General features: G+C 63.7%; 53 protein-coding genes and 1 riboswitch (1 of these 54 running past the window's edge). Of the genes, 19 read left to right on the forward strand and 34 right to left on the reverse strand.

The annotated features are described in order from the left end of the window. Positions 1 to 101 precede the first annotated feature (101 nt). Complete coding sequence (locus AC4D2Q_RS08350; protein ID WP_490927034.1) at positions 102 to 668, forward strand: Hsp20/alpha crystallin family protein; 567 nt, start codon at positions 102 to 104, stop codon at positions 666 to 668. A gap of 83 nt (positions 669 to 751) precedes the next feature. Here AC4D2Q_RS08350 and AC4D2Q_RS08355 read toward each other — a convergent pair whose 3' ends face one another. From AC4D2Q_RS08355 to AC4D2Q_RS08365, 3 genes are all read right to left on the reverse strand, one after another. Beyond that, the gene (locus AC4D2Q_RS08355) at positions 752 to 2,011 is read right to left on the reverse strand and encodes an NADP-dependent isocitrate dehydrogenase (protein ID WP_490946006.1); all 1,260 of its coding nucleotides are present in this window, start codon (positions 2,009 to 2,011) and stop codon (positions 752 to 754) included. A gap of 155 nt (positions 2,012 to 2,166) precedes the next feature. Further along, on the reverse strand, positions 2,167 to 3,780 hold the full coding sequence (gene purH / locus AC4D2Q_RS08360) for a bifunctional phosphoribosylaminoimidazolecarboxamide formyltransferase/IMP cyclohydrolase (protein ID WP_490946007.1): 1,614 nt from the start codon (positions 3,778 to 3,780) through the stop codon (positions 2,167 to 2,169). 307 nt (positions 3,781 to 4,087) lie between these two features. Beyond that, complete coding sequence (locus AC4D2Q_RS08365; RefSeq protein ID WP_490946008.1) at positions 4,088 to 5,887, reverse strand: HNH endonuclease; 1,800 nt, start codon at positions 5,885 to 5,887, stop codon at positions 4,088 to 4,090. A gap of 303 nt (positions 5,888 to 6,190) precedes the next feature. On the opposite strand from AC4D2Q_RS08365, the gene AC4D2Q_RS08370 reads away from it, so the two are divergent. Then, a complete protein-coding gene (locus AC4D2Q_RS08370; protein WP_490946009.1) occupies positions 6,191 to 7,543 on the forward strand; it encodes an MFS transporter in 1,353 nt (450 codons plus the stop codon). 43 nt (positions 7,544 to 7,586) lie between these two features. Here the strand turns inward: AC4D2Q_RS08370 and purN are convergent, their stop codons facing one another. Beyond that, a complete protein-coding gene (gene purN / locus AC4D2Q_RS08375; RefSeq protein ID WP_490946010.1) occupies positions 7,587 to 8,171 on the reverse strand; it encodes a phosphoribosylglycinamide formyltransferase in 585 nt (194 codons plus the stop codon). Between the two features lie 39 nt (positions 8,172 to 8,210). Here purN and AC4D2Q_RS08380 point away from each other — a divergent pair, with 39 nt between their 5' ends. Continuing rightward, positions 8,211 to 8,648, forward strand: a complete 438-nt coding sequence (locus AC4D2Q_RS08380; protein ID WP_490946011.1) for a hypothetical protein — start codon at positions 8,211 to 8,213, stop codon at positions 8,646 to 8,648. Positions 8,649 to 8,722: 74 nt separating this feature from the next. Then, the gene (locus tag AC4D2Q_RS08385) at positions 8,723 to 9,190 is read left to right on the forward strand and encodes a signal peptidase I (RefSeq protein ID WP_490946012.1); all 468 of its coding nucleotides are present in this window, start codon (positions 8,723 to 8,725) and stop codon (positions 9,188 to 9,190) included. Here the strand turns inward: AC4D2Q_RS08385 and AC4D2Q_RS08390 are convergent. Further along, the gene (locus AC4D2Q_RS08390) at positions 9,148 to 10,392 is read right to left on the reverse strand and encodes a cell division protein PerM (RefSeq protein ID WP_490946013.1); all 1,245 of its coding nucleotides are present in this window, start codon (positions 10,390 to 10,392) and stop codon (positions 9,148 to 9,150) included. The genes AC4D2Q_RS08385 and AC4D2Q_RS08390 overlap by 43 nt on opposite strands. 122 nt (positions 10,393 to 10,514) lie before the next feature. Next, entirely contained in the window at positions 10,515 to 11,267 is a 753-nt protein-coding gene (locus tag AC4D2Q_RS08395) for a TSUP family transporter (RefSeq protein ID WP_490946014.1), read from the reverse strand. Positions 11,268 to 11,289: 22 nt separating this feature from the next. Here AC4D2Q_RS08395 and AC4D2Q_RS08400 point away from each other — a divergent pair, with 22 nt between their 5' ends. Both AC4D2Q_RS08400 and AC4D2Q_RS08405 read left to right on the forward strand, forming a co-directional pair. Beyond that, positions 11,290 to 11,925 (forward strand): DUF1684 domain-containing protein, encoded by a 636-nt coding sequence (locus AC4D2Q_RS08400; RefSeq protein ID WP_490946015.1) that lies wholly within the window; start codon positions 11,290 to 11,292, stop codon positions 11,923 to 11,925. A 376-nt stretch (positions 11,926 to 12,301) separates the two neighbouring features. Continuing rightward, positions 12,302 to 13,096 carry an MSMEG_6728 family protein gene (locus AC4D2Q_RS08405; protein ID WP_490946016.1) on the forward strand — a complete coding sequence of 265 codons (795 nt, stop codon included), beginning with the start codon at positions 12,302 to 12,304 and terminating at the stop codon, positions 13,094 to 13,096. A 66-nt stretch (positions 13,097 to 13,162) separates the two neighbouring features. Here the strand turns inward: AC4D2Q_RS08405 and AC4D2Q_RS08410 are convergent, their stop codons facing one another. The 3 genes from AC4D2Q_RS08410 to AC4D2Q_RS08420 form a co-directional block, all read right to left on the reverse strand. Then, positions 13,163 to 13,858 (reverse strand): hypothetical protein, encoded by a 696-nt coding sequence (locus AC4D2Q_RS08410; RefSeq protein WP_490946017.1) that lies wholly within the window; start codon positions 13,856 to 13,858, stop codon positions 13,163 to 13,165. Between the two features lie 198 nt (positions 13,859 to 14,056). Then, positions 14,057 to 14,830 carry a DUF6318 family protein gene (locus AC4D2Q_RS08415; RefSeq protein WP_490946018.1) on the reverse strand — a complete coding sequence of 258 codons (774 nt, stop codon included), beginning with the start codon at positions 14,828 to 14,830 and terminating at the stop codon, positions 14,057 to 14,059. Positions 14,831 to 14,895: 65 nt separating this feature from the next. Continuing rightward, positions 14,896 to 15,543 carry a hypothetical protein gene (locus AC4D2Q_RS08420; protein ID WP_490946019.1) on the reverse strand — a complete coding sequence of 216 codons (648 nt, stop codon included), beginning with the start codon at positions 15,541 to 15,543 and terminating at the stop codon, positions 14,896 to 14,898. A 366-nt stretch (positions 15,544 to 15,909) separates the two neighbouring features. Between AC4D2Q_RS08420 and AC4D2Q_RS08425 the strand changes: the two genes are divergently transcribed. After that, the gene (locus tag AC4D2Q_RS08425; RefSeq protein WP_490946220.1) at positions 15,910 to 17,355 is read left to right on the forward strand and encodes a stealth family protein; all 1,446 of its coding nucleotides are present in this window, start codon (positions 15,910 to 15,912) and stop codon (positions 17,353 to 17,355) included. An 87-nt stretch (positions 17,356 to 17,442) separates the two neighbouring features. On the opposite strand, the gene AC4D2Q_RS08430 is transcribed toward AC4D2Q_RS08425, so the two are convergent. Next, positions 17,443 to 19,119 carry a catalase gene (locus tag AC4D2Q_RS08430; protein WP_490946221.1) on the reverse strand — a complete coding sequence of 559 codons (1,677 nt, stop codon included), beginning with the start codon at positions 19,117 to 19,119 and terminating at the stop codon, positions 17,443 to 17,445. Positions 19,120 to 19,263: 144 nt separating this feature from the next. On the opposite strand from AC4D2Q_RS08430, the gene AC4D2Q_RS08435 reads away from it, so the two are divergent. After that, positions 19,264 to 19,701: a pyridoxamine 5'-phosphate oxidase family protein gene (locus tag AC4D2Q_RS08435; RefSeq protein ID WP_400927020.1), complete on the forward strand. Its 438-nt coding sequence runs from the start codon at positions 19,264 to 19,266 to the stop codon at positions 19,699 to 19,701. A 56-nt stretch (positions 19,702 to 19,757) separates the two neighbouring features. Here AC4D2Q_RS08435 and AC4D2Q_RS08440 read toward each other — a convergent pair whose 3' ends face one another. Next, positions 19,758 to 20,654: a phosphodiesterase gene (locus AC4D2Q_RS08440; RefSeq protein WP_490946020.1), complete on the reverse strand. Its 897-nt coding sequence runs from the start codon at positions 20,652 to 20,654 to the stop codon at positions 19,758 to 19,760. Positions 20,655 to 20,897: 243 nt separating this feature from the next. Between AC4D2Q_RS08440 and AC4D2Q_RS08445 the strand changes: the two genes are divergently transcribed. After that, positions 20,898 to 21,470, forward strand: coding sequence for a hypothetical protein (locus tag AC4D2Q_RS08445; RefSeq protein ID WP_490946021.1), 573 nt, complete (start codon positions 20,898 to 20,900; stop codon positions 21,468 to 21,470). A 66-nt stretch (positions 21,471 to 21,536) separates the two neighbouring features. Next, positions 21,537 to 22,523: an alpha/beta fold hydrolase gene (locus AC4D2Q_RS08450; RefSeq protein WP_490946022.1), complete on the forward strand. Its 987-nt coding sequence runs from the start codon at positions 21,537 to 21,539 to the stop codon at positions 22,521 to 22,523. Here AC4D2Q_RS08450 and AC4D2Q_RS08455 read toward each other — a convergent pair. From AC4D2Q_RS08455 to AC4D2Q_RS08475, 5 genes are all read right to left on the reverse strand, one after another. Beyond that, complete coding sequence (locus AC4D2Q_RS08455; protein WP_490946023.1) at positions 22,520 to 23,524, reverse strand: glycine betaine ABC transporter substrate-binding protein; 1,005 nt, start codon at positions 23,522 to 23,524, stop codon at positions 22,520 to 22,522. The two genes, AC4D2Q_RS08450 and AC4D2Q_RS08455, sit on opposite strands and share 4 nt — an antisense overlap. Continuing rightward, complete coding sequence (locus AC4D2Q_RS08460) at positions 23,525 to 24,343, reverse strand: ABC transporter permease (RefSeq protein ID WP_490946024.1); 819 nt, start codon at positions 24,341 to 24,343, stop codon at positions 23,525 to 23,527. It lies immediately after the preceding gene. Further along, a complete protein-coding gene (locus tag AC4D2Q_RS08465) occupies positions 24,340 to 25,479 on the reverse strand; it encodes a betaine/proline/choline family ABC transporter ATP-binding protein (protein ID WP_490946025.1) in 1,140 nt (379 codons plus the stop codon). Before AC4D2Q_RS08465 ends, AC4D2Q_RS08460 begins: the two co-directional genes overlap by 4 nt. Before the next feature lie 49 nt (positions 25,480 to 25,528). After that, complete coding sequence (locus AC4D2Q_RS08470; protein WP_490927014.1) at positions 25,529 to 26,170, reverse strand: ABC transporter permease; 642 nt, start codon at positions 26,168 to 26,170, stop codon at positions 25,529 to 25,531. 74 nt (positions 26,171 to 26,244) lie between these two features. Beyond that, positions 26,245 to 27,900, reverse strand: coding sequence for a glycoside hydrolase family 13 protein (locus AC4D2Q_RS08475; RefSeq protein ID WP_490946026.1), 1,656 nt, complete (start codon positions 27,898 to 27,900; stop codon positions 26,245 to 26,247). Positions 27,901 to 27,991: 91 nt separating this feature from the next. On the opposite strand from AC4D2Q_RS08475, the gene AC4D2Q_RS08480 reads away from it, so the two are divergent. Continuing rightward, positions 27,992 to 28,669 (forward strand): NADPH-dependent F420 reductase, encoded by a 678-nt coding sequence (locus AC4D2Q_RS08480; RefSeq protein ID WP_490946027.1) that lies wholly within the window; start codon positions 27,992 to 27,994, stop codon positions 28,667 to 28,669. 72 nt (positions 28,670 to 28,741) lie between these two features. Here the strand turns inward: AC4D2Q_RS08480 and AC4D2Q_RS08485 are convergent, their stop codons facing one another. The 12 genes from AC4D2Q_RS08485 to AC4D2Q_RS08540 form a co-directional block, all read right to left on the reverse strand. Then, the gene (locus AC4D2Q_RS08485) at positions 28,742 to 29,785 is read right to left on the reverse strand and encodes a zinc-binding dehydrogenase (RefSeq protein WP_490927010.1); all 1,044 of its coding nucleotides are present in this window, start codon (positions 29,783 to 29,785) and stop codon (positions 28,742 to 28,744) included. A 135-nt stretch (positions 29,786 to 29,920) separates the two neighbouring features. Then, on the reverse strand, positions 29,921 to 30,976 hold the full coding sequence (locus AC4D2Q_RS08490) for a zinc-dependent alcohol dehydrogenase family protein (RefSeq protein ID WP_490946028.1): 1,056 nt from the start codon (positions 30,974 to 30,976) through the stop codon (positions 29,921 to 29,923). 76 nt (positions 30,977 to 31,052) lie between these two features. Continuing rightward, positions 31,053 to 31,466 carry a YchJ family protein gene (locus AC4D2Q_RS08495; RefSeq protein WP_490946029.1) on the reverse strand — a complete coding sequence of 138 codons (414 nt, stop codon included), beginning with the start codon at positions 31,464 to 31,466 and terminating at the stop codon, positions 31,053 to 31,055. Between the two features lie 53 nt (positions 31,467 to 31,519). Beyond that, positions 31,520 to 31,825, reverse strand: coding sequence for a hypothetical protein (locus tag AC4D2Q_RS08500; protein WP_490946030.1), 306 nt, complete (start codon positions 31,823 to 31,825; stop codon positions 31,520 to 31,522). Further along, a complete protein-coding gene (locus tag AC4D2Q_RS08505; RefSeq protein WP_490946031.1) occupies positions 31,822 to 33,231 on the reverse strand; it encodes a serine/threonine-protein kinase in 1,410 nt (469 codons plus the stop codon). The genes AC4D2Q_RS08500 and AC4D2Q_RS08505 overlap by 4 nt, the downstream gene beginning before the upstream one ends. Before the next feature lie 183 nt (positions 33,232 to 33,414). Then, complete coding sequence (locus AC4D2Q_RS08510; RefSeq protein ID WP_490946032.1) at positions 33,415 to 34,716, reverse strand: Nramp family divalent metal transporter; 1,302 nt, start codon at positions 34,714 to 34,716, stop codon at positions 33,415 to 33,417. Positions 34,717 to 34,843: 127 nt separating this feature from the next. Further along, complete coding sequence (locus tag AC4D2Q_RS08515) at positions 34,844 to 35,212, reverse strand: PIN domain-containing protein (RefSeq protein WP_490946033.1); 369 nt, start codon at positions 35,210 to 35,212, stop codon at positions 34,844 to 34,846. Between the two features lie 17 nt (positions 35,213 to 35,229). Beyond that, positions 35,230 to 35,406, reverse strand: a complete 177-nt coding sequence (locus AC4D2Q_RS08520) for a hypothetical protein (protein WP_490946034.1) — start codon at positions 35,404 to 35,406, stop codon at positions 35,230 to 35,232. 31 nt (positions 35,407 to 35,437) lie between these two features. Then, a riboswitch (SAM riboswitch) is annotated at positions 35,438 to 35,561 on the reverse strand. Positions 35,562 to 35,610: 49 nt separating this feature from the next. Beyond that, positions 35,611 to 37,449, reverse strand: coding sequence for a dipeptide ABC transporter ATP-binding protein (locus AC4D2Q_RS08525; RefSeq protein WP_490946035.1), 1,839 nt, complete (start codon positions 37,447 to 37,449; stop codon positions 35,611 to 35,613). Continuing rightward, positions 37,449 to 38,276 carry an ABC transporter permease gene (locus AC4D2Q_RS08530; protein WP_490946036.1) on the reverse strand — a complete coding sequence of 276 codons (828 nt, stop codon included), beginning with the start codon at positions 38,274 to 38,276 and terminating at the stop codon, positions 37,449 to 37,451. Before AC4D2Q_RS08530 ends, AC4D2Q_RS08525 begins: the two co-directional genes overlap by 1 nt. After that, positions 38,273 to 39,220 (reverse strand): ABC transporter permease, encoded by a 948-nt coding sequence (locus AC4D2Q_RS08535; protein WP_490927000.1) that lies wholly within the window; start codon positions 39,218 to 39,220, stop codon positions 38,273 to 38,275. Before AC4D2Q_RS08535 ends, AC4D2Q_RS08530 begins: the two co-directional genes overlap by 4 nt. 6 nt (positions 39,221 to 39,226) lie before the next feature. After that, complete coding sequence (locus AC4D2Q_RS08540) at positions 39,227 to 40,756, reverse strand: ABC transporter substrate-binding protein (RefSeq protein WP_490946037.1); 1,530 nt, start codon at positions 40,754 to 40,756, stop codon at positions 39,227 to 39,229. 213 nt (positions 40,757 to 40,969) lie between these two features. Between AC4D2Q_RS08540 and AC4D2Q_RS08545 the strand changes: the two genes are divergently transcribed. From AC4D2Q_RS08545 to AC4D2Q_RS08555, 3 genes are read left to right on the forward strand one after another with little or no spacing between them, the layout of a single operon-like run. Next, on the forward strand, positions 40,970 to 42,019 hold the full coding sequence (locus AC4D2Q_RS08545) for an extracellular solute-binding protein (protein ID WP_490946038.1): 1,050 nt from the start codon (positions 40,970 to 40,972) through the stop codon (positions 42,017 to 42,019). Positions 42,020 to 42,033: 14 nt separating this feature from the next. Further along, positions 42,034 to 43,047: an ABC transporter ATP-binding protein gene (locus AC4D2Q_RS08550; RefSeq protein ID WP_490946039.1), complete on the forward strand. Its 1,014-nt coding sequence runs from the start codon at positions 42,034 to 42,036 to the stop codon at positions 43,045 to 43,047. A 10-nt stretch (positions 43,048 to 43,057) separates the two neighbouring features. Continuing rightward, complete coding sequence (locus tag AC4D2Q_RS08555) at positions 43,058 to 44,860, forward strand: ABC transporter permease (protein WP_490946040.1); 1,803 nt, start codon at positions 43,058 to 43,060, stop codon at positions 44,858 to 44,860. 297 nt (positions 44,861 to 45,157) lie between these two features. Here the strand turns inward: AC4D2Q_RS08555 and AC4D2Q_RS08560 are convergent, their stop codons facing one another. Next, positions 45,158 to 45,361 (reverse strand): cold-shock protein, encoded by a 204-nt coding sequence (locus AC4D2Q_RS08560; RefSeq protein WP_104055094.1) that lies wholly within the window; start codon positions 45,359 to 45,361, stop codon positions 45,158 to 45,160. A gap of 212 nt (positions 45,362 to 45,573) precedes the next feature. On the opposite strand from AC4D2Q_RS08560, the gene glsA reads away from it, so the two are divergent. Next, positions 45,574 to 47,445: a glutaminase A gene (gene glsA / locus AC4D2Q_RS08565; protein ID WP_490946041.1), complete on the forward strand. Its 1,872-nt coding sequence runs from the start codon at positions 45,574 to 45,576 to the stop codon at positions 47,443 to 47,445. Between the two features lie 159 nt (positions 47,446 to 47,604). Here the strand turns inward: glsA and AC4D2Q_RS08570 are convergent, their stop codons facing one another. From AC4D2Q_RS08570 to AC4D2Q_RS08580, 3 genes are all read right to left on the reverse strand, one after another. Beyond that, positions 47,605 to 47,808 (reverse strand): cold-shock protein, encoded by a 204-nt coding sequence (locus tag AC4D2Q_RS08570; RefSeq protein WP_104055090.1) that lies wholly within the window; start codon positions 47,806 to 47,808, stop codon positions 47,605 to 47,607. 205 nt (positions 47,809 to 48,013) lie between these two features. Next, on the reverse strand, positions 48,014 to 48,562 hold the full coding sequence (locus AC4D2Q_RS08575) for a DUF421 domain-containing protein (protein WP_490946042.1): 549 nt from the start codon (positions 48,560 to 48,562) through the stop codon (positions 48,014 to 48,016). Positions 48,563 to 48,746: 184 nt separating this feature from the next. Further along, positions 48,747 to 50,300: an FAD-binding protein gene (locus tag AC4D2Q_RS08580; RefSeq protein ID WP_490946043.1), complete on the reverse strand. Its 1,554-nt coding sequence runs from the start codon at positions 50,298 to 50,300 to the stop codon at positions 48,747 to 48,749. 195 nt (positions 50,301 to 50,495) lie between these two features. Here AC4D2Q_RS08580 and AC4D2Q_RS08585 point away from each other — a divergent pair, with 195 nt between their 5' ends. Beyond that, positions 50,496 to 51,653 carry a 3-ketosteroid-9-alpha-monooxygenase, oxygenase component gene (locus AC4D2Q_RS08585; protein ID WP_490946044.1) on the forward strand — a complete coding sequence of 386 codons (1,158 nt, stop codon included), beginning with the start codon at positions 50,496 to 50,498 and terminating at the stop codon, positions 51,651 to 51,653. Next, positions 51,653 to 51,934 carry a hypothetical protein gene (locus AC4D2Q_RS08590; RefSeq protein WP_490946045.1) on the forward strand — a complete coding sequence of 94 codons (282 nt, stop codon included), beginning with the start codon at positions 51,653 to 51,655 and terminating at the stop codon, positions 51,932 to 51,934. The genes AC4D2Q_RS08585 and AC4D2Q_RS08590 overlap by 1 nt, the downstream gene beginning before the upstream one ends. Positions 51,935 to 52,006: 72 nt before the next feature. On the opposite strand, the gene AC4D2Q_RS08595 is transcribed toward AC4D2Q_RS08590, so the two are convergent. Both AC4D2Q_RS08595 and AC4D2Q_RS08600 read right to left on the reverse strand, forming a co-directional pair. Then, on the reverse strand, positions 52,007 to 53,053 hold the full coding sequence (locus tag AC4D2Q_RS08595) for a 2Fe-2S iron-sulfur cluster-binding protein (RefSeq protein ID WP_490946046.1): 1,047 nt from the start codon (positions 53,051 to 53,053) through the stop codon (positions 52,007 to 52,009). Then, positions 53,050 to 53,952 (reverse strand): alpha/beta fold hydrolase, encoded by a 903-nt coding sequence (locus AC4D2Q_RS08600; protein ID WP_490946047.1) that lies wholly within the window; start codon positions 53,950 to 53,952, stop codon positions 53,050 to 53,052. The genes AC4D2Q_RS08595 and AC4D2Q_RS08600 overlap by 4 nt, the downstream gene beginning before the upstream one ends. A 222-nt stretch (positions 53,953 to 54,174) precedes the next feature. On the opposite strand from AC4D2Q_RS08600, the gene AC4D2Q_RS08605 reads away from it, so the two are divergent. Both AC4D2Q_RS08605 and AC4D2Q_RS08610 read left to right on the forward strand, forming a co-directional pair. Continuing rightward, a complete protein-coding gene (locus tag AC4D2Q_RS08605; RefSeq protein ID WP_490946048.1) occupies positions 54,175 to 55,359 on the forward strand; it encodes an acyl-CoA dehydrogenase family protein in 1,185 nt (394 codons plus the stop codon). 45 nt (positions 55,360 to 55,404) lie between these two features. Continuing rightward, positions 55,405 to 56,231, forward strand: the 5' portion of a protein-coding gene (locus AC4D2Q_RS08610) for a VOC family protein (protein ID WP_490946049.1). It continues 100 nt past the right edge of the window; only the first 827 of its 927 coding nucleotides appear in the window; it begins with the start codon at positions 55,405 to 55,407; the stop codon falls past the right edge of the window.

Here is a 56,231-nt window from a genome sequence, read left to right on the forward strand (position 1 = left end):
ATTTCATAACTTGAGTCGAGCTGACTCAAGTTACCGACCTTCTGAAGTTCCGATTAATGATTCGCCTGCCTGGCAGGTGGGCGTCAAAGGAGTTGATGATAATGGCGATGAAGTTCGATCCATTCCGCGAGCTCGACCGGATGGCAGGAGCCCTTCTCGATCCCCGGCAGCGGCTGCGGCTGATGCCCATAGATCTTTACCGCGAGGGCGACCACTACATTCTGAATGCCGATCTGCCGGGCATCGATCCGGGTTCGGTGGACGTGGATGTGGACGGCCAGCTGCTCACCATCCGGGCCGAGCGAACCATCCAGGCTTCCGACGGCGTCACATGGCTGACCCGGGAGCGCGAATCAGGCACCTTCCTCCGCCAGCTCAACCTGGGCCAGGGAATCGACATTGAGGGAATTTCCGCCACCTATGAAAACGGTGTCCTCAGTGTCCTGATCCCGGTCAGCGAACGGTCCAAGCCTCGCAAGATTGAGGTGTCCTCCTCCTACAAGGATTCGAACACCATCAGCGGCCAGTCCAGTTCTGAATCGGTGACCTCGTCAACCTCGAGCAGCTCCGGCTCCGATTCAGGCTCCTCGGGTTCCGGCTCCATGGGATCGGGTTCATCCGGATCCGGCTCGATGGGCTCCGGCGGAGACCAGGGCTCCGGCATCTAGCGGGTCTTCAGCGCATAACGACGGCGGCGCCCCACCCGTGAAGGTGGGGCGCCGCCGTCGTTATGCGCTGAAGCAGCTGGGAATTAGCCCAGGCGGGTCTTCAGGTTGGCATCGAGCTCAGCGAGGAATTCCTCGGTGGTCAGGTATGCCTGGTCCGGGCCGACCAGGGCAGCCAGGTCCTTGGTCATCTTGCCGGACTCGACCGTCTTGATGACAACGTCTTCAAGGGTCTCGGCGAAGCGAATGACCTCGGGGGTGTTGTCCAGCTTGCCGCGGTGCATCAGGCCACGGGTCCACGCGAAGATCGAGGCGATCGGGTTCGTGGAGGTGGGCTTGCCCTGCTGGTGCTGGCGGTAGTGGCGGGTGACCGTACCGTGTGCAGCTTCGGCCTCAACGGTCTTGCCGTCCGGGGTCATCAGCACGGAGGTCATCAGGCCCAGCGAGCCGAAGCCCTGTGCCACCGTGTCGGACTGGACGTCGCCGTCGTAGTTCTTGCAGGCCCAGACGTAGCCGCCTTCCCACTTCATCGCGGAGGCAACCATGTCATCGATCAGACGGTGCTCGTAGGTGAGGCCGGCTGCTTCGAACTGGTCCTTGAACTCGGCGTCGAAGACTTCCTGGAACAGGTCCTTGAACTGGCCGTCGTAGGCCTTCAGGATCGTGTTCTTGGTGGAGAGGTACACCGGGTAGTTGCGCTGCAGGCCGTAGGCGAAGGAAGCGCGGGCGAAATCCTTGATGGAATCGTTGAAGTTGTACATACCCATGGCGACGCCGCCGTCATCACCGTAGGTGACAACCTCGGTCTTGATTTCCTCGCCGCCGTCTTTGGGCGTGTAGGTCAGCGTCAGGGTACCGGCACCGGGAACCTTGAAGTTCGTTGCCTTGTACTGGTCACCGTGGGCATGGCGGCCAATGATGATCGGCTTGTTCCAACCCGGCACCAGGCGCGGGATGTTGGAGATGATGATCGGCTCGCGGAACACCACGCCGCCGAGGATGTTGCGGATGGTCCCGTTCGGGGAAACCCACATCTTCTTCAGGCCGAATTCTTCAACACGGGCCTCATCCGGGGTGATGGTGGCGCACTTGACGCCCACACCGTGTTCCTTGATGGCGTTGGCAGCGTCAACAGTGACCTGGTCATCGGTGGCATCGCGGTTCTGGATGGAGAGGTCGTAGTACTTCAGGTCTACGTCCAGGTACGGATTGATCAGGCGGTCCTTGATGAACTGCCAGATGATGCGGGTCATTTCGTCGCCGTCGAGTTCTACGACAGAACCCACAACCTTGATTTTCTCAGCCACACGATCTCCTTGTGTGTTGGTGGGCACCGAACATGTCATGCGGCATGACGGAACCCGTCTTTTTGGCTTGTATTTGAGTCCAACTATGCCACAGCCCACTCGAGGCTCCCTAAACTCCGGGACGGCTGCTTAAGCCCGCCGCCCCGGAGGTTGGGTCGTGCCGGAAGAGCATCCCGGCACGCCCTGCGAGGCGCTTAGTGGAAGAAGTGGCGTGCGCCGGTGAAGTACATCGTGACTCCGGCAGCGTTGGCTGCTTCGATAACTTCGTTGTCACGGATGGACCCGCCGGGCTGGACCACGGCGCGGACTCCGGCATCGAGCAGAATCTGCAGGCCGTCGGCAAACGGGAAGAACGCATCCGAGGCCGCCACGGCGCCGCGGGCACGTTCTTCTTCCGGCCCGCCGAGGGTATTGGCCCGTTCCACGGCAAGCCGGCACGAATCAACCCGGTTTACCTGACCCATGCCAACGCCCACTGACGCACCGTTGTTGGCCAGCAGGATGGCGTTGGATTTCGCCGCCCGCACAGCTGTCCAGGCGAAGGCAAGGTCGGCCAGCGTTGAATCGTCGGCGGCGGGACCGGACACCAGGGTCCAGTTCTCCGGCTGGTCGCCGTCGGCCTGCATCTTGTCCGATTTCTGGACCAGCATGCCGCCCGAGACCTGGCGGAACTCGGCCGCGCTGCGTCCGTACCCGTCGGGCAGGGTCAGCAGGCGGATGTTCTTCTTTGCGGAGAGGATCTCCACTGCTGCGGGCTCGAAGTCCGGGGCGATCACCACCTCGGTAAAGATGTCCTTGACCGTCTCGGCCATGCCGGCAGTGACTGTCCGGTTGGCCGCAATCACTCCGCCGAAGGCCGATACGGGGTCGCAGGCGTGTGCCTTGGCATGCGCATCGGCGATGGGATCGGCAGCATCCGGGGAGGCGACCGCAACCCCGCACGGGTTGGCATGCTTCACGACGGCCACGGCCGGTTCGCTGAAATCGAAGGCTGCGCGAAGGGCGGCGTCGGCGTCTACATAGTTGTTGTAGGACATCGCCTTACCGTGCAGCTGGTCTGCCTGCGCCACCCCGGGCTGCGCACTCTTGTCTGCATAGAGGGCCGCTTCCTGATGCGGATTCTCGCCGTAACGCAAAACCTCGGACCGCTCCAGCGCGAGCCCGGTGTAAGCCGGCCAAGTGGTGCCTTCCTCGGTTCCGTCGCCGAACTGCTCTGCCGTCCAGGCCGCCACAGCCGTGTCATAGGCGGCAGTGGAGGCGAAGGCCTCAGCAGCAAGACGGCGTCGCTGCTCCAGGTCAAACCCGCCTTCAGCGGCTGCGGTGACAACCTCGGCATACTTGGCCGGGTTCACGATCACGGCCACAGAGGGGTGATTCTTTGCAGCGGCACGGACCATTGAGGGACCGCCGATATCGATCTGCTCCACCACCTCATCCTGGCTGGCGCCTGACTTTACGGTTTCCACGAACGGGTAAAGGTTCACCACCACGAGGTCGAAGGGTTCAATCTCCATTTCCTCAAGCTGGGCCACATGATCCGCACGTCGCCGGTCCGCGAGAATGCCGGCATGGACACGCGGGTGCAGCGTCTTGACCCGTCCGTCCAGGCATTCAGCGAAGCCCGTTACTTCGGAAACTTCCGTGACGGCTACACCTGCAGCGGCAATCTGCTTGGCTGTGGAACCGGTGGAGACAATGCTGACACCGGCTGCGGAGAGGCCCTGAGCCAGTTCCGTCAAACCGGTCTTGTCATAGACCGAAATCAAGGCCCGGCGGATGGGTACACGGTTCAGCGGCTGAGAGCTCACGCAATATCTCCAAAGTAAGAGGGTGTCGGTGGCTACAGTTTAGGTCACACGGCTCTTGCGGACAGAGTGTGAAGCTGAGGCGGGCGATCCCCGGTTGACCCTGCTGTCTCTTGCCCTGTCTCTTGTCCTGTCCCTGCTCCCGCCAGCCGCTCCATCCCTCCCGCTGGCCTGCCTCATATCCACTGCTGGCCTGCCAATATTCGCCGCCGGACTGCCCACATCCACAACGGGACTGTCCCGCATCCACCGCAGGATTGCCCATATTCACCTCTGGCCTGCCAATATCCGCCGCTGCTCCGCAAGCGATCTAGCGCTGGCCTGGAAGCGGCGGCGCGATTGAGCGGTAGCTGTGGCCTGTTGGCGTAGTCGTTACTACCGTGTGCCGGCCCGTCCGGTCCATACTCCTTTTATCCACGTCTGCCCGATCCCTTCCGCTACAGGGCGCCGACGTTCCTTCACACCGGGCCGACCACCCGGGTGCTTCTTTGGCTTGGTTGCAGGCCTCGCACAGCCCCTGGATATTCTCGATGCTCGTGGGGCCTCCGTCGCGGAAGGGTTTTACGTGGTCATAATGCCGAATCGGCGCACCGCACCACGGTGTCCGGCAGATCTGGTCGCGGGCCGCTATCAGCCGGGCCAATCCTTCCGGAACCAGCCTGGCCCGGGAGTCCATGGCAGTGAGCCTGCCGCTGCCCGGTGCTGTGTAAAGCCGGCGAAGCCATACTTCCGTGCGGGGCTTTCTTCGGACTCCCCGAGGCTCTCCTCGATCCGTTCCTCGGGTTTTGCCACTGTCCACGCCCTGGATTCCGTCCCAACCCACGCCCTGGATTCTGTCCCAACCCACCGCTTTGGTTTTGTCACTATCCCTGCCCGTGGTCTCGTCACTGCTGCGCAACAGGTCCCGTGCCCACTGCGCCGGAACCACTCCATATCCGGCCAGCAGGGCCGGTTCGGCGCCGTCGGGAATGTGCACACCAGCGGACTCACCAGCGGACTCATCCGGATCGCCGGAAACTGTCCTGACCGCGCCTCCGCCCTTTCCGGTGCTGTAGCTCCCGACCCCACAGTTTCCGCTGCTGCAGTTTCCGGCACCTCCGCTCCCGGCTCCGCTGTTGCCAGCCACGCAGTTTCCCGCTTCACCCTTTGGCAGAATGCCGTGCAGCAGCGTCCTGTCCGTCATGATCAGCTGCACCTCCACCCGCAGGTCCTCCGCTCGGGCCTGACCAGTCAGCAGCTCAACAAAGGTGTCGGCCATGACTTGCCCCTTAGAGCGGGGATCGCCCGAGGCACGCGCCTGATCCGCCTTCCGCGTCAACGCAGCCATCACTCCCACGCCCTGAGCCACCGGCAGCAGTGCACTCACGTACGCCATGGTGTCCGGTGCCGGGCGGCAGGAAACGAAACGATCCGAGGCTGCCTTCGCCGCTCGGTTCACCACGCTGAGCGGATCCAGTCCGTAGGCCAGGGTCTTGATGGCGGCAATGAGTTTCCGGTCCCCCAGCTGTCCCAGCGCCGCTTGGTCCCCCGCTATCAGTTCATCGACCTTCTGCCGGTGGGACAGCGTCAAACACGCCGTCTCCCGCACTAAAATTGTGGCGCGCCATTCACTGATGACTCCTAGGCTCAGCGCCCGCAGGGTATGCGGCATCTCAGTGCTCAGGATTCTCGCCAGCCCCAGCAACCGGGTACCTGTGTGCGGTGATTCGCGCCGGGCTAACCCAATTTGAGCTGCCACGCCCCGGCCGAGCTGGTCTGCTTTCATTCCTGCACGAGCCTGGCTGCGACGGGAGGACTCGTCAAAAACCGCGGCTGCCCGGGCCTGCGCAGCACAAATGGAGCCCTTGAGTTCCTCCAACATGCGAATGTGATCGATCAGCTGCAGCCGTACCGCTGCTTCGGCAACTTCCAAGCCAGCGGCATCCAACACCGGACCATCCACGACCACGTCGCCCAAGACAGCACGGCCCACGACCACGTCGTCCGGTACCGGACCGCCCACGACCTCGGCGTCCGACACAGCACCGTCCAAGGCCTCGCCACCCGACACTGCTCGCCGGTCCGAACTCGCATCCATGCTGTGCCGATCCTCGGCTGGTGGATAGTACATACCTTCTATTTTAGTGATCGGGAGCACATAATGAGCGGAATCGCGATACGGGAAAGATACTCTAATGCGCTCCACTCGCCACCATCCCGCGCCCGAACCGGGAGCCACGCAAACCGGAACGCCGTCACCTCCGTTCGCCAGGACTGCCCTATATGGAAACACGGCCCGGGTCCGGTCTCCCGCTTCTAAGTTTTCCCGTCGTCAGGGGTTCCCCCATAGTCCGGCCCGCGGGGTACAGTTTCTTCGGACCGCCGCTCAGCCTGTCCAACCCACGATATTCCGCCCCTTCGAAAGCGCGCGCCCATGACAACGACAAGCACCCTGCCCACGGGCGACGAGGTAGTCCAGAACCTGCCCTGGAAGTGGAAGGTTCAAGGCCGGATCTTTATTATCGGCGGCCTCGGTTTCATGTTCGATGCCTGGGATGTGACCCTGAACGGGGTCCTGATTCCCCTGCTCTCCAAACACTGGGATCTGGCGCTGGGCCAGGCAGCCTGGATTGGCACGGCAAACCTGCTGGGCATGGCCATCGGGGCGTTTGTGTGGGGGTCCATTGCCGACTCCATCGGACGCAGGAAAGCCTTCACAGCAACCCTGCTGGTCTTTTCACTCTTCACGGTGCTGGGCGCGTTTTCCCCGGACATCATCTGGTTCTGCATCTTCAGGTTCATGGCAGGCTTTGGGCTGGGCGGCTGCGTCCCGGTGGACTACGCACTGGTGGGTGAGTTCACGCCGCGGAAGCAGCGCGGCCGGGTACTGACGGCAATGGACGGCTGGTGGCCGGTGGGGGCAGCCCTGTGCGGCGCCACCTCTGCCCTGATCATGGCAACGCTCGCTGACTGGCGTTTCACCATGCTGGTCATGGTGCTGCCCGCACTGCTGGTTTTCTGGGTCCGGCGCTCCGTTCCGGAATCTCCCCTGTTCCTGGTCCGCAAGGGCCGCACCGCTGAAGCCGAAACAGTCATAAACGGGCTCATCAGGAGCACCGGTTCCACGGTGACCAACTGGCGGCTGCCCGAACCCGAAGAGCCTGCAGCCCTGTCAATGCGCGCTGTGGGAACCCAGTTGCGCGACCTCTGGCGGTACAGCTGGAAAATCACTGTGGCCTCCTGGTCCCTCTTCTTCACCATCCTGCTGGTCTACTATCTGGCGCTGACCTGGATGCCGAAAATTCTCGTGGACTCCGGCTTCAAGGAATACGCAGCATTCCTGACCACGTCGGGGATGGCCGCCGTCGGGCTCCTGGGAGTAATCGCTGCCGCCCTGCTGGTGGAACGCGTGGGACGCAAATGGATCCTGGCCGTCACCGGTCCGCTGTCCGCGCTGATCCTGGTGGTTGTGGCACTGGTCCTGGACGTTCCCGCCGCAGCTACGGGGTGGTTGCTGGCCTACGGATTTGTGGTGCAGGTGGCCATCCCGGTGCTGTACGCCTACGTGTCGGAGCTGTATCCCACTGAGCTGCGGGGCAGCGGGTTTGGCTGGGCCTCCACGGTGAGCCGCATCGGTGCCGGATTCGGGCCGCTGATTTTCGTCTCCATTGCATGGCCGTATTTGGGCCTGCCGCTGTCCTTCGGGCTGGCCGGAGTGCTCGTGGTACTGGCCGTGCTGTGGATGATGCGCTTTGCACCGGAGACCAAGGGCGCCGCATTGGACTAGTCCGGCGTGTGCCGGGCTGGCCCGGCGTGCGCGGGCGACGTGCCTAAACCTGGAGGGCGGGCAGTCCCTCGCTGCTGATTCGACGCAGGGTTTCGATCAGCAGCCGGCGTTCCTGGACCTTGATCCGCTCATGCAGGGTTTCCTCGGTATCGCCGTCAAGCACTTCGACGGCGGCCTGCGCGAGGATCGGACCGGTGTCCACGCCTGCGTCGGCAATGTGCACGGTGCAGCCGGTGACCTTCACTCCGTAGGCCAGCGCGTCGCGCACCCCGTGCGCGCCCGGGAAGGACGGCAGCAGGGCAGGGTGCGTATTCAGGTAGCGGCCCTCGAATGTCTTGATGAAGTGCTCATCAACGATGCGCATGAACCCGGAAGACAGCACGAGGTCCGGCGCATAGGATGCCACCTTGTCCGTCAGCGCCAGATTCCACTGGGACCGCACGGCGTAATCGCGGAAGTTCACCACGAAGGTGTCATAACCGGCATCGGCGGCCCGCTGCACTCCGAGGGTTCCGGGGCGGTCCGCACCGACGGCGGCAATTTCGACGTCGAGTGTTCCAGCCGCCACGGCGTCCAGCACAGCCTGAAGGTTGGATCCGGTACCGGACACGAGAACAACAATGCGCATGCGTCAACCTTAGGCTCAGCCGTCGCCTAGGGTTAAACCATGAACAACGACGGCCGCGCCCCTGACCAGACTCCTCCGCCGTTGCAGCAGGCGCCCGAAAAGCCCGCTGCCACCGACGAACAGAAGCAGAGTGCCCGCGGCTACCTGCGGATTTTCGTGGCCCTGGTCATTGCCGTGCTGCTCACATCCGGGCTCGCACTGCCCTGGAAGGTGGTGCCGCTGGTGCTGGGAGTTGCCGCCGTCGTCGTCGGCATTATGACGCTCCTGAAGGTGCTGCGCTCCAAGCTCGGTTCCGTGCCGGTCTTTGTCACGACTCTCGGCCTGGTGGCGTCCGTGATGATGGTGGTGGGCCTGGGACTGGCGGTGGCCACTTGGGACAGCACACAAAAGCTTGAAACCTGCCTGGGCAACGCGCTCACCCTGGAAGCGGAAAAGAACTGCCAGTCCGACTTCAGCAACGGCATCTTCCCTCGCTGAAAAAACTCCGGCGGACCCTCGCAAAGCTGGGGAATCTGGCCGCCGTCTGCATTCTGGTAACCCTGCTGGGCCTGTTGGCCGGGCCGGCGCTGGTGGGGCTGCGGCCGCTGACCGTTCTCAGTTCCTCCATGGAGCCCGCGCTGCACCCCGGGGACGTGGTCCTGGTGCGCGGCGTCGATCCTGCTGCCCTCCGGATAGGTGACGTGCTGACCTACCTGCCGCCGGGGAGTCCGGCGGATGCACTTCCCGTGACCCACCGGCTGACCGGTTTCACTGCCGGCACCGACGGAACGAGGGAGCTGATCCTCCGGGGCGACGCCAATTCGCTGCCGGACGCGCCGCTTCCGCTCTCAGCCCTGCAGGGCCGGGTGGTGGCCACGCTCCCCAACCTCGGGCTGTTGGACCTGCCGGCGCAGCACGGCGATTTGGCCTGGATCCGCCCGGCGCTGGCCCTGGGGATGTTTGGCTACGCCGCGCTGCTGTTTTTCCAGCACTTCCGTCAGCGGCGTTCTTCGCGCTCCAGGAAGGGCCCGACGGCGTAGCCCACCACCACGCCCACTGCCACTTCCGCGGCAATCCAGAGGCCGGTCCACAGCGGATCTGCCCCCACATCAACAAACCGGCCGATCCCCGCTGATCCTCCCGAAATGAGGACCGCGCCCGCGGCCAGGATCCCGGAGACCAGGCCCACGAACACGCCCAGCAGGAGCGTGGAAACCGGGGCGGTGAACCAGCGGGCCCTGATCTTCAGGGACAGCCACTCGTCAAAGTGGTTTTCGCCTTCGCGCAGGAACCACCAGCCGGCCAGGAATCCGGCAATCACGGGCAGGATGAGCGCAGCAATGGCGTACTCTCCCCCGCCGGCAGGGAGCGCGGCCAGCACCGGAACGGCCGGCAGCGGACCCACCGTCGTTTCCAGCGGGCTGATGAGGCTTCCGGTCCCGATGGAGAACCCGGCGCCCGAGGTCCAGCCCAGTGCCCAGCCCATAAAGTTCGGGACGAGCCCCAGTTCGACGACGGTCAGTACCGCACTGCCAACGATCCCGGCGTCGAGGTACTGGTAGACAGTGACAATTTCCGCCCAGCTCATGGCCAGGGCGACGGCAACCAGCAGGGCCGAGAAGCCCAGCGCCGCAGTCACGCCCACCGCGCCGGCGCGAACGACGGCCCATACATAGGAGCCGGCCCAGCGCGAGTGCTGGCTGGTGCGGGAAATCCAGTCCGTCAGGTCCATGCCGATCAGCCGCACCCAGGAGCCGGCTTCCCTGCGGGCCCCGACAAAGATGCCCAGTCCGGCCGAAACCAGCGGAATCAGTGCTCCCGCGGCCACCGAGATGGAGACGTCTTCATTTGCCGAGAAGTAGGCGGCCACGCCGCCGAGGATGGCGTAGGTGCCCAGCGCCCCCAGCATTGCCTGCCACAGCTGGTCCGCATACGATGCCCTGGCCAGCCGCCGCCCGGCACGCCATGACAGGAAGAACGGAATGAGCGTCAGGCCCAGGGGAAACAGGGACAGCACCCCGGACGTCGCGCCGGTCGCGAGTGTGCCGGCGGGGAAGTTCAGGGTCAGCGGCACACCGTGGATCAGGAGCCAGCCCTGTCCGCCCAACCGGGCCAGCGACGCGAAATTCCGGTCGGTAAAGCCGTCGGCAAACCAGACGCCGATCAGCGGAAGGAATATCAGCAGGGCGGATAGGACTGCAGCCTGGCCGAGTTCGACCGCGCCCTGCAGCCACAGGGGCATAGGTAGGACACCCGGAGTTTTCGGGCGGGTAAGAAGTTTCATCCCTACTATCGTCCCATCCGAGGCGCGGCGGGCCGTTCAGGAGGGGCCGTGAGTCGGCTGCGCTGCTTCGCCCGGCGCCGCTAGGCAGCCAGGTCAAAAATGCCCTTCACGAGAGCGGCGGCAGCTCCGAAAAAGGCAAGAATAACGACGGCGGCACGCGCCTGGTCATCACGGATGAAGCGCTGCAGTTTTTCGCCGGTGTAAATACCGATGATGATCATCAGGGCCACAAGCCCCCACGCCCAGGCCGCGAACGGCGGCATCTGACTCGCATCGAGGGAGAGTTTGGACGTCAGGGTCACCAGGGCAATGGTGACAAAGAACGGCTGCAGGGTGGCGGCAAACTGGCGTTGCGGCCAGCGCGCCATCAACGCGTACGCACTGACCGCCGGCCCGCCGACGCCGGCCACGGCGTTGGTCACTCCCGCAATAAATCCGGCGACGGCCTTCGGTGCATTTCCGGTCACGGTGACCGGGGTGCGCTGCATCAGCAGCGAAACGGTCAGGGCCACGAGCACGATGACGCCCACCACCACCGCCATGGGACCGGCCGGCAGGTACACCGCCGCAACCGAGGCCGGGATGCTGCCGCAGACCGCAGGAATCGCCAGCCACCGGTACATGCTCCAGTCGATGTCCTTTTTGACCCGGAACATGATCATCGCTGAAGACACCAGGCCGCACACGTTCACCATCAGAACGCCCCCGTGGGAGCCGAGCAGGATCACCAGGAACGGAGAGATAAGCAGGGCAAAACCAAGGCCGGCAATGCGCTGGGCAATGGCGCCGATGAATACTGCCACGAGTACAACGATCAAAAGTCCGGTAGTCACCCGAACACACTACGCTGAACAGATGATCTCCCCCGTCACGGTCCTGCAGACAGCAGATTGGCGCCAGCGCGTCTTCGGGCTGTATGCCCAGGTGCGTCTTACCGCCCGGGAGGTGTCGCCGTCGTACGCCCACGAACTGTGGCGGGCCGAGCGGGACCGGCTGTTTGCCGACCACCCCGCGTCGCCGCTGAAGCCGCATGCCCGGGAGCGCTTCCGCGGTTTGGAGGTGGCCGCCTACAATCCCGAGCTGCGCAGCGATGCGCTCATCGACGACGACGGCGCGGGCGAGCGGATGGACGTGCCCACCGGAACGGACGGTGTGGTTCCCTTTGTCCGGCTGGGCACCGTCACGGCCGACGGCGTGGGCCGGGTGGCCGTGTGGCGGCTGGCCTCCTATGGCGGCGGGATTTTCCTGCCCGTCCGCGATGGCCTCTCCGGCACCGACGGTGGAAGCTACGGCGGCGGCCGATACCTGCTGGACACCATCAAGGGTGCGGATCTGGGCGCCGGCGCTGCTCCGGGCAGCCTGATCCTGGATTTCAACTTCCTCTATAACCCGTCATGCGCCTACGACGAGGCGTGGGCCTGTCCGCTGCCGGGACCGGGCAATCGGACGGCCGTACCGTTGCCCGTTGGGGAAATGTACGCCGAGTACTAGCGGCGCGGCTGCACCGTGGGACGGGAGATTCTTCGTGCAGATAACGGGCCCAAACCGGGCCCCTTCCAATCCTTCGTACACATAACGGGCCCAAAACCCCCGAAAACGCGCTTTTGAGCCCCTGATATGCACGAAAGATTTCTGCAAGGCCCGAGACCTGCACGAAGGATTGACCGCACGCCTGCTGGGCGGTGACCGCTTCAATGTTCCCTTCCACTCCGGCCGATGCCCGCCAGCTGCATCGAAACAGCGGCCTTTACCGCAAGACCGCTTTCAGGAGGCGGGAAGGCGAACCTTTACCGAAGGCAGGCACGTATTCCGCGACTTCATTCTTGCCCTGCCGCTTCCGCCTGCGGACGAGTGACACACTGATTCGGTGCAAACGTTCCTTCCTTATGACAGCTTCAGCCGCAGTGCTGCCGTTCTGGACCAGGCCCGGCTCGGTAAGCAGCGGGTGGAAACGCTGCAGGTGCTCCGGGCTCTCGTCATCCCCGACTACGGCTGGCAAAGCCATCCGGCGATGAAAATGTGGATGGGATACATCCCCGCCTTAACCGCTTATGGGCTGGCCATGACCCGTGAGTGGACATCCCGCGGGCATGCTGACACAGTCTTCGAGCAGCTCGTGGAGTTTGCGCCGGAGGCCGCGGATGGCGACGTTGTGCTTCCCCCTTGGTTTGGCGACGCTGCCTTTCACGAGAGCCACCGTTCAAACCTCATCACGAAGTCTCCGGACTTTTATGCGCCGTTGTTCCCCGATACCCGCGCGGGCCTGCCCTACGTATGGCCCGAGCCAGAACATCCCGCGCTCCCCTCCGAACCCTCCGGCGATGCTCTGTGGGTCGCCCGCCCCCTGACGGACAAAACGACCGGAGAACCGGTGATCGAGCTGCCGATGCTCTCCGCGAAGGGCACTCCGATAATCGGGAAGAAGGGCCGCCAGCTGGTGCGGTTTTTGGAGGACCTGGACGACGGCGACGACGTGGTCCTGCTGGGTGCAGATCGTTCTGTACTGGATGTCGGCACTGTTGGGCCAGTGACGTTGACCAACGACACCGCGCGGCGGTCGGTCATGGTTCACGGCAGAGTTTCCCGTGACTCTTTCCAGTACCCGGCTTTGCTTCAGGATCCCCGAACCTTGTTTCGGGTGCCCCGCCCTGTTGCCCTCTAACGCACGGGGGGCTCCCTCGGCTTTAGCCGGACGAGTCAGACGCGGGACCTGTCAGAATCTCGGAAACTAACAGCCGTATCCAGCTGGATTTACGATGCAATCGTCAGCAACACTGCGGGAATCAGATTTCCAAACGCTGATACCCACAGGGGCAGACGGAACTGTTGCGCGGCCATCGATGGGCACCATCGGACCACCATTGATTGAATATTCCCCAGAGAAGTAAACAATCACGGATGCCATATAATCCCCTGTGGTTTTATACGAATGGCTAGTTGTAGTTTTTTCTCCCCATCGATCCTGGGGAAGCGGAGCCCCAGCATGAGGTGCCGGACCATAATTCACACTGTCGCCGTAGTTCCATTCATATTCTGTTGGCCTCGCGATAATGTGGATGATCTGATCAAACATAGAGAAGTCAAAGTTCTGCTCCTCCGCAGTTACGTAAAAGTTGGTCTGAACTCCTACCAGCGTGTGGGGACTGGGCTCCAGGCTTAGACGCCCGGGCACTATTGGCCTTGATTGGAATTCTGAAAGAATACTGTCACGGATCAAATCACCTACGTCTTTCGGCTTTTCTGAATATATACAGGAAGGGTCCTCCCCATGGGCAATCCATGGATCGGGCGTACCTTTTAGTCTTTTGAACCAATAAACAAGGCGCCCTTCTGGCCCTGCCTTGCATTCACGCTGATTTTGGGCGAGGCACTCTATGTCACCTGTGAGGTCATCGAAACATTTTAGTCTGAAAGTATATTCCATAGGGTCACCGGGTATTCCTGTGTCAATGGGCCCCCACTGACCAGTCCCAGGGATGTAAAAGTAGCCCTCCCCAAATACTTCCCCGTCCCCAAAGCCTCCTCCTCCGCCACCCGCATTAGCGCCATTACTTGGGACCAAGAACGATAACAGTAGGACGAGGACAAAGGTTGAAATGAAGCGCTGTCGGATCATGTGTGCCTACTTGATAATTACCGCATCATGAGCAAACCAATGCCCATCAGTAAAAGTTGCCTCTAACATGTGAACGCTATCCGAATCGAGGCCTTCGTTTGATTCATAGATAACCCCATTAGAACCTCTATATTCGAATGGACGTTGCTGAACGTGAACCAAGACTTGATATTGGTTTTTGCTCGTCAAGACGTAATTGGATTGAGTTCCAAATACTTCAAATACACCGCCCACGATCCAATCATCGTTTTCATAGCCGATGCTAAGCATCTCGTTTGCTCGAATAAGCAGGGCACAGTCAGGTCCACTCACCTGTTCAAGTGGGGTCAAATCGCCTGTCTCGAAGGCGTAGTTCATTAGGGCGTACCAATATCTGGCAAACTCTCGCAGTCCATCTGCTGACTCTTGTTTCGCAAGATCAGGCATCACAGGCAACGGAACGTTCTCTGCAGGACCCTCAGCGGATGCCGGCTTGTAAGCCGCGGAAGTAGGAGTCGGCGATGGAGTCGCGGTGGCAGTAGCAGTGGCAGTTTCACTGGGACTGGCGCTCCCGCTGGGTGAAGGACTGGAAGAACGGTTCTCGGCAGCCTCCGCATCAGAATCACCACCGGAGCCGGAACATCCGCCCAACACCAACACGGCCGCTAACCCAGCAGCGCTGAGACGGACAGAAGCGGATACAGCAGAACAGGCGCGAGTGCGGAACATCGACATACCCCCAGGACAAAAGTGGTGCGGGACTGGACGTGACGCCAACAGTACGTGGCTGCGGCACAGCATACGGAGTTATCCACAGCACGCCAGAGAAAACCGGAAACCGCTAACTTCCGCCGGAGGCTCGGCGGTTAGTCCTGGTCCCGCAACGAGGTCAGCATCCGCTTCACATCACTGAACTCGGCACTGTTCTTGTAGGCCGCAGCAGCGTCCAAATAGGACTGGCCCGCGGCAACCTCCTCTGCCGGATACCTGCCCGCGAAACGTCCGCCGCTGGATTCCGTGAAGGTGAAGAAGTCGAACAGCCCGCACTGTCCGCGGTCACCGATCTCGCTGATCACCGCGTAGGTGGCCACGGGCTCGCCCCGCTCCGCATTTGAGAAGGCGACGGAGCGGTAGACAAAGCGCTGGTCTGTGCCCTGGACCGAATCCAGTTCCGGCATCGGCTGGGAGTCATACTCCGTGTATTTCACACCCTCATCGGGATCGGCACATATGAGGTCGGCAATGAGCCCGGTGTCCAGCTGCGCAACCAGCCCTCCCCCGGCGTCGTGCACCCGGACAGAGACGCCGCCGGCGGGATCGTTGGCCAGCGGCGGAACTTCTTCCACCGTCCAGTTCCCCGGGTGGTCGAAAGCGAGCGAACCGTCCGAAGTTGTATACGACGGCCAGGCGACCGGAGCGTCCGAAGACCCGCCGGTGTCCGGAGAAACGGCACAGGATGACATACTGAACACAAGCAGCGTAGTCGCCGCCAGCGTGGTGTTACGGTAGCTCACATCGGCTCCCGGAGATGTCCTCGGTAGCACTCAATGCTACTCAGCAGCGGCGCTCCCGCCCAGAGCATCCGGTCGTTCGGGGACGCGCACGGCAATGCCCGGTCACGGTCCCGCCGATCAGCAGTACAAACCAGCAGTACATACATGTGCAGAGCCGCACGCGCCGCGCATTTATGCCGCGGCCCGACCCCGCATGAAAACTTATTGGAGGTTCCGATTACAGATACAGCAGCAGAACATGACGTGTATTTCGGCACCCCCGAACCTGATCATGAGAGCGAAGACCTCCAAACGGCGTCGCTGGCCGTCATCCAGCGGGTGGAACACCGGCCCGACGTCGCCCTGGTCAAGGGCCGCCTGACCCTGATGGACACCGGGCTAACTCCCCACCAGGCCATGGTTGAGGACCTCATGTTTGTCCGCAAGGTTCTGGAGGACGCCGGCGTAACCTATCTGCTGGTGCGGGGCAATGACCAGCGCCCGGTCATCGCCGTCGACCTGGCGCACCGGGCGCAGCTGCGCCGCGCCATGGTGGAGGCCTGCCGCGACGAGCCCTTCTATTCGCGCAGTGTGGACACGAAGAAGACGCGAACCCTGCTGATCGCCGACGGTGAGCTCTCGCCGTCCAACAAGTCCCGGATCATCCGGGTTTACCGTCCCCGCAGCGTCAGCGGCACCAACCTCACCTTCGGCCCCTCCGCCGGCGTGCAGCTGGAACTTTGGGACCTCACCGGTCCGGAGATCACCCTCCCGGTGGAGAATTCCCTGACCCGCCGCACCCTGCCGGCCAATGAAGTGGTGCGCGGCACGGTGGAAAAGCACGGATTGACCTGGCCGACCATCGAGAACATGTTCGCCGACCACGCCACGGACATCGACTTTGACGTGGACCTGGTCTTCTCCTGGGTGGACGGCAGCTCTGCCGAATACCAGGCGGCCCGCGCCGCGCGGATGAAGGACGCCGTCGTCGGCGAGGGCGATGACCATGAAGCCCGCTTCCGCCAGATCAACGAACTCAAGTACGCACTGCGCTCGGTCTACATGTTTGCCCCGTGGATCCGGCGGATCTTCATCGCCACGGACTCTGAGCGGCCGGAATGGCTGGCAGACCATCCGTCGGTGACCTTCGTGCGCGCCGAGGAACACTTCAAAGATCCCTCCGTCCTGCCGACCCACAACTCGCAGGCGGTTGAATCCCAGCTGCAGCACATTCCCGGTCTGGCCGAGCACTTCCTCTACTCCAATGACGACATGTTCTTTGGCCGCCCGGTGGGACCTGACCTGTTCTTCTCCCCCGGCGGCATCACCAAGTTCATTGAAGCCAGCACCCGGATTGGCCTGGGTGCCAATGACTCCGAGCGCAGCGGCTTCGAGAACGCGGCGCGGGTCAACAGGCGCCTGCTCTGGGAGCGGTTTGGCCGGATCACCACCAGGCACCTGGAACATACCGCCGCACCCCTGCGCAAAAGCGTCCTGCTGGAAATGGAAGAGGAGTTCCCCAACGAGTTCGCGGCCACGGCGGCAAGCACGTTCCGCGCCAAGGACAACATCTCGGTCACCAACTCGCTCTACCACTACTACGCGCTGCTCACCGGGCGTGCCGTCACGCAGGAAACCGCCAAGGTGAAGTACGTGGACACCACGTCCTACGCCGGCCTGAAAATGATGGACAAGCTGCTGGCCAAGCGGAACATGGATCTGTTCTGCCTCAATGACGGCAGCTTCCCGGAGGTTCCGGCCCAGGAACGCGCCGAGCGCGTTACTGACTTCCTCGAGAAGTTCTTCCCGATCAAGGCCCCCTGGGAGAAATAGGGGTTCCAGCAGAATCAAGCGCCGGAACGACGACGGCGGGGCGCGCCTGAGGTGGGCCCCGCCGTCGTCGTTTTCCGGCCGGGGCCTTTAGCGCGTGACCACCACGTGCTCGTTGGGAACACAATGTGTCATGGTCAGCCCCTCCACGTTCCGGGGGCCGTTGGATCCCAGGTTCTTCATCCAGTCCTTCTCGGCCTCGGACAGGGTCTGCGTGGCCAGGGGACCCAGGTCCCGGACCTCGTCCAGCCCGATGCCCAGGCCTTCGCCCACGCGCGATCCGAGTTCGTCGTCGCACATGTAGAAGTGCCACAGCATGCGCTCCTGGACCGCGCGCGCCGCTTCCCCGATATTGGCAACAAAGTTGCCCACCAGATCATCCTTCTCCCACTGCTCCATCAGCTGGTAGCGCTGGCCGGCCTGGATGTAGTCGTTGGTCCGCGGAATGCGTGCCCGGGTCAGTTTTCCGGTGAGATCCGGGCCCTGCTCCTCGTGGGCCGGTTTGGGCGCTTCAGGAACTCCGCCGGTGATGGACGGCTCGTAGTTCACGTGCGGATTCTGTCCCGGAGCCAAATCGGTGAAGTAGGACATCTGTCCGCCGCGCTGGTTGGTGGCTACCGGGGCATGCTTGGGTGAATTCACCGGAAGCTGCAGGTAGTTCGGTCCCACCCGGTAGCGCTGGGTGTCCGAGTAGCTGAAGGTGCGGCCCACCAGCATCTTGTCATCCGAGAAGTCCAGCCCGTCCACGAGCACACCGGTGCCGAAGGAAATCTGCTCGGCCTCGTTGTGGTGGTCCGTGATGTTCCGATTCAGGGTCATGGTGCCCACGTATTGGGGCTCGAAGTCCTGCTCCGGCCAGGTTTTGGTGTCATCCAGCGGATCCCAGTCCAATTCCGGATGGTCGTGGTCATCCATCATCTGCACATAGAGGTCCCACTTGGGATAGTTGCCGCTCTCAATGGCCTCGTAGAGGTCCTTCGACGCGTGGCCGAGGTCCCCGGCCTGGATGTTGGCGGCGTCCTCTTCCGTCATCGACTTCACGCCCTGCTGCGGCAACCAGTGATACTTGATCAGCTTGGTCTCACCCTGCTCGTTCACCCACTTGTAGGTGTTGACGCCGAAGCCCTGCATATGGCGGTAATCCGCCGGGATGCCGCGCGGGCTGAAGAGATTGATCAGCATGTGCATGGACTCGGGGGTCTGGGACATGAAGTCGTAGATCCGGGCCGGTTCCTGGCGGAAGGTGATGGGATCCGGCTTCAGGGAGTGGATCACGTCCGGAAACTTGATGGCATCACGGATGAAGAAGACGCCGAGGTTGTTGCCCACCAGGTCCCAGTTGCCGTCCTCGGTGTAGAACTTCACCGCGAAACCGCGCGGATCGCGGGCGGTTTCGGACGAGTCCCGGCCGCCGATCACGGTGGAAAAGCGGATGGCGAGGTCGGTTTTCTTCCCCGGCTCGGAGAACAGCCGGGCCCGGGTGTAGCGGGCAATCGGCTCGTCGCCCCACTTGCCGGAGGCCTCAAACTCACCGTAGGCCACGAAGCCGCGGGCATGGACCACGCGTTCGGGGATGCGTTCACGGTCAAAGTGGCTGATCTTCTCAAGGAAGGGGTAGTTCTCCAGCGTCGCCGGCCCGCGGGGCCCTACGGTTCGGCTGTTCTGGTTGTCGTAGACCGGGTGCCCCTGGCGGGTGGTCAGATGCCGGGCGGCGTCCTGTCCGTCGCTGTCGGCTTCTGCGGGGTTCGGATTCTCTGCGTCTGTCATCACGGTGCTCTCTTTCCGGAGTCCTAGCTGATCAGGGTGAGGATATTCCTTCGTCCACTCTTATTGTGGCCCGTGTCACTAGTCAAGCGGGGTTTGCAGGCGCAGCGCTGGCGGCATCGCCGGGTCCTTGGCAGACTGGGGCCCATGACTACCGAAGAGCGGCCGCCCGTTGTGCAACTTAGCCCCGAGCAGTGCTGGAAGTATTTGGAGAAGACGTACCACGGGCGGCTGGCGGTGAGCGTGGCCAACCGGCCGAGTATCTATCCGCTGAACTACTACGCGCACGACGGCGTCATCCTGTTCCGCACGAGCCCCGGCACCAAGTTGGCGGAGCTTACGGTGAATAACCATGTTGCGTTTGAGGCGGACGGGATCCTCAGCGACCAGGCCTGGTCTGTGGTGGTCAAGGGCACCACGCGCCACCTCGAGAAGCAAAGTGAGATTGACGCCGCCGATGAGCTTCCGCTGCGGCCGTGGGTCCGGACGTTGAAGTACCGGTACGTGGAAATCCAGCCGGAGAGTGTCGAAGGCAGATTCTTCAACCTGGGCCCGGAGCCGGAACGGTATCCCGAAGAAGCCTGAGCCGCTGCGGCGATGGCGCGCAGGCGATGGGGCGCAGTCTCAGTCCGGACCGCGCCCTACGCTGAGGTCAGCTGCTGGGCATCCACAATCCGCACGCCCGCTGCTTTCAGGCGGCGGGCGGTTTCTGCCTCGTCTACACGCTCCCCGACGGTCTTGTCCGCAGCTATGGGAACCACGGAGTGCACCACCGAATCTGCGTAGACGTGGACCATGTTGTACCCCTGCCCGGCATCCTGGCCCCGGCTGCCCGGTGTGGACAGGTCCTGTGTGTAACAGGTTGCCGAGGCCACGGACACGGGAATCCCGGCGAACGTGGCGAAGGTGGAGTAGTGCAGGTGCCCGGCAATGATGGAGCGGACGTCGGAACCCCTAAGGGCTGCTGCGAGGTCCCGCTGATGGCGCAGCTCCACGAGCACGGTCAGGTCCTGGACGCTCGGAACCGGCGGATGATGCAGGGCCACGATCGTTCCGTCCGGGGCCGGCGTCTCCAGCACGTTTCGAAGCCAGTCCAGCTGCGCCCCGCTGAGCTCGCCGTGGTGGTATCCCGGCACCGTGGAATCCAGGGTGATGATCCGCAGGCCGTTGACCATGTAAACGCGGTCAACCGGTGCCATGTCCGGAGCCTCATCCAGCAGCGCGCTCTTAAAGTGTTCGCGGTTGTCGTGGTTACCCATGGCCCAGATCAGGCGGGCTCCCATGCGCTCGGCCACGGGGGCCACAATGTCGCGGAGTTTGGCATATGCCTGCGGTTCGCCTTTGTCTGCCAGGTCTCCCGTGAAGACAATGGCCTCCGGCTTTTGCCCGGATGTTTCCAGTCTGGCGAAGAGTTCCGCCAGTCTGCCCCGGCTGTCCACCGCCCCGTACAGGGGATCCGGTCCGGCGACCAGGTGCGTGTCGCTGAGATGAAGAATGAAATGTCGCGGCCGGGGATGTTCGGCCGGGAGGAAATCCATGAAGACCTTCTAGTGTCGACGACAGCTGCTCCTGCGTTCCTTCCTTTCCATCAAAGCAGAGTTTCCGGCTGAGGGTGAACCATACGGCGCGTGTTCCGCGCTTGGCGGCACAGGTAGCTGCTTGAGGCAGTCCACGCGGCTACCATGCCCAATTCCTTTCACTCGTTGGATTGCCTGCTCTGGCGTGCTGCCCCCGGCGCCCGTAGGCTCAGGGATGTCAGTGACTTCACGGGAGGACCCCTCATGAGAATCAGCCACATTCCGCTGCGCCTAACCACCGGCGCCTACATCCTCAACTCCGGCCTGGGCAAGCGCAACTTGGACGAGGAATCCGCCGCCGGGCTGCAGCAAATGGCCGGCAACGCCTTTCCCCAGGTAATGGACCTGGACCCTGTCCGGTTCGGAAAACTGCTCAGTGCAGCGGAGATCGCCGTAGGGCTGACCCTGTTGATCCCCATCATTCCAAGCAGGCTCGCCGGTTTGGTGCTCGGCGCCTTCTCCGGCGGCATGGTGACGATGTATCTCAAGACTCCCGGGCTCACCGAGGAGGACGGCATCCGGCCCACCGCTCAGGGCACGCCGCTGGCGAAGGACATCTGGATGGCCGGCATCGCCGCCTCGCTGATCCTGGACCGGAAGAACCGGACCAAGGTTAAGGAAGTCACCAAGGTCAAGGAAGTCAGGGTGCCTGCTCCGGTCAAGGCCGGCGCGGCAGCTGCCGCCATCAAGGTGGCAAAGGACGTCAAGGGCCACAAGAGCAGCGGCAAGGATGACAAACACGGCAAGCGCGGCAAGCACGGCAAAAAGTCCCAGTAGGCATCGGCCGGAGCCGAGGCCCGGCACAGTTGCTCAAAGGGACACGCAATCAAAGGAAACAGCACAATGGCCGAGGGCGTGCCCGGGTTTACCCGGTTTGAACCGTTCGCTGTGGAAGTCAACGGCATTACGGTCACCGGGCGAATATCCCGGGACGACGACGACGACGGCGGGGGCGGCAGCGGTGATGCCGCCGGGGGCGGCGGTGAGGGAAGCGGTAATGCCGAAGCCCGGCCGCCGCTGCTTCTCTTGCACGGGCATCCGGAAACTCACCTGATGTGGCACCGGATTGCCGATGCCCTGGCTGAAGACTTCACCGTCATAGCTCCGGACCTGCGCGGCTACGGTGGCTCCTCCAAGCCTGCCGGGGAAGCGGATCACTCCACGTACAGCAAGCGCGAGATGGCAAAAGACGCAGTTTTGCTGATGGAGCATTTCGGTGCCGAACGCGGCTTCAGCAGCTTTGCGCTGTGTGCCCACGACCGCGGGGCCCGGGTGGGGCATCGGATGCTGGCCGACTACCCGGGCCTGGTGTCACAGGCAATGTTTCTGGACATTGCTCCCACAGTGGACATGTACGCAGCAACGGACCGGGACTTTGCTGAGGCCTATTTCCACTGGTTTTTCCTGATCCAGCCGGAGCCGCTGCCCGAAGCCCTGATCGAAGCCAATCCGCGGGCCTACGTGGAAAACATCATCGGCAGCCGCTACGCCGGGCTGGGTCCGTTTCCTGCCGAGGTGCTGCATGCCTACGTTTCCGCGCTGTCCTCCCCGGGGGCTGTGCACGCCATGTGTGAGGATTACCGGGCCGCGGACACCATCGATCTGGAACATGATTCCGCGGACCGCGATGCCGGTCTCACGCCGGAGGTGCCGTTGCGGGTCCTGTGGGGGCGGCACGGAGTCATCGAGGCGCAGTTTGATCCGCTGGCGCTCTGGGAAAAGGCAGTCCCGGGAGTTACCGGCCGAGCCGTGGATGCCGGGCATTACCTGCCCGAGGAAGCTCCGGAGGACGTCCTGGCGGAAATCCGCGGTTTCTTCCACCGGGCCTAGTCCGCCGGGCTGACGAGCCCCTCGGACACCATCCAGTCGTAGGCCACCTGCTCCGGTTCCTCGCCCTGTACGTCCACTTTCAGGTTGAGCGACCGCATGGTTTCATCGTTGAGTTTGTCGGCCACCTGCTCAAGGACAGCTTCCAGTTCCGGGTACTTCTGCAGTGTTTCGGTGTAGATCACCGGGGCGGCGTTGTAGGCCGGAAAGTAGTTCAGGTCATCCTCCAGGACGAGCAGGTCCAGAGCCGCGATCCGGCCGTCGGTGGCGAAGACTTCGCCCACGGTGCACTGTCCCTGGTCCACCGCGCCGTAGATGGCACCGGTGTCATAGATGCCCACGTTCTGCTCCGGAACCACACTGCCCCGGGGCAGCCCGTACAGCTCAAGCAGCGGATTGAACCCATCCTGCCTTGAGTTGAATTCTGCGTCCACGCAGAAGGTCAGCTCTTCCGGCGGAAGCTTCGACAGGTCTGAGATGCTGGTGATGCCCAGCTCCTCGGCCCGTTGCCGGCTCATCGCCAGCGCATAGGTGTTGTTCAGTTCCGCCGGAGCTCCCCAGGTCAGGCCATTGGCAAGGTCTGCATCATGCACCGCCTGCCACTGTTCCTGCTGATCCGGGATACCGAGTTCGTTGCCCAGATAGGTCAGCCAGGCGGTGCCGGTGTATTCCCACATCACGTCCGCCTGGCCGCTGCGCAGCAGTTCGCGGGCAGGAAGGCTGCCCGGCACGTTACTCAAGTCCGTAACCTCAAACCCTGCGGCCTTCGAAGCCAGCACTGACATCTTGCCGAGGATGAGCTGCTCTGTGAAGTTCTTGGACGTTACCGTCACGGCTGCACCGTCCGGCAGCCCTTCAATGGGCTTAATGCTGCCCGGGGACACCGGCGGGACGTAGGAGCCGGCCGGCTGCAGTCCGCATCCGGCCAGCAGCAGGACGGCGGCAAGCAGTGCCGTCAGCGCGGCAGCGGCCCGGGCTCGCAGCATCTGGTTCGCGTCTCTCATTCAGAGCCCCTTCGGGCGGGCAAGATACTCCACGGCCCGTCCCAGCCAGTCCACCGTCAGCGCCAGCAGAGCCACCATGACGGCACCGCTGATGAGCACCCGGGGAAGATTCAGGTTCACGCCGGTGGTGATCAGCACGCCCAGTCCGCCGCCGTTGATAAAGGTGGCCAGGGCGGCCGTTCCCACCAAAAGCACGAGGGCCGTGCGGATTCCAGCCAGCATCAGCGGCACGGCCAGGGGAAGCTCCACCCGAAACAGCACCCGCGCGGCGCTCATGCCCATCCCGCGGCCGGCCTCCACCAGCCGCGGGTCCACGTTGTCCAGTCCCACCATCGTGTTGCGCAGCACGGGCAGCAGGGCGTAAAGAACCAGAGACACCACCGCGGTCCGGAAACCAAAGCCCAGCCAGAAGGCCAGCAGCACCACCAGTCCAATGGCCGGTGCCGCCTGGCCGATGTTGACCACGGCCAGCACCGGACCGGTCAGGAACCGCAGGGGCCGGCGCGTCAGCAGCACGCCCAGCGGGAGGGCCACCACAAGCACGATGACAGCTGCCAAAACCGTCAGCCGCAGGTGTTCCAGCGTGTAGGCCCAGAGGGTCGCCGGATCCAAAGTCGTCAGTTCGGTTTGCGTCAGTTCTGCAGCTGATAGCCAAAACAGCAGGATCCCCACCGCGGCGGCAATCCCGGCCAGCTGCCAGACAAGGCCCCGGGCTGAACTTTCCCGCACTTCGGAAACGGCTTCCGTTTCAGCCAACGGGTGTTCGCTCGCGGGATCCGGTGCTCCCGGCATTCCCCGTGCGCCCGCCACGCTGCTCATGGCCGGCCTGCTTCGCTGCTCATTCCGCTTTCCTGCTCGCGGTTGATTCCCAGCCGCCGCGTCCGCACGGCCTGCAGGATCAAGGGTGCGTCGATCCTTCCCGCCAGGCGCCCTTCATTGTCCGTGACCAGCACGGCACCCCGGTCCGATATCAGGACGGTGTTCAGGGCTTCGGCGAGGGTGTCATCGTGCGCAACGACCGCCAGCTGCGGACTCCGCTCCGCGGGCAGCCGGCTGAGCCCATCCAGCTCAGCAACGGACAGCCAGGCCAGCGGCCTCCCGGCGCCGTCGACCACTGCCGCAGCGTCCTGCCCGGCGGACAGCGTCCGCGCCAGCAGGTTCCGCGGGGTCTCACCGGTGGTGCCGCTGACTACGGGCAGGGCCGGAACATCGTTGACGCGGGCCAGGCTGAGTTGTTTGAGGCCCGCTCCGGAACCGATGAACTGCCGCACAAAGTCATTGGCCGGATGAGTAAGGATGCGCTCCGGGGTGTCATATTGGACGAGGTGGCCGCCCTCGGCGAATACGGCGATCCGGTCCCCGAGCTTCACGGCCTCGTCGAAGTCATGGGTCACAAAGACCACCGTCTTGTGCAGGTTCGCGTGGATGCTGAGCAGCTCGTCCTGCAGCCGTTCCCGGACAATCGGATCCACGGCGCCAAACGGTTCATCCATCAGCAGTACGGGCGGATCGGCCGCCAGTGCGCGCGCCACTCCCACGCGCTGCTGCTGGCCGCCGGAGAGTTCCTTGGGATAGCGGTCGCGGTACCGCGCCGGATCCAGCGAGACCAGCTCCAGCAGTTCATCGATCCGCTGGGCCGTGCGGGCCTTGTCCCAGCCGAGCATGGAGGGCACGACGGCGATATTCGCTGCCACGGTCATGTGCGGAAAGAGCCCGCCGGCCTGAATGACATACCCGATGCCGCGGCGCAGCTGGTCGGCATCAACTCCAGTGATGTCGTCCCCGCCCAGCAGGATCTGGCCCGACGTCGGCTCGATGAGCCGGTTGATCATTTTCAGTGTGGTGGTCTTTCCGCAGCCGGAGGGACCCACCAGCATGACCATGTCACCGGCCGGAATCTCCATGCTCAGGCTGTCCACGGCCGGGCGGTCCTGGCCGGGAAATTGTTTCGTCACGTCCCGGAGCAGGATTCCTGCGGCGTGCGGAGCGGAGGAAAATGGCGTTTCAGACACGGATGCCTCTCGGTATGCTCAGGCGGCCGACGACGATCAGCAGCAGGTCCAGGATGATCGCCAGCAGCACCACGCCCACCACGCCGGTCAGCACGGACTCTAGGGAGTTGGCTCCGCCCAGACGGGACAGCCCGGAGAAAATATAACCGCCCAGGCCCGGTCCAAGGGCGTAGGCGGCCACCGCGGCTATCCCCATGACCATCTGCCCGGAAACCCGGATTCCGGTCAGGATCACCGGCCAGGCCAGGGGCAGTTCTATCCGGAAGAAGATGCGGATTCTTCCCATGCCCAGGCCACGGGCAGCTTCCACGGTGCTGCCCGGTACCCCGGTCAGGCCGACGACGGCGTTGCGGAGAATGGGCAGCAGGGCATAAAAGCCGACGACGACGACGGCCGGAAGGACTCCGAAGCCCAGCGGCGCAATGAGCAGGCCGATCAGGGCGAAGGACGGAATGGTCAGTCCCACCGCGCTGATGCTGTCCACTGCTGACCGCAGCCAGGGCTGCCGATAGGTCAGCGCAGCTATCAGTACCGCCAGGACGGCTGCGACCACCAGGCACTGCAGGACCAGGCTGAAGTGCTGCCAGCTGGAAAACAGGATGTCGTTGAAACGCTGCGCGATGAAGTCATTCACACCAAACCCACTTCATATGTTGGGTGGCCCGCTGTCCTTCCAGCCTAAACCGGCCCTCCGCAGATGGGCAGGGCTTAGGGCACCAGCAGCCAGGCGGACACGTCGGTTCCCAGTACGGTGCTGACACCCGGTTCACTGGCCAGCAGAAGTTCCCCGGCCGGCAGGGGCAGTTCATCGGTTCCGAAATTCAGCAGGCACAGGAGCCGTCCGCGGCGGAAGGCGAGGATCTTCTCGCCGAGGTCCTGCCAGATGATCTGCGGCCCCGGCGAGAGCGCCAGCATCTTGCGGCGGGCGGCGGCCGCCTGCCGATACAGCGTGAGGAAGGACCCGGCGTCGTGCTCCTGCTCCGAGGCGGCATATTTGCTCCAGTCCCGGGGCTGCGGGAGCCAGGGGGCGCCGTCGGTGAAGCCCAGCCCCGGTGCCGCGGCGTCCCAGGGAATCGGCACGCGGCAGCCGTCCCTGCCCTTCTCCGTTCCCCCGGTACGTTCAAAGATCGGATCGCGCAGGGAGGCCGCGGGCAGATCCGGAACTTCCGGCAGCCCGAGTTCCTCACCCTGGTACAGATAGGCCGCCCCCGGCAGTGACAGGGTCAGCAGCAGGGATGCCCGGGCACGGCGCCGGCCCGCGGCGTCGTCGGGCACCGGGTCCGTGCCGCCGGTTGCCAGCCAGCGGAGCAGGTCGGTTCCCGCGGGCAGTCCGTAGCGGGTGCGGTGGCGGACGACGTCGTGGTTGGAAAGGACCCAGGAGGTGGCCGCATCCACCTTCGCGACACCGGCGAGCGCTGCGTCGATGACCGTGCGGAACGCGTCCCGGTTCCAGGGGCTGCGCAGATAAAAGAAGTTGAAGGCCTGGTCCAGTTCATCCCGGCGGACGTACAACGGCAGGCGTTCCAGGCTCACCCCGGCTTCGGCCACGGCCAGGCGCGGCGGATCGTACTCATCCAGGATTTTCCGCCACTGCCGGTAGATGCCGTGCACTTCGTCCCGGTCCCAGAAGGGGTGGTTATCCCCCTCCGGAGGGGAGAGCAGTGGCGCGGAGTCCGACCCGTTGGTGTTGCGCAGCGGCAAGGACAGATCCTTGATCAGCCCGTGCGCCACATCAATCCGGAAGCCGTCGACCCCCAGGTCGGACCAGAAGCGCAGGGTCTTTTCGAAGTCGGCCCGGACTTCGGGATGATGCCAGTTAAAGTCCGGCTGTTCCCGGGAAAAGATGTGCATGTACCACTGCCCGTCCGGCACCTGCTCCCAGGCCGGGCCGCCGAATTTGGACTGCCAGTCCGACGGCGGCAGCTCGCCGTTCTCCCCGCCACCGTTGCGGAAGATGAACTTTTCCCGTTCCGGAGAGCCGGATCCCGCGGCCAGTGCTGCCTGAAAGTCCGGATGCTGGTCGGAGCAGTGGTTGGGCACAATGTCCACGATCATCCGGATGTTCCGCTCATGCGCGGCGTCCAGCAGCTCCCTGAAGTCCGCCAGGGTGCCGTACATCGGGTCCACGTCCCGGTAGTCGCTGACGTCGTAGCCGCCGTCGGCCTGCGGCGAGGGGAAGAAAGGTGTCAGCCACAGGGCGTCAATACCCAGTCCGGAGAGGTGGTCCAGTTTTGCCCTCACCCCCGGCAGGTCTCCGATCCCGTCGCCGTTGGAGTCCGCGAAGCTGCGCACGTACACCTGGTAGATCAGCGCGTCCCGCCACCATGGCGTCTCGTCGGGCCGGGTGCTGAAGAGTTTCTGCACGGACTGGTTACCCCTTTTTCCTCGTGCTGGTCGGACCCTGTGTTGGCCGCTTCTCCGGAATATTCTGCCCGCTGCGCGGTTGTAAGTGACCATGAGCACATTAGAGAGCGCCCCATCGGTTCGGTCCATTGGCTTCATCGGCAGCGGGAACATCGGGTCCCAGCTGGCGCGCCTCGCGGTTAAGCAGGGCTTTGATGTCATTCTCAGCAACTCGCGGGGTCCCGAAACCCTGCAGGCACTCATCATGGAACTCGGGGACCACGCCCGCGCCGCCACCCCGGCGGAGGCGGCGGAGGCCGGGGACGTCGTCGTCGTCTCCATCCCGCTGAAGAACTACCGTGACGTCCCGGACCGGCCCCTCGCGGGAAAGACGGTCATTGACACGATGAATTACTACCCGCAGCGGGACGGAAACATTGCCGAGCTGGACGACGAGTCCACCACCACCAGTGAACTGCTTCAGAAGCACCTTCCGGACTCACATGTGGTGAAGGCGTTCAACAACATCATGGCCGACCATCTGACCACGCAGGGCTCCCCCGCCGGCACGGCCAACCGCCGTGCGCTGCCCATTGCGGGCGACGACGCAGCGGCCAAGGAGACGGTGGCCTCGCTCATCAACGAGTTCGGATTCGACGTGGTGGACGCCGGCCCGCTGTCCGAGGGCTGGCGCTGGCAGCGCGACACCCCGGCCTACGTCACGGCGCTGGACGCCAAGGGAATGGAAGAGGCCCTGGCCGGCGCAGTGCGGTACGCGGATATGCCCTGATTCGAAACCGGGCAGCCTAAGCAGCAGAACCCTCCCGCTGAATCAGCGGGAGGGTTCTGCGCCCTTCAAAAGCTACGGGATCAGCACGAGGCGGATCGGGTTGCCTTCCTTGGCATCAAGGGATTTGACGGCCCGCTCGGCTTCGGCCAGCGGAATGCGCGCACTCACAGACTTGGCGAAGTCCAGGCGGCCCATACGGGTGAGGTTCACCAGCTGCGGCACGTGGTGCGCCTCGGAGCCGTAGTGGCCGCGGATCTGCTTGCGGGCATAGGAGAAACCGGTGCTGTCGCTGATGGTCATCGGCTTGCCGGACAGGCCCACCAGCACCAGGCGGCCGCGCAGGCCCAGGGAGTTGATGGCCTGGGTGCGGACGGCGTCCACACCGGCGAAGTCCAGTGCGACGTCGAGTCCCCGGCCGCCGGTGGCGGCCTTCATGGACTCCGCGAAGTCCTCGGCCATCGGATCCAGGGCAATGTCGGCGCCGAATTCGAGCGCCCGTTCCCGGGCTTCGGGGAGGGGATCAACGGCGATGATGGGCGCAGCACCGATCAGGCGCAGCAACTGGACGCCGTGTGCGCCCAGGCCGCCGATGCCCCATACGCCGACTGCTTCGCCGGCGCGGACATCGCCGGTGGAGGCAATGGCACCCCACGGGGTGGACACGGCGTCGGGAATGATGGAGGCCTGGTCGAAGGGAATGTCCTCCCCCAGCGGAACCAGCACGCCTGCCGGGACCACCAGGTACTCGGCCCAGCCGCCGTCGTAATCCACGCCCATGGTGAGCGTGACCCCGTTGTATTCATAGCCGGCCTGGACCACGACGCGGTCACCGGGAGCCACGGAGGTGACGCCCGCACCGGGGAGGTCCACGGTGCCTGCGACTTCGTGGCCGAGGGTGACCTCGCTGCCCTTGAGGAACTGGGGACGCAGCAGTCCCTGGATCAGGTGGACATCGGACAGGCAAACCCCTGCCGCACCGACCTTGATCCGGACGAATCCCGGGCCTGGCTCAGGGATGGGAACTTCCTTCATGGCGAAAGTTCCGGTTTCAACATTGAGACGTCCGGCGATCATGGTGCCGCTGGACGTGCCGTTGGACGGGGTGCTGTTAGACATTGACAACCTCTTTAGCGTTGAACTGCGGGAGCAGACGCGGCCGCGGTTTCATTATCTGCCCGCGCAGCACATGCACGAAAATCGGGACGGGCGGCAACCTGTCCGGTTTCCGCCCGCCCCGTTGCCGTGCCCGTTCTAGGCCTGCAGGATCACCTTCAGCGCGTTCGTCTCAGCTGCGCGGGAGAACGTGTCATAGGCCTGGATGATGTCGTGCAGCGGATAGCGGTGACTGATGAATTCCTCCGCCGGAAGCTTTCCCTCTGCCACGAGTTTCAGCAGCATGGGCAGGGTGTTGGTGTTCACCAGCCCCATGCTGATGTCAATGTTCTCGATCCACAGCCGGTCCAGCTCCAGACTGACAGGTTTCCCGTGCACACCTACGTTCGCTACGTTGCCGCCGGGGCGGACTATGTTGGTGCACATTTCGAAGGTTGCGGGGATGCCCACCGCTTCCACGGCCACGTCCACTCCCCAGCCGTCGGTCTGAGCCATGATCTGCTCGCGCCAATCAGCGTCCCCGGAATTCACCCCGTGCGTGGCGCCGAACTTCCGAGCCTGCTCCACCCGGTTTGCGTCCAGGTCCACCGCAATGATCTTTGCCGCCCCGTAGAGCTTTGCCGTGGCAATAACCGCCAGCCCCACCGGACCGGCGCCGACGACGGCCACCACGTCCCCGGGTTTTGTTTGTCCGTACTGCACCCCCATCTCAAACCCGGTGGGGAAAATGTCGCTCAGCAGCACACCGTGCTCGTCGGAAACGCTCTCCGGCAGGAGATACAGGGAAGTATCCGCATAGGGTGCCCGCACATATTCCGCCTGCGTGCCGTCGATCAGGTGGCCAAAGATCCAGCCGATGCCCGCGCTGCCTTCCTCGCCCAGACAGTGGGAGTACAGCCCGTCGCGGCAGAAGATGCAGGATCCGTCCGCAGATACGCAGGACAGGATGACCTTATCCCCCACTTTGAAGTTGCTGACGCCGCTGCCGATTTCGGTAATGGTGCCAACGCCTTCATGCCCGAGGATCCGGCCGGGGGTTACGGCCGGGACATCACCCTTGAGGATGTGCAGGTCCGTGCCGCAGATGGTGGTGGAATCGATTTTTACGATGGCGTCCCGCGGCTCCTGGATAGTCGGATCCGGAACGTCCTTCCATGCTTTTTGTCCGGGGCCTTCATACACGAGTGCTTTCATGGTGTCCTCGCCTGCTCAGACTGATAGGTCCCCTTCAGCCTAGAAGCGGAGGCGGAAGCTGCGGAAGGGCCCCCGCCTATTCACCGTCCACATAGAGCCAGACTCCGCCGACGCGGACAAACCGGCTGGTCTCCTCCTGGACACCGCGCCCTGCTCCGTCCCGGAAGTGCGCCCTGAAGCGTACTACTCCCGTCTCGTCCAGCGGACCCCCGGCGGACGTTTCCACGATGTCCAGTCGGCGCCACTGCAATCCAGCGTCCAGATCGAGGGTTGAAGGGCGGGTGGAGGGATGCCAGGTTTTCAGCAGATAAGCCTTGTCGCCGACGGCGAACGCCGAATACCGGGAGCGCATCAGTGCCTCGGCAGTGGGAGCGTTCCGGATTCCGGAATGGTACTTGCCGCAGCAGGCGGAGTACGTTTCACCGCTCAGGCAGGGGCAGCGCTCATCAGGTGCAGGAACGGAGGGCAGGGCGTCGGGGACTGAAGTCATAAGGCAATTATTCCCGGTCCTCCCTGCGGCGGGGGTGCCGGCGCCGGACGCGGTTATTTCTGCAGGCCGAGTTCCATCCGCAGGTCCTGGCGCACTGCTTCGATGGCCGCGCTGATCCGTTCCTGCCGGCGCTCGGATACTTCCCCGTCCTTGGCTGCCGTTTCCAAGCGGGTCGCCAAGCCGTCCAGGTCTTCCAGCGCTGCTTCGTAGTTTCCTGCTGCGGCGGCCTCGGCCACCTCGGCAACCTGGCCCTGCAGCTCCCGGGCGGCGCCGGAATCGATCCCCGGAACTTCACACCCGGACAACGCGCCGGCTGCCAGCAGGGCCGCCGCCGCCGGAATCAGGCGCAGGCGCCTCACGGAGTGACACTTTCCTGCAGTTCGCGCAGGTGCTCACCGAGTTGTCCGGGAACGGCCGGATAGCCCTGGTTCTGCGGAAAGATCCCCATCCTGTCGGCAACAACCATGATGGTCATGGCCAGGACTGCCACGGCGACCAGGCCGAGCAGCGTTCGTCCGGCCAGGGCGAGGTTTGACGGCCGTCTGGGAATGGCCAGCGATGCCGCCCGGGCAGCTGCGGTCTGCAGTCTCCCGGGTCCGATCTTGGGCGGCATCTGCGGCGGAACGAGGACCACAGGTCCGGAGGGCGGCTTCACTTCCACCGGTTCCGGCTCCGGCTGCGGCTGCGGCTCCGGAGCGATCTCTGCTGCCGGCTCGTGGACAATCGGATCTTCCGGGACCTCCGCCCCGCTGTCCACGGTTGCCGGCCCGCCGTCGTCGGGCCCGCCGGTCTCAGCACCCGTGGCCTCCCTGGTGTCTTCCCCAGTGGCTTCCCCCATATCCTCCCGCGTGCCTTCTTCCCGCACACGGGCAGGAGACTGCACCGGCGCCGTCACATCCAGGGAAGACCAGCGGTACTCGAGCAGCCCGGCGGAGACTTCCGCCGCCGTGGGCCGCTGATCGGGATCGCGGGCGGTCATTGCCGTCAGCAGGGAACACCAGTGGTGTCCCAGCGCTTCGGGCACATCGGGGCTGCGGCTGAGCCGGGCAAGCGCCGCTTCCACCGCGCTGCCCCCGTATTCAATGTGCCCGGTTACGGCTTCCAGGAGCACCAGGCCAAGGGAGTAGATATCGCTGGAGAAACCCACCTCCTGGCCGCTGGCCTGCTCCGGGCTCAGATAGTTGGCAGTGCCCAGCGTCGCATTTGCCGCTGTCATCCTGTCACCGTCCAGCATCCGGGCGATGCCGAAGTCGGTCAGCTTGGCCCGCGGCAGCGTGCCGGCGATGATCGGTGGAAGAAGGATGTTGGCGGGCTTTACATCGCGGTGGATGACGCCGCGGCCGTGGATATAGGCCAGCGCACCCGCGAGTTCAGCCCCAATGTAGGCGACGTCGGCGGGGCTGAGCGGATCCTCCTCGCGCAGGCGTTTGCGCAGGTCCGGCCCCTCCACCAGTTCCATCACCAGAAAGGCACGGGGTTCGCCGGCTTCGCCGTCGTCCCGGCCGGCGTCGTCCTTGCCGGCGTCAAACAGTGTTACCAGGCCCGGATGGGAAAGAGACGCCAGTAAACGCATTTCTGTTTCCTGACGGCCGACGTCGTCTGGGGCGACGGCGCTGGCCCGGAAGAGTTTCACGGCAATGTCGCGGCCGAGAGCCTCGTCCTGTCCACGATAGACGGTGGCCATGCCACCGTGGCCTATGGGTTCATTGAGTCGGTAACGCCCTGAAATGAGCCTGTGAGGCCCCTCTGACGCGAAACTTTCCATGCTGCAACCTCTTCTCGCCTTTCAAGCGTAGCCGAGGGGGGAACATGGCGTAGATGGCACGGAACGAGTTTTTTTACCCCCTACGGAGCACCTCCCGTAAGCGTTCCCTTTGCGCTAAACTGCCCTGCCGCGATGGAGCGCGGCAGGGCAGTTTCAGGTGGGATTCGGCAGCGGCCGAGAAGGTCAGAATGCCTTGATGATGGCGTCCACAACCTGCTGGATGCCCAGCACAATGAACAGCAAAGCCGTGATGCCGAGGGCAAGGTTAGTATGCAGTTTGTTCGCCCAGGCCTTGGGCACGCGCCGGCCGTTAAGCAACCCCAGCAGCGTCACGGCCAGGAACGGCATGAACAGGGAACCCAGGACGCCGTAGGCCAGGATCAGCCCGATGGGCTTGCCCAGCAGGAACAGCAGCATCGGCGGGAAGGTCAGCCACAGAAGGTAAAACTTGAAGTACTTTCCGCCTACACGGGTGTCCTTGTGTCCGGACTCCTTGCCGCGCATGTTGCCCCAGAAGTCAGCGAACATCAGGGAGACGCCGTTCCAGACGCCGATGATGGACGAGAAGGAGGCAGCCCAGAAACCAACCAGGAATCCGGTTCCCACAACATCGCCGTACTCGGCCTTGAGCACGTCGTAAAGGTCCAGCAGGCCTTCGTCACCGGAGCTGAGGGAGACACCGGCCGAACGGACAACTTCGGCACCGACAATCAGCATGGCGATCACGAAGATGCCGGTCATGACGTACGCCATGGAATTGTCGATCCGCATGACCTTCATCCACTTGGGCGTGTACCAGCCCTTTTCCCTCAGCCAGTAGCCGTAGGCGGCCAGCGTGATGGTTCCGCCCACGCCGCCGGCCAGCGCCAGCGTGTAGACCACTCCGCCTTCGGGAATCAGCGGAACCAGCCCGGACATCATCTCCGGGATGTTCGGAGCCGCAATGACGGCCAGCCCCACCACGGTGACGAACATGATGCCCACCAGTGCGGCAGTGATCTTTTCGAAGGTGGCGTACCTGCCGAACCACACCATGCCCAGGCCGGCCAGGCCCATGATGATGGCAAAGATCCACAGATCGACGGCGGGGAACAGTGCTGCCAGCGGCAGGGCCGCGGAGGACATGGCGGTGGCTCCGTAAACGAAGCCCCAGATCATGATGTACGGACCGAAGTACCATGTGGTCCATTTTCCGAGCGAGCGCCAGCCCTCAAAAATGGTTTTGCCGGTGGCGAGCGTGTAGCGGCCGGCGCCCTCCACCAGGATGATCTTGAGAATGACGCCGAGAATCACGGCCCACAGCAGGCCGTAGCCGTATTTGGATCCGGCCACCAGGGTGGCAACCATGTCCGCGGCGCCAACACCGGTGGCAGCCACCACCAGGCCGGGGCCAACGACCTTCCACTTGGCGGGAGCCCCGCCGTCGTCATCTATCCGGTCGGCGTGCGCGATTCTTGGTCGGGGAATGGTGCCTTCGTCGGCCATGGGCCAGCAATCCTTACGTCAGTGTTTGGGGCAGCCGAAAGCCGTATGTGCTGTCGGTCACGGGACATAGGCATCTTCTCACGGCCCCTTCCTGAGGCCTGCTCCGTTACCTGCCGTGTACTTCGGGTTATTCCTGTGTTCTCCCGGCGTTCCACGGGTTGACGGCGGGAGTTCCGAGCCGGCGGAAATCGTCCGGGCGGTCCGTCACTACGGTCAGATCGCTGCGCAGTGCCGTGGCGGCCAGCACCACCGTGAGTGTGCCGGCGTCGCGCTCCAACCCTGCCGAGGCAAGGACGACGCCCTGGTCCACCGGCAGGATATGGCACCCGAAACGGCCGGCGAGCTCCTGCAGCCAGGAGCTGTCCGGACAGGGCAGGTCACCCAGCGTCAGCGCCGAGATGAAGATCCGGAGGGAACTGCGGCAGCGCAGGAAATCCGTCAGGACGGAACTGCAGCGGGAACTGCGGATTTCGGCCAGCACAGGGGTGTCCAGCAAGAGCCCCGACTGTCCGTTCACTCGGGGTGCCCGGTTCCGGCGAGCAGGAATTCGAGGAACTCTTCCCGGGCGCGGGTGATGACCTGGTAATCCTGCAGGGAAACAGCCCGCGGTTCCAGGCCGGGAAGAGGCACGGCGTCGTCGGCGGGCCGGGTGCCGGCCGGGCGGTCACTGCGGTAGGAGGCATTGTCCATGGGAGTACGGCGCCGCGCGCCGGGTCCTTTCAGCGTGCTCTTGCCCGCACCGGGTGCCGTGAGGCGAGTGCAGGCCACTTCTTCATCCGAACCACCCAACGAGCGCAGGGTTGGTATGCGGCCAAGTCGGAGCTTGGCGGCCGCAGTTCTTGAAGCTGTTTGGAAGTATAGCCAGCTATCCGGGCTCCCCCGCCGTATTGCTGATTATGTCTTCTTCGCTCCTGCACCCGGGGTGGCGTGCAGAGAGAGCGATGACGCCACGAGCTGTTTGGTGTAGTCATGCTGCGGCGCGGCATAGACCTGTTCGGTGGCACCGGACTCCACGATGCGGCCCCGGTGCATTACCGCCACTGTGTCGCAGAGGTGCTTCACCACACCCAGATCATGGGAAACGAACACGAGCGTGAGCTGGTATTTGTCCACCAGGTCAGACAGCAGGTTCAGTACCTGCGCCCGCACGGAAACGTCCAGGGCGCTCACCGGTTCATCGGCCACCAGAATGCGCGGCTCACAGATCAGTGCGCGGGCTATGGCAATCCGCTGCCGCTGGCCTCCGGAGAACTGGTGCGGGAAACGGTCCGCGGCGTCCTCCGGCAGCCCGACGGCGTGGAGCATTTCAGCAACCCGGGAAGCATGGTGGCGGGCGCCGACGGGCTCCCCGGGAAGCAGCAGCGGTTCGGCCACCAGGTCCCGCACCCGCATCCGCGGATCGAGCGATCCCATGGGGTCCTGAAAAACTATCTGCAGCTGCCGGCGCAGCTCCAGCAGCTGACCCTCCCGAGAGCCGGCCACTTCATTGCCTGCCACCTTTACGGAGCCCGACGTCGGCAGATCCAGCCCGGCGAGGATCCGCAGCAGCGTGGATTTGCCGGACCCGGATTCGCCCACAATTCCGAACCGCTGCCCTGCGGCCACGTCGAAGGACACGTCCTGAAGCGCCGCTACTTCGGCCGGGGCGCGGAAGAGCGAGCTGCGCCCGCGGCGGTAGGTCCGGTGAAGTCCGCGCACCTGGATCAGGGGTTCGGCCAGGGACTGCGCGGGGGCGGGAACAGAAAGGGCGGCCGCGGGCTGCGGTTCGGGCACAACGACGGCGGGGGTCACGGCGCCGGAAGCGCGCGCACCGCCCGGAACATAACCCGCGGCTGAGGAAACCGTGAACAGCCTGCCGGCGGCATCGGTGGCTTCCAGATCCGAGGCGGCCAGCAAACCGCGCGTGTACTCATGCCGTGGCCGGGAAAAAACGTCAGCGGTGGGGCCCTGTTCCACCAGGACGCCCTTGCGCATCACCAGGATCCGGTCGCAAATACTCGCGGCAACGGCCAGGTCATGGGTGATAAAGAGCAGTCCGCTCCCCCGCCGGGCCACGCCGTCGGAGATCAGATCCAGCATTTGGCGCTGGACGCTCACGTCCAGTGCGGTGGTGGGTTCATCGCAGATCAGCAGGTCCGGATCATTGGCCAGTGCCATGGCCAGCATGACGCGTTGCCGCTGGCCGCCGGAGAGCTGGTGGGGGTACGCGCGGGCGGCTTCAGCCGGATCCGGAAGCTGCACCGATGCCAGCAGTTCAACACTGCGGACTTCGGCTGCCCGCCCGCGGGCGGCTCCGTGCCGGGTCAGCGCCTCAGCCACCTGCCGGCCCACCCGCATCAGCGGGTTCAGGGCACTCAGGGGTTCCTGGAACACCATGCCCGTCCGCCTGCCCCGGATGCGGCTCATCTGGCGGTCGGTGGCGCCCACCAGGTCATGAGGGACGCCGTCGAGGCGGACGGATCCGGTGACGTGCAGGCCTTCCGGCAACAATCCCGTCAGTGCGGCAGCGGTGACGGACTTTCCGGATCCCGATTCCCCGATCAGGCCGACCCGTTCACCCCGGGCCAGGGACAGCGCGAAGTCCTGCACCAAAACCCGGTTCCCGGCTGTGACCTGCAGCCCGGTGACCGTCAGCAGCTGGGCGTGGGCGGCGGACACCGGCGCAGGCAGGAAGGAAGGCAAGGAAGATGCACGGCCGTTGGCAGAACCGGGCACGGAGTACGGCGCGGACATCAGCGTGTTCCGTTCAGTCGGGGATCAAACCGGTCCCGCAGGCCGTCGCCCAGCAGGTTGAATCCCAGCACCGCCACGGCAATCGCCGCACCGGGCCAGATCGCCAGCGACGGATAGGTGCCCAGGAACTGCTGGGATTCCTGCAGCATCCGGCCCCAGGACGGTACCGGCGGCGGTGTGCCCAGGCCCAGGAAGGACAGGGCGGCCTCGGCAAGGACGGCCAGTCCGAAGGTCACCGAGCACTGCACCACCACCATTCCGGCAATGTTCGGCAGCACGTGGCGGCGGGCAATCCGCAGCCCAGGCTGGCTGGCGGCCCGCGCGGCCAGGACGTATTCGGTGCTCATGACCTGCAGGGTGCCGGAGCGGGCCACACGGGCAAAGCCGGGGATGGAGCCGATCCCGATGGCGACCATCGCCGTCGTCGTTCCCCCGCCGAAGACCGCTCCGAACATGATCGCCAGCAACAGCGCGGGGAACGCCAGCAGGATGTCCGCGCCGCGCATGGTTACTTCCTCCACCGCTCCGCGGCGCATGCCGGCCAGGACACCGAGCGGGGTGCCGATAAGCGCGGCGATACCCACGGCCACCAGTCCGACGGACAGGGTAATCCGGGCGCCGTAGAGGATGCCGGAGAAAACGTCTCGCCCGTAGCGGTCGGTGCCCATCAGGTGTGCGCTGCTGGAGCCCTGGAGCCGGTCGGCCGGGAAGGCCTGCAGCGGATCGTAGGGGGTCCAGAAAAAGGAGACCAGCGCCGCCAGCACGACCACCGCGACCAGCACGGCTCCAGCCAGCAGCGTCGGAGAAAGCCTGCGTTCGGGGCTCATGCGCGTTTCCTCAGGCGGGGATCAACAATCGTGTAAAGGACATCAACCACGAGGTTGATGATCAGGGTGAGGGCCACCAGCACCATCACCACGGACTGCACGGTGAGCAGGTCCCGGTTGCCCACTGCATCCAGGAGCATGGACCCGAGTCCGGGAATGACAAAGACCCGTTCAATGACGACGGCGCCGATGATCAGGGCGGCCAGCTGGACGCTGGCGACGGTGAGCACCGGAACCGCGGCATTGCGCAGCCCGTGCTTGACCAGTGCCTCCAGCTTGCCCAGGCCTTTGGCCCGGGCCGTGCGCAGGTAGTCCTCGCTCATCACTTCCAGCACGGCGGACCGGACGTAACGGGTCAGGACGGCGCCCTGCACCGAGGCCAGGGCAAGCACCGGCAGGGTGACCCGGTGCAGGAAGTCGGCAAAGTCCACACCCGGCGGGGTCCAGCCGTTGGCCGGGAACCAGCCCAGTCCGACGGCAAAAACCACCACGAGCATGATGGCCGCAAGGAAGCCCGGCACGGCCACGCCGAGCTGGCTCAGCCCGCTGAGCAGGACGCCGCTGGGCTTGCGGTGGCGCAGCGCGGCAACGGTTCCGAACGGCACGGCGATAGCCAGTGCAACGGCCATGGCCAGTCCCACCAGGATCAGTGAGACCTGCAGCCGGTCCAGCAGCAGGGGGCTGATGTCCTGCCGGGTGACGTAGGAAACCCCAAAGTTCCCGCGGAGCAGTCCCGACACCCAGTCGAAGTACTGCACCGGCAGCGGGCGGTCCGTGCCGAATTCCCGGCGGGTCTGCTCCAGCAGCTCGGGGGTCGCGTTGACTCCGAGGGCTATCTGGGCCGGGTCCCCGGGGATGGCCCGCATGAAGAGGAACACCGCCACAGTGGCCACCAGGAAGGTGACGGCAAAGCGGGCAGCGTTAATAAGCAGGCGGATTCCCACGGTCTGTTACTGCCAGCCTACTGAGCCCAGGTCCAGCGCTTCCGTGACCGAGTTGGCCGGCAGGCCGGTGACACCGGACTTGGCCACCACAATGTTGGGGAACAGGAACAGGACGTCAGCGGCGGCGTCGTCGTTGATGGTGCGGACCACCTTCTGCATGCCGGATACGTACCCGGCTTCGTCTGCCGCATCGGCAGCCGTGGCTTCGTCCTTGATCTTCGTGTTGTCATATCCCAGGTAGTAGTTGGGGTTGTTGAACATGGTCAGCAGGTCGCGGCTTTCCACGGCCAGGACCACCGACATGTCGTAGTCGTGACTGGTGAAGACCTTGTCCAGCCACACAGCGGGGAATTCTGCCGACTCGATGGTGGCGTTGATGCCCACTTCGGCCAGCTGGGACACCACGATTTCGGACACGGCCGTGGCGTAGGGGCGCGTGGGTACGGTGAAGGTGATGTTCAGATTTTCAGCACCGGCCTCGGCCAGCAGCGCGCGGGACTTCTCCGGATCATAGGCGTAAGCGCCGTTAAGATCCTCGTAATACGGGTCGGTGGGCGGCACGGGCGCACCGACGAGTGTGCCGTAGCCGCTCCACGCCGTGTCCAGGACGGCCTGGCGGTCAATCGCGTGAAGCACTGCCTGCCGGACCCGCACGTCGTCGAACGGCGGCCGGGCATTGTTCATGGACAGCATGACCTCGCCGTTGGAGGTTCCTTCGAGGACCTGGAAGGAGTCATCGCCGGTGAAGGTGGGCAGCAGCTCCGGTGCCTGCATGTTGTAAACCACGTCAACATCCCCGGAGCGCAGGGCGTTGGTGGTGGCCACGGCATCCGCGAAGTAGCGCAGCGTTGCGGTTTCCACCTGGGGTGCTTCACCCCAGTAATCGGAGCGCGCGGCCAGTTCGATGGATTCGCCGCGGTTCCAGGCTTCCACGGTGAAGGGCCCGGTGCCGATGGCCGTGGAGGCCAGGTCGGCAACGCCGCTTTCATCGAACATGGCGCCCACGGGCGTGCCCAGATCAAAGAGCCAGGCATTGGAGGGCCGGGAGAGCTGCACCCGGACCTCGGTGTCGCTCAGGACGGTGACGCTGTCCACCACGTCCATCTTGGTTTTCAGGCTGGAGAGCCAGGCATCGGACTTCACCCGTTCGAGGCTGAACTTTACGTCCTCGGCGGTGAATGCCTCCCCGTTGGAGAACGTCACCCCCGGCTGGAGCGTGAAGGTGTAGGCAGTGCGGTCTTCACTGATGTCCCAGGACTTGGCGAGCAGCGGCTGGATCTGTCCGTCCTGGTCGATCTCCACCAGGCCCTCGTACACATTGGACATCAGCGCCTGCGGAATCGCAGCACCGGCAGTGGTGGTGAAGTCCAGGTTCGCGGGTTCCCCGGTCAGTGCGACGACGACGGCGTTGTCCGGCTGCGCGCCGGCGCCGCCCTGGCCGCTGGACTGCCCGCCGCCTGAACCTGCGGAGCAGGCACTGAGGGTCAACGCTGCCAGCAGCAGGGCAGCCGACGAGCGGACGGGAATTCGACGCATCTGGGGGTCTCCATCGGTGGGGCGGGCGGTGCCCGCGCGGCTGCGGACAGAAGTCCGCGCCAATTGTTGTCCTACATAGTATGGACGCGCTCAGGAACAGAGCGGAAATTGGGCCATCCGGCCAACTGGGACAGGTGTTGCCTGAAGGGGCCAATGAGGATAGGTTCAGGCCATCGCGGCGCCGGGCCGGGGGATCTGAAAGGACACGATGACGTGCGCAATAAATTGATCGGAGCCGGGCTGGCAGCAACACTGCTGCTGACCGCCTGCGGGGGTTCAACGGAATCCAGCAACGAAGGGAGCTCTGAAGGCGCAACCCTGGTTGTCTACACCAACTCGAACTCGGACGGGAAGGGCGAATGGCTTGAGGCGCAGGCCGAGCAGGCCGGATTCGACCTTGAAATCGTGGGCCTGGGCGGCGGGGACCTGACCAACCGCATCATCGCTGAGGGAGGCAATCCGGTGGCGGATGTGGTCTTCGGATTGAACAACATGTACTTCGAGCAGATCAAGGCCGAAGACCTGCTGGAGCCCTATACCCCTGAGTGGTCCGCCGACGTCGACGAAAGCCTGGGTGACGGTGAGACGTTCTGGCCGATCGTGCAGCAGGGCATTGTGCTGGCGTACAACACTGCCGCCGTTCCGGAAGCCGAGGCACCGGCCGATTGGACCGACCTGTGGACCGATGACCGGTTCAAGGGGCGGTACGAATCCGTCAGCACCCTGGCCGGTGCCACGCAGCAGATCGTGATGGCCAGCATCCTGACCCGATACCGGGACGATTCGGGTGATCTGGGCATTTCGGATGAAGGCTGGGAGCAGGTCCGCGGTTACTTCGAAAACGGCTCCAAGGCCGTGGAAGGCGAAGACCTCTTCGCCCGCATGGCTGCCGGCTCCGTGGACATGGGGCAGATGACCATCAGCGGCATCCCGGCCCGTGAAGAGCAGTACGGCGTGACGGCCGGGGTCATGGCACCAGAGGGCGGCGTCCCCTACGCCGTGGAGCAGGTGGGCATCATCAAGGGCACGGACAAGAAGGAAGAGGTGGAGCGCTTCATTAACTGGTTTGGAAGCGGTGAAGTCCAAGGCGACTTTGCTGCCGAATTCGCCAGCCTTCCCGCCAACCAGAAAGCGCTGGAAAAGACGGATCCCGAGGTCCTCAAGTCGTATGAGGCCATTCCCCCGCAGGAGCTGGACTGGTTGTTCATCCGGGACAACATCTCCCAGTGGGTGGAAAAAATCGAGCTCGAATACATGCCCTGACAGGACAAAGACCAATGATCCGGTACGAAAACATTGAGGTGACGTTCGACGACTTCGTGGCCATTCCGCATCTGGACCTGGACATCCGGGAGGGTGAGTTCTTCACCCTCCTGGGACCATCGGGGTGCGGGAAGACGACGGCGCTGCGCACGCTGGCGGGCTTCATCAGCCCCAGCGGCGGCGATGTCTTTGTTGACGGCAAACGAGTTACCCACCTCTCCAGTGACAAGCGCAGCATTGGCATGGTCTTCCAGAATTACGCGCTCTTTCCAAGCATGAACGTGTGGGAGAACATCGCCTTCGGGCTGAAGGTCCGCAAGGAGTCAAAAACCGATACGGCACGGCTGGTGGCGGATATTGCGGAGCAGATGGAGCTCAGCGAAGAGCAGCTGCACAAGAACGTTTCGGAGCTCTCCGGCGGGCAGCAGCAGCGGGTTGCCATTGCCCGTGCCCTGGTCCTGAAGCCCAAGATTCTGTTGCTGGATGAGCCGCTGTCCAACCTGGATGCCAAGCTGCGGGTCCAGCTCCGCGGACAGCTCAAGGACCTGCAGAGCCAGTTCGGTATCACCACCGTGTATGTCACGCATGATCAGGACGAGGCACTGACCATGTCAGATCGCATCGCCGTGTTCAACAAGGGTGTAGTGGAACATGTGGGGCCTCCCCAGGAGATTTACGAGCGCTCTGCGACGGAGTTTGTCTGTAATTTCATCGGAGACATCAACGTCCTGGACGAGGAACTGGTCCGCCGCCTCAACGAGCACTCCCCTGCTGCCCTGGACCCGGCCAAGAATTCCTACCTGCGCGTCGAAAAGGTTTCCCTGGATCCGCTCACGGCCGGCCCCGGTGCAGTGAAGGTCAACGGTGTGGTGTCCGCCCGCAGCTACCACGGGATGCACAGCCGGTACACCGTGGACGCCGGCCAGAACCGGATCAAGGCTCTGGTCACGGAGAACGGCCTTACCCGCATGGACGTGGGCACCGGGGTGGACCTGTTCATCGATCCCGCCAACGTCCTGCAATATTAGGAATTACGCCGTGAAAACTTCAGTCAAGAGCATGTGGCGGTCCCCGCTGGTGGTGGTGACCTCAGTGGTGCTGGTGTGGTTCATCGGCACGTTCCTGATCCTGCCCAACATCAGCCTGCTGGCCGAAACCTTTTTCCCCAAGGGTGAGTTCTCCGGGCGGGCCGTGGAGAAGCTGCTGAGTTCGGACCGGGCCATGAAGAGCCTGGCCAACAGTTTCATTCTGGCCGTGGTGCTGTCAGTGACTGTCAACGCCGTTGGCATCTTCATTGTTCTGGTCACCCAGTACTTCGACATTAGGGGCGCCCGGCTCCTGTGGCTGGGCTACGCCACCACGCTCATTTACGGCGGCATTGTCCTGGTTGCCGGGTACAAGTTCATCTACGGCCAGAACGGGTTTGTCACCAACCTGCTGCTGGGCTGGTTTCCGGAGATGGACCCGGGGTGGTTCAGCGGTTTCTTTGCGGTGGTCTTCGTCATGACGTTTTCCACCACATCCAACCACATGCTTTTCCTGTCCTCTGCCCTGAACAAGGTGGATTACCAAACCATCGAAGCTGCGCGGAATATGGGAGCCTCAACGCTGCGGATCCTGTGGCGGATTGTGCTGCCCATGCTGCGGCCCATGCTCTTTGCCATCACCATTTTGGTGTTCCTGGGCGGCCTCAGCGCGCTGACGGCTCCGCAGGTGCTGGGCGGGGAAAACTTCCAAACCATCAGCCCCATGATTCTGACCTTCTCCGGGACCTCAACCTCGCGTGACATTGCAGCACTCCTGGCGCTGATCCTGGGACTGGCAACGGTGGTGATGCTGGCCATCATGAGCCGGGTGGAACGCGGCGGCACGTATTTCTCGGTCGCCAAGGTCTCTGCCGGAATGAAAAAGCAGAAGATCGAAAACCCGGTGGCCAACGTTCTGGTGCACATTGCCGCCTACGCTCTGTTCCTGGTGTATTCCCTTCCGATCCTGCTGATTGTGGTCTTTTCCTTCACGGACACCGCCAGCATTTCTTCGGCCACCCTGGCCTTGGACCGCTTCACTCTGGACAACTACATCACGGTGTTCACCGATGAGTCCGCGTTCCGCCCTTTTGCCGTCAGCGTCATCTACAGCGCGGTGGCGGCCGTCGTCGTCGTGCTGGGGCTGCTGTTCGTGGCACGCATGGTCCAGAAATTCCGGAACCCGGTCACCGTTGCAGCCGAATATCTGCTCCACATTCCCTGGATCCTGCCCTCCACCCTGATTGCGCTCGGCCTGATCATGACTTTCGACCGCCCCTCGGCGTTCATCGGCGGCCAGGTCCTTACCGGAACCGTTTGGGTGCTGCTGGCCGCGTACATCATCATCAAGATCCCGTTCACGCTCCGCATGCTCAAGGCGGCGTTCTACTCGATCAGTGATTCCCTGGAGGACGCCGCGGCGATCCTCGGGGCGAAGTCGCTCTACACGTTCCGGCGGGTCCTGCTGCCGATTGTGCTGCCAACGGCCGCGGCCATTACTGCCCTGAACTTCAACAGCCTGCTGGATGACTATGACACCGCGGTGTTCCTGTACCACCCGCTGTATGAACCCCTGGGCATCGTGATCAAGAACAGCACTCAGGGTGAGAACATCAGCGACGCCATGGCCCTGACCTTCGTCTACACGGTGCTGCTGATGATCATCATGGGCGCAACCATGTACCTGGTGTACGGACGGTCGGTAAGGACCAAGAAGCGGCGCCGGGCGATCGTACTGCCGGACGCACCGGCGCAGCCTGCCACCGCGGTGCAGCCGGCTCCGGCGCCGGAAGGCGGACAGCTGACCAAGTTGTAAGCCTCAGCAGTCCTGTTGTCCTACTTGGGGATCCATTCCCTGAAGATGGGGGCAATTACCGGACCCGCACCTTGAAGGCCAACAGCCGCTGTTCCAAGCCCTGCGCGGACCCGGTGCTCATGACCCTTCAGGAGAGTCGCCAAACAGAATGGCCCGCCGGCGGCCTCGGTCAAGCGGCCGGCCTGCTCCAGTTCACGGATACCGCCGAAAGAGGCCTTAACGCAGTAGCAGGACGGGAATTTCTTCCCGTCCTGCTACTTATTCAAGCCGATTCCCTAGGGAATCCAAAGTCTATATTTAGAGGGCCTGGATGTTGACGGCCTGAGGACCCTTGGGGCCCTGCTCGGTGTCGAAGCTAACCTTCTGGTTCTCTTCGAGCGAGCGGTAGCCACTCGAGTTGATAGCGGAGTAGTGAGCGAAAACGTCGGCGCTTCCGTCATCGGGCTCGATGAAGCCGAAGCCCTTTTCGGAGTTAAACCATTTCACGGTACCTGTTGCCATTTTTAATCATCCTTCTAAAGAAACCACCCCCGACCTTCGGGGAGTTTCACGTTGCTGTGCCGTAGACGGCATGTTACAGAAAAAGCGGCTTGCCCTTGATGTGGGTTTCGCCGCTTGGACTTCAACATGCGCAACACTGCAACTGCGTCCAGTATACACAGCACCCCCGGCAGCGTCACCCCTTCTCTCCGCCTACTCGTTAGGCTGGATACATGCGTTCCACAGCCCCTGTACCGGCCGAACCGGCCCTGTCCTCTGAATCCGCTTCCGCCTCTTCCCCCATCGAAACTTACCTCCGGCGGATCCACGCTGAAATTGCTGAGCTGAAGGACGGTAAGCCTTACAGCAACATTCCCGCCATGGCGAACGTGGACCCGAACAACTTCGGCATTGCCCTGGCCACGGCTGACGGCTACGTCTATGAAGTGGGCGACACCCGCAGGGAATTCAGCATCCAGTCCATCTCCAAGCCGTTCACCTACGGGCTGGCCCTGGCTGACAGGGGCATGGAGGCGGTTGATGCCAAGGTGGACGTGGAACCGTCCGGAGATTCCTTCAACGAGATTTCCCTCGCCGAGGGCACCGGCCGCCCGGCCAATGCCATGATCAACGCCGGTGCCCTTACCGCTACTTCACTGGTCCGCAGCGCGGGCGGCGTCACCCGTTTCAACCGGATCCTCAACACGTACTCCGCTTTTGCCGGCCGCCAGCTCTCGGTGAGCGAGCGGATCTACCGCTCGGAGCTCAAGTCCGGCCACCGCAACCACGCGCTGGCCTACCTGCTGCGGTCTTTCGACATCATCGAGTCCGATCCCGCCCCGGTCATTAAGGACTATTTCCGGCAGTGCTCGGTCATGGTCAACACCCGCGACCTGGCCCTGATGGCCGCCACGCTCGCCAACAGCGGCTGCAACCCCCTTTCCGGCGACCAGGTGCTGGACATCGAATCGGTGGAACGGGTGCTGTCCGTCATGGCCACCTGCGGGATGTACGACGACGCCGGCGCCTGGCTTTCCAGCGTCGGCATGCCGGCCAAATCCGGCGTCGGCGGCGGCACCATCGCCGTCCTGCCCGGCCAGGTTGGCCTGGCCGTCTATTCCCCGCCGCTGGATGCCCACGGATCCAGTGTCCGCGGCGTGGCCACCAGCCAGCGGATCTCCCACGACATGCAGCTGCACTTTGTCCGCGCCGCCCGCACCGGCCGTTCCGCCATCCGCAACGTCTATGACATCACCGCAGCCCCCTCCGGGGTCCGCCGCACCGATGAGGCAGTTGAAGTGCTGCGCAGCCACGGCCACCGCGCCCAGGTCCTGGAGCTGAACGGGGACCTCCTCTTCGCCGGCGCCGAATCGGTGGTGCGCGCGCTCTCCAACCTGGACGACGACGTCGAAATGGTGGTCCTGGATTTGAGGAGCGTGGACGAGGTGTCCGAAGTGGCCCTGCGCCTGTTCGCCGAATCCGCAGACATGCTGGCACAGAACAGCCGCGGGCTGGTCCTGGTGGACGGCGAGGGAACGGTTACCAGCGATCTGGCCGAGCGCGGCCGGGAGGTACCGTCCTTCGTTACCCGCAATGCAGCCGTGGAATACTGCGAGACACAGCTGATCGACGCCTATGGCAGCGAGCTGGTCCTCCCGGACACTATGGAACCCATTGATTCCCCCGCTCTGAACCAGCTGGATCCTCAGGATGCCCGGACTGTCCAGGACCTGATGGAGGAACGCGTGTATGAGGACGGCGATGTGGTCCGCCGCGTGGGCCAGCGTTTTGGCGGGGTGTTCTTCATTGTCTCGGGTGCCATCGACACGTCCATGCCGGCTCAGGACGGAACCCGGATCAAGCTCACCACGCTCGGGCCGGGCATGACCTTCGGTGAAATGGCACTGGCCACGGACAAACGCCAGGAGACAACGGTGAAGGCAAGCGGGCCGGTCCGGCTTAAGGTTCTCACCGCCGAAGCCATGGAATCCCTTGAAGAGGAAAATCCGCGTCTTGCCGTGGAACTGTGGAAGGCGCTCACACGGGATGCCTACACGCGGGTGGAGCAATACATCCGCGAGAGCGCCCTCCGCGCCCGCGACTAATCCGCACGCAAAAGGCGGCGCCGCGGAATCCTCTGCGGCGCCGCCTTTCCTGACGGCCGTGCCAGCTCAGGGAAGCTGCTTAAACACAAAAGCAGGACGGGAAACCCGTCCTGCTTTTGTAAGGCAATTCAGTACAAGTACTGAACCGAAGTCTCTAAATTAGAGCGCCTGGATGTTCGTAGCCTGGGGACCCTTGGGGCCCTGCTCGGTATCAAAGCTAACCTTCTGGTTCTCGTCCAGGGACTTGTAACCATTGGAGTTGATAGCGGAGTAGTGAGCGAACACATCGGCGCTTCCGTCATCGGGTTCGATGAAGCCGAAGCCCTTTTCGGAGTTAAACCATTTTACTGTACCTGTAGCCATTTTAATATTCCTTCTGGATTGAAGCAGATCCCGACTTTCGGGTAGCTTCAGTCGCGGTGTTCCTTACCGCTTTTACAGAAAAGCGGCTAGCCCGTTTGGGTTTCGCCACTTGAAATACAAAATGCGCAACAACCAACAACTGAGTAAGACTCTACACGAGATATGGCAGAAGGGGAAATCGGCCCCTCCGGGGGCACGGATGCGCTCATCCGGGCAACACCAGATGGGCCGGAATGCTGTCCCTGTTCGGGATCCTGCGCAGCAGCAGCGGGTCGATGAGCTCCCCGCGCCGCAGGACCGAAATGTCGCCGGTGGGTTCCAGGATCACAAGCGCCACTTCCGAGAAGTTTCGAATGCCGGCCTGCCGGAGCTTGAAGTACAGCTCATCCTCCACGATCCTGGCTGCACGCAGTCCGGGCTGCAGAACCTGGTCCCCCGTCATCAGCAGAATCGGCTTGCTGGAAAAATAGGCGCCCCGCTTGCTCCGGCGCAGGACCGCTTCCAAACGGAAGAGCGCAAACATGGTGGCCAACCCGATGACGCCGGCCGCCAAGGTGGGCGTGTAACCCAAGACGACGCGCCCCAGCACCGAGCCAAAGGCTATGACAATGGCCTTGTCCATAGTGGACCAGCTCGCCAGCGCCCGCTGGCCCGCCGTCCGGATCAGTATGAAAAAGGCGCCGTAAATACCAATGGCAGACAGGACGACCCAGAGGGCTTCCAGGGGCGTAATTCCGAGATTATGAGACCACACGGGCGTTCTCCTTACAGGGCAAGGACGGGACCTTATTCCGGTCCCGGACCTTCAGCCTGATTGGAGAGGCAGGCCCAGCCAGGGCTGAAAAACTGAGGATGGCACCGGCAGCCGCCTGGACGATAAGAAAAATGTTAGCCGCGGCGCTGTGGTTCCGACAGGTTCGCAGAGCCTGCCCGGCCCGCTACCGGGCAGTCATGGACTGGACTGCCCGGTAAGCGAAGACCATCGCGGTGCCCAGCGGGACGCCCGGACCGGGATAAAAACGGCCGGAGAAGGATGCGCTCGAGTTGCCCACAGCGTAGAGCCCGGGGATGGGTTCCCCGTTGGCACGGAGAACACGTGCGTCGGGGTCGGTACGCAAGCCTCCCTTGGTGCCCAGGTCGCTGAGCACCATCCGCGCAGCAAAGTACGGCGGTTGGTCCAGCGCCACCAGCGCCGGATTGGGCCCGTGCGAAGGATCCGTGAAAAAGAGGTCATAGGGGTCCTCACCGCGGTGGAAGTCCTCGTCCATTCCGGATTCGGCGAAACCATTGAACCGTTCCACGGTGTGGCTCAGGGTTGCGGCGGGCAACCCGGTGCGCTCGGCCAGTTCGTCGAGGGTTTGAGCCTGGACCCAGGTTCCGGCGGCGAGGTGCTCCTGCGGCGAGGTATTGTCCGGGCGCATGATGGCCGGCAGCGCGCCGCCGGACCGGGAATCGAACACGAACCAGGAGGGAATCCGGTCTTCCGCGGCAAAGGCCATTTGGCGGCCCATCCGGTCATAGGGCAGGGATTCGTTGGCGAACCGCCGTCCGTCCCCGCTCACCATCAACCCACCCCGGAAACCCAGGGTGAAGGCGCTTCCGCCGGAGGGCTGCAAAACTCCGGGGCACCACCAGCCCTCATCCATCAGTTCCACTGCGGCCCCTGCAGCCTGCGCGCTTCGGATAGCGGTGCCGGTATTCGCACCGCGCGGAGCCATGGTCCACTCCGCGGAACCGGGTGTTCCGTTCTCGGTGCGCATCCGGGTGTTCGATTCAAATCCGCCGGCGCCCAGCAGCACTCCCGCTGCAGCCTTCAGAGTGCGCGGCCCTGCAGCGGTTTCCACACTGATTCCTACGACTCTTCCGTCCTCGACGAGGAGATCGGTCATCTCGGTTTCGGTGCGTACGGAGCCGTTGCCGGTATTCATGAATCCCAGCAGCAGGCGGCCGATTAGTGCCTGGCCGGCAGTCAACGGACCGTCAGGATGTGATTCGCCTTTTTGGTCGCTCTCAATGTTCGGCCGCACCAGATCGGCCAGGCTGCCGATCTCGCTGCGCGGAAGATCCACCGGCATCATGGACCGGCCGGCAGCCATCCTTCCCGGGCCCGCGAAGTAGTCGGGGAAGGCAGTCCAGCGGAATTCAATGGCCGGGTCGTGCTCAAGGGCCTTGACCAGTTCGGGGGCACTGGTCAGAAAGGCTTCACGCCGGTCAGCTTCAGCCTCTCCGAGCAGGGACTGCAGGTAGGCCCGGGCAGCGTCAAAGGAATCGGCCACGCCGGCCCGCTCCTGCACCTGTGTCGCAGGCAGCCAGCAGGAGGCTCCGGAGTAGGACGAGGTGCCTCCGAGGAGAGGCATCTTTTCCACCAGCAGCGTTTTGAATCCATGGGAAGCAGCGCTGAAAGCACCGGCCATGGCTCCGGCGCCGGAACCCACCACAATGACGTCGTATTCGCTGTCCCAATCCTGCACGTTTATCTGCCCGGTTGTCATCGTTTTCCTTTTCGTTGCCGGGCCCCCACCCCTGGACGTCCGCCCCGGGCCCTCGGCCAAGACTTGCAGGAGGGAAATCGCCAGTCTGCTCCTGTCCCATACATCGGGACTGGCCCCGTTCCCCGCCGATGTGTGCGTAGATTCGCGTCAAGAAGTTCGGCTCCAAATAGGCGCATCTGAAGGGACGGATTCCGCATGAGCATTGTTGAGTCAGATCAGGATCAAATTAGGCACATTGAAGCGGGCCAGACCCGCTCACGTTTCGCGCGCGGCTGGCACTGCCTCGGCTTGGTGGACAAGTACAAGGACGGCAAGCCGCACACGGTGAAGGCCTTCGGCCAGAAGCTGGTGATTTTTTCCGGGTCTGACGGCCTGGTCAATGTCCTGGATGCGTACTGCCGCCACTTGGGCGGAGACCTGTCGCTGGGAACCGTCAAGGGAAACGAAATTGCCTGCCCGTTCCATGACTGGCGCTGGGGAGGCGACGGACGCTGCAAGGCTGTTCCCTATGCGCGCAGAGTTCCGATGCGTGCCCGGACCAGCACCTGGCAGACCCTCGAGCAGGACGGTCTCCTGTTTGTTTGGAATGATCCCGAAGGCAACCCGCCGCCCGAAGGCGTTGTCATCCCCCGGATTGAGGGTGCAGAGGACGAGGGCTGGACCAACTGGGTCTGGACCGAATTGGTGGTCAATACCAGCACCCGCGAAATTATGGACAACATCGTGGATATGGCCCACTTCTTCTACATCCACAACAACTTCCCCACCTATTTCAAGAATGTCTTCGAAGGTCATGTAGCGACCCAGTATTTCGATGGAATTGCGCGCGAGGACGTCACTCCCGCGAACCCCGATCCCAATGCTCCGAAGATGCAGAAGACGAGTTCGGTGGCGTCCTATTACGGACCCTCCTTCATGATTGACGACCTCAGCTATACCTATGAGACCTTCACCATGAAGACCGTCCTCATCAACGCGCATTACCCCATTGATGAGGACTCGTTCGTGCTCATGTCCGGCATCATCGTGGAGAAGAAACCGGAACTGCCCGGCGACCCGGACCAGATCGCCAGCAACCAGGCCAAATGGATCCTGAACGGCTTCAACCAGGATGTGCAGATCTGGCAGAACAAGGCCCGCGTCGACAATCCGCTCCTGTGCGAGGAAGACGGAGCCGTGTACCAGATCCGCCGCTGGTACGAGCAGTTCTTCGTGGACGCCGCCGACGTCCTGCCGGAGATGACGGACCGCTTTGAACATGAACTGGACACCACCAAGCCGGTGGAAAGCTGGCGCAGGCAGGTGGCTGAGAACGTGGCAGTGCGCAAGGCCGCAGAGGAGCAGCTGATCTGATGATGTCCCCCACCGATGTCCGGCTCATCGACAACCCCATGCAGCCGCTGGGCTGCCGCGGATGCACCGCTTCGGTCCTGGTCCGCAAGTCGAACTGGCAGCAGACCAGTATCCAGTGGAATGAGGCGGCGCAGAAGGCCTGCAGGGAGCGTGCCCTCACCTGCCAAGGGGAGAGCTCCACGGTGCAGTTTCCCGGCTGTCAGACGCTGGCGGAGAGCATTCGTTCTGCCTCGCTTGAGGGCACCATTGACGTCATCAACCGGGAGGTCACGGAGAACTAATCTCCCGCACAGAGCATAAAGAAGGAGAGCCGGAAACGGCTCTCCTTCTTTATGCTCTGTGGTCGGCGAACCTTATTCGTCGTACGTGATCTTAACGGGCCCGGCGACGGGCACAGCCTGGCACGCCAGCACGTACCCGTCCCGAAGGTCCGCTGCGTCCAGCACCTCGTTGTTCTCCATGCGGACTTCACCCTGGAGAACCCGGCAGGTGCAGGCGCTGCAGGCACCCTCCCGGCAGGAGTACGGTGCATCCAGTCCGGCATTGAGCAGAACATCCAGCAGCCGGTTTCCGCCGGACCAGGGCACGGTGCGGCTGACGCCGTCGAGTTGAACATCCACAACTGTGTCTGTTCCGGAGCCGTCGCTGACCGCCGTTTCCACCGGCGCAAAGGGATCGGTACCAAGCGAGGCAAAGCGTTCAATATGGATCTGCCCGGACGGCATGCCCAGGCCTTCAAGTGCCCTCCCGACGCAGTCCATGAACGGCCCCGGGCCGCAGATGAAGACTTCGCGGTTCAGATAGGGCGCGGACAGTGCGCCAAGAGCCGCTTCATCGGGCAAGCCCTGCACGGTCCCCAGCCAATGGATGACTGTGAGCCGGCCCGGATGTGCCTTGCCAAGGGCAATGAGCTCCTCGCGGAAGATCACCGATGCTTCATCCTGGTTGGCGTAGATCAGGGTTACCAGGCCGGTTCCGGCGGCCAGCACTGATTTGAGGATGGACATCACCGGAGTAATTCCGCTGCCGCCGGCAAAGAGAAGGAAATCGTCGGTCAGCGAGCGCGGGGTGAAAGTTCCGGCGGGCCGGAGCACCTCCAGGAGGTTGCCCTCCACGGCATTGTCGCAGAGCCAGTTTGAGCCGTAGCCCTCCCTGGTGCGCTTGACGGTAACTTTGAGCTTCTCGTCGTGCACCGGCGTGCTGCACAGCGAATAGCATCTGGCTGCACCGCCGCCGCGTTCGCTCGGGATCCGGATGGTCAGGAACTGTCCCGGCTTATAGCTGAAAGGTGTGTGGTCTTCGCCTTCGGGTTCCAGAACCAGGGTGTGCGCGTCCGCCGTCTCCCGGATCACCTCGACGACGCGCACCCGCAGCGGAGTGACTGTTGCTGAACTGCTCACTGTTTTGCCTCTTTCCGCCGCAGGAAAGCAAGAACCGTGCTTTCAAAGGCGTCTTTCTGTTCGATCATGGCCCAGTGGCCGCAATTGGGGAAAACGTGCAGTTCCACGTCCGGGATGGTCCGCATGGGCACCAGCACTCCGTCCAGCGGGGAGACCCGGTCATCACGGCCCCAGGTGATCAGGGTTTTGGCCTTGAGCCGGTGGAGCTGGGCCCAGGCGGGCGCGGCGTCGGAAGCCGCGGCACCTGCTGCGGCCGCCTTCATGGCCGCCCGGGTATACATTTTCCGCGCACTGCTCAGGGTCTGCGGGTCGGTGGCTTGTTCCCAGCGCTGGTTGATCAGTTCTTCGGTCACCAGGGACTGGTCATACACCATGGACTGCAGCCACTGGATGAGCCGTTCCCGGGTGGGGTCCTCGGTAAAAGCGACCAGCAGGTTGATGCCCTCGGACGGGGAGGAGCTGAAAAGGTTCACGCCCATGCCGCCCAGCGTCACCAGCCGGCGGACCCGTTCCGGATGGGCGATCGCGTACCGTGTACCAACCATCCCGCCCATCGAATTGCCGATGATGTCCACCTGGTCCAGGCCCAGGCCGTCGAGCAGGTCCGTGACGGCCTGGATGCCAGCCGGCATTGGATGCTGGTCGCTGGGATCGCTGACACCGAAGCCCGGGAATTCCAGCACGTAGCAGTGGAAGTGCTCGGCGAAGGACTTCAGAATGCCGCCGAAATTCCCCAGGCCGGTAACCCCTGGTCCGGAGCCGTGCAGGAAAACCAGCGGCGGTCCGTCGCCTGCCTCGTGATAGCGCAGCACCCCTTGTTCGGTCTGCAGCTCCTGCAGGGAAATGTCCGCGCTGGGGAGATCCGCTTTACCCGTTTCATGGCGAAGGTCCGTGGTCATTTTATGGCTCCTCGATGGACGAGTTACGTAGGTCTGTCAAAACCATAATCAGCACCCCTGCCGGCAGCGGCGCAGGTCCCGATCACCGGGATGAATGGCCCTGTTCATCCACCCGCCCGGCAATCCCAGTGACCGAGACATTCAAGGCTCCCCGGGAGCAGCACGCCTAGGTTTTCACCAGCGGCGGCGGAAATGCCCCGAAGAGAAAGCGAGATGCGTGCAATGACCATTACTGCAAGTTCAGATGTGCTGACCGAGCGCGGTGAGGAGCTTCGCTCCTATGGCCAGGTAAACGAAGACCTGGGCAAACTCAGCGACGGTACCGTGGACATCCTGCGCCAAAGCGGGGTCATGAAGCTGCTTGCACCGGTGGAATACGGCGGCACGCGGGCGCACCCGGCCGAGTTCGCCGAGACGGTCATGAAGATCGCCGCCCTCGACGGCGCTGCGGGCTGGGTTTCCGGCGTCGTCGGCGTCCACCCCTGGGAACTGGACATCATGTCCCCCAAGCTGCAGGAGGAAATCTGGGGCCGGGACGAGGACACCTGGGTCTCCTCCCCTTACGCCCCCATGGGGGTGGCCACCCCGGTCGACGGCGGCTACAAGGTCAACGGTCACTGGCAGTTCTCCACGGGCACCGATCATGCCAGCTGGGTGATTCTGGGAGCCTTCATCGGTGATGCCGAGGGTAAGCCGCTGAAGCCGGTCCAGTCCGTGCACATTGTGGTTCCCCGCGCCGATTACACCATTGTTGAAGATTCCTGGGATGTGGTGGGCCTGAAAGGCACCGGCAGCAAGGATGTCATCATCAAGGACGCTTTTGTCCCCGAATACCGGGTGGTGCTGCAGTCCGAGCTCTTTGAAGGCAAGACGGCCCGCGAGGCCGGCAAGACCGAACCCATCCACCGCATCCCCTTCTACTGCCTGTTCCCGCTGGGGCTCACCTCAGCAGTGATCGGCATCGCCGAGGGTGCCCTGCATTCCCACCTGGAGTACCAGCGCCACCGCCAGCAGGGCAACGGCACCAAGAGCACGCAGGACCCGTACAGCATGTATGCCGTCAGCGAGGCCGCCGGCGAGATCCGGGCGTCCCGCGCAGCATTGCTGGACAACATCAGCCGCATCTACGACACGGTGGCTGCGGGCCGCGACGTTTCCCTGGAGCAGCGGGCCGTGGGCCGCCGGACGCAGATCCAGGCCGCGTGGCGGGCCACTGCCGCCGTCGATACCATCCTGTCCCGCTCCGGCGGAAACGGTTTGCGCATGAATAACCCCATCCAGCGTTTCTGGCGCGACGCCCACATGGGCCTTGCCCACGCCATCCACGTACCCGGGCCCACTTACCACGCGGCTGTCCTCACCGAACTGGGGATGGAACCGCCCGCCAACCTGACGTCGATGGTCTAAAACTTCCGGATGACATCAACCCCCAACAGTAAAGCGAGGAAGCACATGACTCACATCAAGGGACTGGGCTATCTGAAGGTCCAAACCAAGCACATTGACCGCTGGCGTGAACTGACTGTCGAAGGTCTTGGCTTTGCCGAAACCGTGGGCCCCGACCCGGACGGCCTGTACCTGCGGATGGATGAACGGGAATCACGCCTGATCGTCCTTCCCGGCGAGAAGGATGCAGTAGTGGCCGTGGGCTGGGAGGTCCGCGACCAGTTTGGCCTGGCTGCCGTGGCCAAGGCCGTGGAGGACGCCGGCATCAGCGTCACCTGGCTGACCGAGGAGGAAAATGACCAGCGGGGCCTGGAGCAGGTCATCACCTTCACCGATCCCGGCGGCACACCCGTGGAGGTCTTCTTCGGTCCGCGCCTGGACCACAGCCCCCTGATCACCGGCTACGCGCAGAAGTTTGTCACCGGCGCCCAGGGCATGGGCCACGTGGTGCTGCCCACCACCGCCATGGGGGAAACGACGTCGTTCTACACCGACGTCCTGGGCTTCCTGCCGCGCGGTGCCGTACGACTGGGTCCGAGCCGGCCCGCCGTCCGGTTCCGTTTCTTCGGTGTGAACCAGCGCCACCACAGCCTGGCCATCGGCCCGGCCCCGCACGGCGAAGAGCCGGGTCTGGTTCACCTGATGGTGGAGGTTGAGGACCTGGACACGGTTGGCCGCGCACTGGACAAGGTCACCAAGCTGGGCTTCAGCCTCTCGGCTGCCCTGGGCCGCCACACCAACGACAAGATGGTGTCCTTCTACGTCCGCGCACCCGGCGGCTGGGACATAGAGTTCGGCACCGCCGGCATGCTCGTGGACGAGTCCTACTACAC

This window comes from Arthrobacter sp. TJ-178, assembly GCF_058269275.1.

What these genes read in the sequence shown, in the direction of transcription:
- AC4D2Q_RS08445 (WP_490946021.1), top strand. Translation starts at nt 20,898, where the DNA reads ATGAGAATCAGCCACATTCCGCTGCGCCTAACCACCGGCGCCTACATC.
- AC4D2Q_RS08600 (WP_490946047.1), bottom strand. Translation starts at nt 53,952, where the DNA reads ATGACCACGGACCTTCGCCATGAAACGGGTAAAGCGGATCTCCCCAGC.
- glsA (WP_490946041.1), top strand. Translation starts at nt 45,574, where the DNA reads ATGCGTTCCACAGCCCCTGTACCGGCCGAACCGGCCCTGTCCTCTGAA.
- AC4D2Q_RS08560 (WP_104055094.1), bottom strand. Translation starts at nt 45,361, where the DNA reads ATGGCAACAGGTACCGTGAAATGGTTTAACTCCGAAAAGGGCTTCGGC.
- AC4D2Q_RS08585 (WP_490946044.1), top strand. Translation starts at nt 50,496, where the DNA reads ATGAGCATTGTTGAGTCAGATCAGGATCAAATTAGGCACATTGAAGCG.
- AC4D2Q_RS08450 (WP_490946022.1), top strand. Translation starts at nt 21,537, where the DNA reads ATGGCCGAGGGCGTGCCCGGGTTTACCCGGTTTGAACCGTTCGCTGTG.
- AC4D2Q_RS08390 (WP_490946013.1), bottom strand. Translation starts at nt 10,392, where the DNA reads ATGCCCCTGTGGCTGCAGGGCGCGGTCGAACTCGGCCAGGCTGCAGTC.
- AC4D2Q_RS08365 (WP_490946008.1), bottom strand. Translation starts at nt 5,887, where the DNA reads ATGTACTATCCACCAGCCGAGGATCGGCACAGCATGGATGCGAGTTCG.
- AC4D2Q_RS08485 (WP_490927010.1), bottom strand. Translation starts at nt 29,785, where the DNA reads ATGTCTAACAGCACCCCGTCCAACGGCACGTCCAGCGGCACCATGATC.
- AC4D2Q_RS08495 (WP_490946029.1), bottom strand. Translation starts at nt 31,466, where the DNA reads ATGACTTCAGTCCCCGACGCCCTGCCCTCCGTTCCTGCACCTGATGAG.
- AC4D2Q_RS08520 (WP_490946034.1), bottom strand. Translation starts at nt 35,406, where the DNA reads ATGGACAATGCCTCCTACCGCAGTGACCGCCCGGCCGGCACCCGGCCC.
- AC4D2Q_RS08540 (WP_490946037.1), bottom strand. Translation starts at nt 40,756, where the DNA reads ATGCGTCGAATTCCCGTCCGCTCGTCGGCTGCCCTGCTGCTGGCAGCG.
- AC4D2Q_RS08570 (WP_104055090.1), bottom strand. Translation starts at nt 47,808, where the DNA reads ATGGCTACAGGTACAGTAAAATGGTTTAACTCCGAAAAGGGCTTCGGC.
- AC4D2Q_RS08605 (WP_490946048.1), top strand. Translation starts at nt 54,175, where the DNA reads ATGACCATTACTGCAAGTTCAGATGTGCTGACCGAGCGCGGTGAGGAG.
- AC4D2Q_RS08505 (WP_490946031.1), bottom strand. Translation starts at nt 33,231, where the DNA reads ATGGAAAGTTTCGCGTCAGAGGGGCCTCACAGGCTCATTTCAGGGCGT.
- AC4D2Q_RS08440 (WP_490946020.1), bottom strand. Translation starts at nt 20,654, where the DNA reads ATGGATTTCCTCCCGGCCGAACATCCCCGGCCGCGACATTTCATTCTT.
- AC4D2Q_RS08415 (WP_490946018.1), bottom strand. Translation starts at nt 14,830, where the DNA reads ATGCTGTGCCGCAGCCACGTACTGTTGGCGTCACGTCCAGTCCCGCAC.
- AC4D2Q_RS08435 (WP_400927020.1), top strand. Translation starts at nt 19,264, where the DNA reads ATGACTACCGAAGAGCGGCCGCCCGTTGTGCAACTTAGCCCCGAGCAG.
- purN (WP_490946010.1), bottom strand. Translation starts at nt 8,171, where the DNA reads ATGCGCATTGTTGTTCTCGTGTCCGGTACCGGATCCAACCTTCAGGCT.
- AC4D2Q_RS08400 (WP_490946015.1), top strand. Translation starts at nt 11,290, where the DNA reads ATGATCTCCCCCGTCACGGTCCTGCAGACAGCAGATTGGCGCCAGCGC.
- AC4D2Q_RS08550 (WP_490946039.1), top strand. Translation starts at nt 42,034, where the DNA reads ATGATCCGGTACGAAAACATTGAGGTGACGTTCGACGACTTCGTGGCC.
- AC4D2Q_RS08460 (WP_490946024.1), bottom strand. Translation starts at nt 24,343, where the DNA reads ATGAGCAGCGTGGCGGGCGCACGGGGAATGCCGGGAGCACCGGATCCC.
- AC4D2Q_RS08480 (WP_490946027.1), top strand. Translation starts at nt 27,992, where the DNA reads ATGAGCACATTAGAGAGCGCCCCATCGGTTCGGTCCATTGGCTTCATC.
- AC4D2Q_RS08350 (WP_490927034.1), top strand. Translation starts at nt 102, where the DNA reads ATGGCGATGAAGTTCGATCCATTCCGCGAGCTCGACCGGATGGCAGGA.
- AC4D2Q_RS08525 (WP_490946035.1), bottom strand. Translation starts at nt 37,449, where the DNA reads ATGTCCGCGCCGTACTCCGTGCCCGGTTCTGCCAACGGCCGTGCATCT.
- AC4D2Q_RS08370 (WP_490946009.1), top strand. Translation starts at nt 6,191, where the DNA reads ATGACAACGACAAGCACCCTGCCCACGGGCGACGAGGTAGTCCAGAAC.
- AC4D2Q_RS08430 (WP_490946221.1), bottom strand. Translation starts at nt 19,119, where the DNA reads ATGACAGACGCAGAGAATCCGAACCCCGCAGAAGCCGACAGCGACGGA.
- AC4D2Q_RS08590 (WP_490946045.1), top strand. Translation starts at nt 51,653, where the DNA reads ATGATGTCCCCCACCGATGTCCGGCTCATCGACAACCCCATGCAGCCG.
- AC4D2Q_RS08425 (WP_490946220.1), top strand. Translation starts at nt 15,910, where the DNA reads ATGGACACCGGGCTAACTCCCCACCAGGCCATGGTTGAGGACCTCATG.
- AC4D2Q_RS08580 (WP_490946043.1), bottom strand. Translation starts at nt 50,300, where the DNA reads ATGACAACCGGGCAGATAAACGTGCAGGATTGGGACAGCGAATACGAC.
- AC4D2Q_RS08490 (WP_490946028.1), bottom strand. Translation starts at nt 30,976, where the DNA reads ATGAAAGCACTCGTGTATGAAGGCCCCGGACAAAAAGCATGGAAGGAC.
- AC4D2Q_RS08355 (WP_490946006.1), bottom strand. Translation starts at nt 2,011, where the DNA reads ATGACATGTTCGGTGCCCACCAACACACAAGGAGATCGTGTGGCTGAG.
- AC4D2Q_RS08530 (WP_490946036.1), bottom strand. Translation starts at nt 38,276, where the DNA reads ATGAGCCCCGAACGCAGGCTTTCTCCGACGCTGCTGGCTGGAGCCGTG.
- AC4D2Q_RS08510 (WP_490946032.1), bottom strand. Translation starts at nt 34,716, where the DNA reads ATGGCCGACGAAGGCACCATTCCCCGACCAAGAATCGCGCACGCCGAC.
- AC4D2Q_RS08410 (WP_490946017.1), bottom strand. Translation starts at nt 13,858, where the DNA reads ATGGAATATACTTTCAGACTAAAATGTTTCGATGACCTCACAGGTGAC.
- AC4D2Q_RS08380 (WP_490946011.1), top strand. Translation starts at nt 8,211, where the DNA reads ATGAACAACGACGGCCGCGCCCCTGACCAGACTCCTCCGCCGTTGCAG.
- AC4D2Q_RS08455 (WP_490946023.1), bottom strand. Translation starts at nt 23,524, where the DNA reads ATGAGAGACGCGAACCAGATGCTGCGAGCCCGGGCCGCTGCCGCGCTG.